The sequence below is a fragment of the Thermoplasmatales archaeon genome (genome assembly GCA_014361195.1).
Taxonomy (GTDB): Archaea; Thermoplasmatota; E2; order UBA202; family JdFR-43; genus JACIWB01.
Map to the genome: position 1 here is coordinate 115,344 of JACIWA010000001.1, position 57,671 is coordinate 173,014.

Consider the following 57,671-nt stretch of genomic DNA (forward strand, 5'->3'; position numbering starts at 1 on the left):
CTTGATGTTGTCCTTTAATGAACTGGGTTTTAGAAAGAAAAAGAGATCACTACTACAAAGAAGCAAAAAAGCACGGATATAGAGCAAGGAGCGCATTCAAGCTTATTCAGATAAACAACAGATATCACATTTTAAGGAAAGGAAGCATTATAGTGGACCTTGGCGCTTCCCCGGGCGGATGGAGCCAGGTTGCTTCTAAATATGGAAAGGTTATAGCGGTTGATATAAAAAGGATGGCGCCAATTGAGGGAGTGGAATTTATTGAAGGAGATATTACAGATGAGAAAACTGTTGAAAGGATAAAGGAAATTGTGAGTGAGGTTGATGCGGTAATAAGTGATGCATCTCCTAGCCTATCTGGAAAATATGAAATGGATCAGGCAAAGAGTGTGTGGCTATGTGAAAGTGCATTTAAAATTGCAAAAGAATTGCTAAAGGAAAATGGTAACTTTGTGTGCAAAATTTTTGAAGGAAGCGATTTCAGGGAATTTTTAGCGGAGGTAAAGAAATGCTTTAATGTTGTAAAACTTCATCGCCCACAAGCAACCAGAAAAGCGAGTAGCGAAATATATATTGTTGCAAAAGGGTATAAAAAATATGAAGGAAATTGAAAAAGAAGTTGAAAAATTGTCAAAATACGGGCTATGCGACTCCTGCCTTGGAAGGCAGTTTGCAAAATTAAAGGATGGTATGAAAAATTATGAGAGAGGGATAAAAATTCGCTCGCAATTCAAGATTGAAGAAGCACCGCCCAAAGATTGCTGGCTTTGCTCTGGAATATCAAATGAAATAGAAAAGTATGCGGAGCTTGTAATGAAAGAAATTAAAAAATATGAATTTGATAGCTTTTTAATTGGCTGCAAAATAGATGAGGAAATATTGAGGAAGGAAAAGGAAATAGCCACACCATATAGCGAGAGTATAAAAAGAGAAATAGATAGAGAATTAGGAAAAATAATTGAAAAAAATATTCAAAAGAGAGTTGATTTTGAATCGCCAGATATTGTTGCAATAATAGATACTTCTTTTGATAGAGTAAAAATAGATGTGAAGCCAATCTTTATATATGGAAGATATAAAAAACTTATAAGAGGTATTCCTCAGACAAAATGGTATTGCAGAAAATGCCATGGAATAGGATGCAAATATTGCAATTATAAGGGAAAAATGTATGATGAAAGTGTTGAAGAGTTAATTGCTCATGAAGCATTAAAGGAATTTGAAGCAAATGATGAGAGTTTTCATGGAGCGGGGAGGGAGGATATAGATGTTTTGATGCTTGGAAATGGGAGACCTTTTATACTTGAGTTAAATAAGCCAAAAAAAAGGAGGGTGGAGCTGAAAATGCTTGAGAAAAAAATAAATGAACATGCAAATGGAAAAGTAATTGTAAGCGATTTAAGGTATGCAAGCAGAGAAGAAATAGAAAAATTGAAAAGTGCTAAATATGAGAAAGTATATAGGGTAAAGATAAAATTCGCTGGAAATGGAAAAATTAATGAAGCGGTAAATGCATTAAGGGATAGAAAAATATTCCAACATACTCCTAGTAGAGTTGCTCACAGGCGGGCGGACAAAATAAGGGAAAGAAAAATAATAGATATAAAAATAAAGGAGATGAAAATGGATGAAGCAATAATTGAAGTAGTTGCAGAAGCGGGAACATATATAAAGGAGCTTATAACAGGAGATAATGGAAGGACAACTCCCTCGCTTGCGGAGCTATATGGTTCAAAAATAGAGGTTGAAGAGTTAGATGTAATATATGTAGGTGATGAAAATGAGAAGGTCGAGAGGATTTAGAAGCAAAACAAGAAATAAGTTAGGAAAAAAATTTAGAGAAGGAGAAATGAATGTTATAACTAGAGCGATGCAGAAATTTGAAGAAGGAGAAAAGGTTGCAATAGTAATAGACCCTTCTGTACATTATGGAATGCCCCATCCGCGTTTTCATGGAAAAACAGGAAGTATTGCAGGGAAACAAGGTAGGGCATATATACTCAAGATAAGAGACGGTAAAAAAATAAAGCATATAATTGCCTATCCAGAGCATTTGAAAAGGGTATCAGGATGAAAGTTCTCCTTGTTTCTGAAATAAAAGAGACATTGAATAAGATTGGAAAGCAAAGAGAGCTTAATAAAGAACAAAAAATAGCTCTCGAACACAGCGAGAAGGTGGCATTGATAAGCGCTAAGAAAGGAAGAGAGCTAGTGGAAGAGTTGATGAAGATTGGAAGAATTAATGAAAAACAGGCGTGCAAAATAGCGGATTTATTGCCAATAGGTAAGGATGAGGTAGTTGCAATATTTGCAAAGGAAACATACATGCCTTCTGATGAAGAAATAGATAAAATTATTGAAACGGTTAAAAAATATAAATAAGGAGGCATAATGGAAGATTTTGTTTATATTTTGGATTATTTACCATCAGGAAGAACCGGTTATAGAAGAGCGCCAGTTGCTTATGGAATAGGGGAGAGGGAATTTACATTGCTCGAGCTTACTCCAAAGCCTGATGTTACAATGAACATAGGAGAAAGAGTTTATGTTGGAAAAGAGCTAGACAAAAGAGAGAAAATAATGAAAGTAAAAGGAAGAGTAAATTTTGAGGATTTGACGCCCACCGCTCAAGGAGAGCTCTTTTATGTGCTAATTGAAATAGTTAAGAAAAATGAAGACAGGTTTGTCAAATTTTTCAATGAATCCCCTTCTATAACAACTAGGTTTCACGCTCTTGAGCTTATTCCTGGATTAGGCAAGAAAACAATGCTTGAAATTTTGCAGGAAAGAAAAAAATCTCCATTCAAAAGTTTTGAAGATATCTCAGCGAGAGTAAAAAATCTTCACCATCCAGATAAATTAATTGCTAAAAGAATTTTAGAAGAATTGCAGAACCCTGATGAAAAATATCGGTTATTTACACGCCCGCCAGTAAGAAAATGAGGTTTAGTCAGAATTTTTTGATAGATGAGGGAGTGGCGGATAGACAGGTAAGTTATGCTAATCTTAATGAAAATGATGTTGTTCTCGAGATAGGAGCGGGAAATGGAATCTTAACTAAGAGGATTGCAAAAATTGCAAAAGTTATTGCCATTGAAATAGATGAAAGATTTATACCGAAATTGAAAAATATAAAGAATGTTGAAATAATAAATGCGGATATAACAGAGCTTGATTTAAAGGATATTTACTTCAATAAAGTAATTTCCAATATTCCATATCATATTTCTTCAGAAATAACATTTAAGCTACTTGAGAAAAAATTTGATTTAGGTATATTGATGTATCAAAAGGAATTTGCTGAAAGACTTGTTGCCAGAGATGGAAAAAATTATTCTCGCCTTTCAGTAATGGTGTATTCAAAGGCGGATGTTGAAATTCTTGAGTTTGTTTCAAGGAAAGCATTCAGACCGACTCCGAAAGTAGATTCATGTATTGTAAAAATTGTGCCAATTGGAAAAAGATTTAGCATAGATGATAAAATTTTTGAAGAAGTTGTGAGAGTTTTGTTTTCTCATAGAAGGAAAAAAATAAAAAATTCCCTCTCACTCTGCGGACTGCTCAGCAAAGAAGAAGCTGAGAAAATTGATGTAGCGGATTTGAGAGTAGAGGAGCTAAGCCCGGAAAAAATAGCGGAAATTTGCAGAATTGTTGAGGAAAAAAATGAGATGGAAAAAAATATTTGAATTAGCGAATATTGATGCATTATTTATAAAAAATTTCAGGGACGAAAACTTTTTTTATTTTACTAAGGCGGAAGGTATACATGAAAACAGCATTGCAATTGTTACAAGAGATGATGTAAAAATTATTTCCGCTCCTCTCGAAAAAGAAGGAATTTTTTATCATAGCAAGGAAGAACTTAAAAAAATATTGAAGGAATTTTTGGATGGGAAAAAAGTAGGTTTTAATGGAGCATCTATTCCATACAATGATTTAATTAAGCTGAAGAAAATGGTAAAAGCTGAATTTATAGATGTAAGTGAGCAAATCAAGGAGGTTAGAGTTATAAAAGATGAAGAAGAAATAAGGAAAATAAAAAAATCTTGTTTGCTTACCCTTAAAGCTATTGAGGAAATTGATTTTCACAATAAAAAAGAAAAGGATGTTGCATTTGAAATAGATTACAAAATTAATAGAAATGCAAAAATTGCTTTCCCAACAATAGTTGCTTTTGGAAAAAATAGCTCTATCCCTCATCATATCCCATCTAAAAAATTATTTTCTAATCCAGCCATAATTGATTGTGGAGCAAAATATAAAGGATATTGTTCTGATATAACCAGGACATTCTATGGAGAAAGAGAGAGAAAAGTATATGAAATAGTTAATGAAGCACTAGATATTGCAATTGATGATTTGAGAGAAGGGGTAAATGCAAGAGATCTATACAAAAAAGTGGAAAAATTTTTTTCAAAATATAAATTTAAGATGATACATGGCCTGGGCCATTCAATCGGGCTGGAAGTGCATGATGGTTATTCTATAGGAAAAGATTCAAATTTTTTATTCAAAGAAAATATGGTATTTGCAATTGAACCTGCAATATATACAAAAAATTTTGGAATAAGGATAGAAGAAGATGTTTTGATAAAAAAGAATAGGGCAAATATTCTTAGCAAATAAATTTAATATGTTTCATATTTTTACTTTATGAAAAATCTTGAAGAAGTTACAAGCTTTATAGAGAAAAAACTGAGTGAAAAGGATGATTTGAGGGAGATGTGCTTGAAGTTTTGTAGAGATATAATAAGGAATAGCAGGAAAAGCATAAAGAAGATACACAGTGGAGAAATTGAAGAGGCAAAAAAATATCTTGAGGAGGCGAAGAAGATATTGAAAGAGATAAAAGATTCTGCTAAAGAACATCCTGATATAATATCCTCCGGTTATTTAGAAGGAGCAATGCAAGAGCTTGCGGAGGCGGAAATTTTTCTTTCAATAATTGAGAACAAGGATTTTCCTTTTCCTGAAGAAATAAATGTGAGCTGCTCCGCCTATCTGATGGGGCTCGCGGATGCGGTGGGGGAGCTGAAGAGAAAGGAATTTTATATGCTGAAAGAAAAAAATGTGAAGGAGGTGGAAAAATTGCTTCATATAATCGAGGAGATAAGCGATAAAATTTTTGAGTTTGATTATCCTTCTGGATTAATCCCTATAAAAAAGAAGCAGGATTCAATAAGAAGAATGCTTGATAGGATGAGAGAAGATCTGATATTGTTTAATAAAAGCAGGGAATTGGAAAATAAGATGGAGGAAATAAAGGAAATGATAAGAAAACTTGAGAATAAAGAGAAATTTAATCTTGGTTCAATGCTCTGATTCATATATTATTTCCCCTTCTTTAATTACTTTATCAACGAAATTTATTCCTATTTTATACAAAGCAAAAGAGTGAGAAGGAATGTTTGTGATTATTATATCCGCTTTCTTTCCAACTTCTATGTTTCCAACATGTTCGTCCATTTTTAATGTTTTTGCGGAATTTATTGTAGCATATTTTAGAGCATCAATGATTTTCATTTTCATTTTATAGCAAGCAATTTGAATTGCAAACTGCATATTCGGAACATAGCAATTTGGATTTAGGTCAGTTGCAATAGCAACATTAATTCCTGATTTTTTTATATTTTCATAAGATGGAAATTCCCCCCCCAGCAAGAAAGGAACAGCAGGAAGAATAACTGCGGTAACGCCTGCTTTTGCCATAAGCTTTAATTCATTTAGCCCAGCTTTTAATAAATGGTCTGCAGAAATTGCTTTAATTTGTGCTGCAAGTTTGCTACATCCAATGCATGAAAATTCGTCTGCATGAATTTTTGGTATCATTCCATATTTTTTACCCTCCTGCAGTATTTTTCTTGATGAATTTACACTAAAATAGCCTTTTTCACAAAAAACATCGCAAAATATTGCCAGTTTTTTTTCTCCTATATAAGGAATGATTTCATTTATAACATAATCCACATAATCATCTTCATCTTCTCCTTCTGGAATTGCATGCGCCAAAAATGTTGGAAGCAAATCAATCTTCTCATTCTTATCAATTTCCCTTATTATTTGAAGCAATTTAACTTCATTTTTCAAATCCAGACCATAGCCACTTTTAACTTCAGCGGTTGTAGTGCCATGCCTTATCATTTCTTCTATTCTTTCTTTCGTCTCCTTTTTTATTCTTTCCTTGCTCGCCTTCCTTGTTTCCCTTACTGTATAAAATATTCCTCCCCCTCTTTCTGCTATTTGATGATGACTCGCTCCCTCAATTTTCCAATCAACTTCAAAATCTCTATAACCCGCAAATACCGCATGAGTATGACAATCAACAAATCCTGGCATTACAAAATTACCGCGGGCATCTATAATTTCATCCGCCTTCCTTTTTTCCCCTATGCTCTTTATTTTTCCATCCTCTATATAGATGTATTTTTCCTTCCTTATTTTATAGCCATCAAAAATTTCCCCTATGTTTTTAATGAGCAAGCTCATAAAAGTAATTCCATCATCATAAATAAATATGTGTAATTTATTTCATATAAAATGCACGACGAAAAGCTCGTAAAGGAGATTAAAAAAAATGCATTAAAGATAAGGAAACTGATTGTGGAATCAATCTACAGGGCGGGCTCAGGGCATCCTGGAGGTAGCCTATCAATTGCGGATATAATTGCCTGTCTCTATTTTCATGAAATGAGGTATAATCCAGAAAATCCGAGATGGGAGGATAGAGACAGACTTGTTCTTTCAAAAGGTCATGCATGTCCCGCATTATATTCCGCTCTTGCCCTGTGTGGATATTTTCCTGTTGAGGAGTTGAAAAATCTTCGCAAAACAGGGCATTTCTTGCAAGGACATCCTTGCATGAGGAAAGTGCCGGGTGTGGATATTTCAACTGGCTCTCTCGGGCATGGGCTGAGTGTTGCGGTTGGTATGGCTCTTGCTGGAAAAATGGATAAAAAGGATTACAGGGTTTTTGCTATTCTTGGAGATGGGGAAGTGCAGGAAGGAGAGATATGGGAAGCAGCCAATTCCGCATCCCATTTCAAGCTCGATAATTTAATTGCAATTCTTGATAGAAATGGCCTGCAGATAGATGGGCCAACTGAAGAAATAATGCATATTGAGCCAATTGCTTGGAGATGGAGTGCATTTGGATGGAATGTAATTGAGATAGATGGTCATAACATTAAGGAAATTTTGGATACATTTCATAATATAAAGAAAAACGAGAAACCAACCATAATAATAGCTCATACAATAAAAGGGAAAGGTGTTTCATTCATGGAAGGAACATTATCATTTCATGGAAAGGCGCCTTCTAAAGAGCAGTATATAAAGGCAATGAGTGAGCTTGAGCAAGAGGAGCGTGAATTAGATGTTTAAGGAAATGAGGAATTTAAGGGATGCATATAGTTCCGCATTAATTGAATTAGGATATAAAAATAAGGATGTGGTTGTGCTGGATGCGGATTTAGCCCTTTCAACAAAAACAAAGAGATTTGGAACAGTTTTTCCAGATCGCTTTTTTGATGTTGGAATTGCGGAAGCAAACATGATGGGAATAGCTGCTGGCTTGGCTACCTGTGGAAAAATAGTTTTTGCTTCAACCTTTGCAGTATTTGCAACAGGAAGATGCTATGATGCAATCCGCCAGTCAATAGCATATCCCTGTCTGAATGTAAAAATTGTGGCAACTCATGCGGGCGTATCTGTGGGAGGGGACGGAGCAAGCCACCAAATGCTTGAGGATATTGCACTTATGAGGGCTTTGCCAAATATGACTGTTATTGCTCCCGCGGATGCCACTGAAATGGAAGATGTTGTACCAGCAATTGCAGATTATCACGGGCCTTGCTATGTAAGAATTGGAAGGGCTGATGCTCCTGTCATATTTGAGAAGCATGGCCAGTTCAAGATAGGGAAGGGATATATTTTGAAGGAAGGAGGGGATATTGCAATAATAGCAACTGGAACAATGACCGCAGAAGCAATAAAGGCGGGAGAAATTTTGAGGAAAGAAGGGATAGATGCAATGATTGTGCATATGCCAACGATAAAACCAATTGATAAAAAAATTGTTGAAAAGGCAAAGGAGACGGGGAGAATAATAACATGTGAGGAGCACACAATAATAGGTGGGCTGGGGGATGCGGTCGCAATGGCAATGGAAGATGATCCAGTTAAAATGAGGAGAATAGGGGTAAATGATGTATTCGGAGAAAGCGGGGAAGCAAATGAATTGCTTGAAAAATATGGATTAACCTCAGAAAATATTGCAAGAGTTGCAAAAGAAATGGTTAAATTTTAAACCTCTAACTTCTTTTGCTTTATCTTTTCAAGAGTTTTCCAGCTTTTCCTCGTATAAGGAGGAAATTTATTAAACCTGTTAAACCATTCTCTTATAAATTCTATTGTTTTTTCATCGCTTGGATAACCACTTCCAAGTGGTTTATTCAGCACTTTTTCCAGCTCCTCAGATATTTTTTTAATTTGTCTATCCCTTTCAACCTTTGCAACTATTGAAGCTGCAGAGCAAACAGCATATTTTTCATCCGCCTTATGCTCACATACAATTTCGCAATCATATTTTAAATTCTTTTTAAACATCTCACCAAATTCCTTGCTATCATTTCCCGCAGAATCTATGAAATAAACTTTCGCAAAATTTTTATTTGCAACCTTTGCAAAAACATATGCTTCAAGCTCGTTAATTGTCAATGTTTTCCTCAGGTCATCTATATCCCTTGCTTCAATCACAACAATCTCATGAACAAAATTATCCCTTATATAGGATGCAATTTTCTCCCTCTTGCTCGGAGTAAGCTTCTTTGAATCCTTAACTCCCGCCCCCAAAAGCTTCTCCTCATCTTCTTCCTCAATCCATACACCCGCAACAACCATTGGCCCAATAACCGGGCCCCGTCCCGCTTCATCTATCCCGCATATCATATTATCACCTCTCCATATTTTCCTCCTCCGCCGGGAATTATTTTTATTTTTCCTTCTCTAAATGCAATGATTGCATCAACGATTGCTTGAGGGCATCCCTTGAGCTCACTTAAATTCGCATCAAGGAGTAAATTTATTTCATTTCCATGTTTCAGGAGATCTTCCCATCTTTTAATGGCGAGAGATGAATAGGGGCTTATATTCAGCGAACATGCTATTATCTCCACCAGAGGGAGAATATGAACATATTTTGCTCTATCTTTTGGATGATTTGGTTCTTTATAATCAGCGAGCTCATCAACTCTATCTTTTACCCCTTTCTTTATCTTACCCCCGCATTTGCATTTCCAGCCCATTTTCTCCGCCTCATTTTTTTCATAAATTCTATAACAGGAATGGCAGGCGGTACGATTATATTTCCCTTTCTCTGGAGGATAGCCCGCATTGATAACTATTTTATTTTTTAATATTGCCTTTTTTATCTCATCCCATTCAATTTCATTTAACTCTATTCTGTTAAATTCCCTTCCTAAACGATGTGGTGAAGAGGAGTGAGCATCTGAATTTGTTAGGAACGGCAATGAATTTAATTCTTTTATTCGATCAGCATAGCTTGAATCCGCACTTAGGCCAAGTTCAACAAAAGAAGGCTTCTTTCCATAATATTCAATCAATGAGTCAAAATATGCATAAAGAGAAGTATAAGGAGTGAATGCATGAGCGGGGCCTATCAAAGCATTTGATTCATAAGAAAAATCGATTAATTGCTCACCGCTTACAAAAATTTTTGGTCTCCCACTTAGCTCATCTTTTATGTAATTTCTTGCAATTTCTTTAAAATGCTCAACAGAATCAAAATCTGGAAAAAGTAAGAGATGGTGAACTCTATTTTTATCCTCTATCTCGCAGGTCAGAATGAAATTTATTCCATCTACTTCTATTTTCCCATTTTTATAATAATTCCTTATTTCTTTTTGCCACTTTTCATGCAGACAATCGCCTGTGCCAAGAATATGCAATCCCTTTTTCTTTGCCCCAATTGCAAGATTTTTTAAATCAATTTTCTCTGATGTTCCACCAGAAAAAGATGAATGAATATGTAAATCCGCATTTGCGAGCATTTTATTCCATTTTTCCAACAATTTTTTCTACTTCTCTTACAATTTCTCCATTCTGAATAACTTTTTCAATTTTTTCTATATCTTCGTACATTGCTCTATCTTCTTTTAACTCCTTAACATATTTTCTTACAATTTCTTTTGCCCTTTTACTTGCTTTTGATGGACTTAATTCAAAAAAATCCAGGGCTTGAGATGCAACTATGTATTCAATTGCTATTATTTTCCTCGTATTTTTCATTATTTGCAAACATTTTCTTGCTCCTATGCTTCCCATTGATTGATAATCTTCCTGATTTGCAGAAGTAGGAATATTATCAACACTTGAGGGATAAGCCATGCTTTTATTTTCACTTGCAAGAGATGCTGCAACATATTGAAGTATCATCATTCCAGAATTTATTCCAGGCTCTTTTATAAGAAAGGCGGGCAATCCAGATAAGTTTTTATCAAGCAAGCGAAATATCCTTCTTTCAGAAAAATTCCCCATTTTTGTGAGCAATATATTAAGAATATCAATTAAAATAGCGAGGGGCTCACCATGAAAATTTCCTCCAGATAAGGCAAAGTTTTCAAAGATTAGAGGATTATCAGTAACTGAATTTATTTCTATTTCGAGCATTTTTCTCAAAAAACTCAAATATTCATGCATTGCACCAAATACCTGAGGCATGCATCTTAGAGTATATGCATCCTGAACTCTCTCACAATCTTTATGGGATGCAATTATCTCGCTTCCTCTCGTAAGCTTCCATAAATTCCTTGACACCGCAATTTGCCCATTATAAGGGCGAAGCTTGCTTATTTCTTCCCTGAATGCCTGATCCGTTCCCTTCAAAGCTTCTAAGCTCATAACCCCCGCAATCTGGGCATTTTTTAGCAAATTAATTGAATCATGCAGGGCCAAACAGGCAATAGCACTCATAAATTGTGTGCCATTTATCAGAGCAATTCCTTCCTTCGCAGAAAGCTCAACTTTCTTTATTGAAAGCTCTTTAAAGACATCCTCAGTTTTCCTAACCCTCCCATTTAAAAAAGCAAGTCCTTCCCCCATCATTGAAAGAGCGAGATGAGCCAGCGGCACCAAATCACCGCTCGCCCCAACAGAGCCCTGTGAGGGTAAAAATGGATGAAAATTTTTATTAAGCATTTCCGCAAGCTTTTCAACTATCTCCGCTCTTACTCCGGAATAACCTTTTGCAAGCGATTGAAGGCGGAGAAAAATTATTGCTCTTACAATCTCCTCTTCCAGGGGCTCGCCGACGCCGCATGAATGGCTCCTAACCAAATTTTTTTGCAATTTCTTAATCTTTTCCTTTCCTATTTTTACATTTTCAAGAACACCAAAGCCAGTATTTATTCCATAAACCGCCTTACCTTTTTCAATTATATCTAATAAATTTTTCCTCCCCTGCTCTATTTTCTCCATTGCTTCCTTGCTTATTTCTACCTTATACCTATTTCTTGCAACATTAACAACATCCTCTATTCCAATATTTTTTCCATCTATACAAACTTTCATGCTATTAATATCGTTTGATTAAAATAATTTTGCTCTATAAAGCAAAAACAGCAGGAAGAAAAATATAAAGATAAACATTGAAATTATTAAAAGAAATAAAGCGGTTTTCATGCTATCTGAAATAACTATTGGAAAGGGACCTATTAAAATAACCCCTCCTTTTGTTTCCTTGGTTTCCTTGCATTCATTATATTCAACCTCTCTTTCAATTCTTTTAAAGGAGCCAACAAAAAACATAATAAATGACAGGAAAAGAAAAATTATTCCGAGGAAAGAGAATAATCCACTGCCATAAATAAAGGGAAAAATTATGAAGATGCCTCCTTTTAACTCGCCTTCAATAAATGCGAATATAAAAGAGATAATTGCAAATATAAAGAATACTAAGGAAAATTTATTCTCCATATCTTCTCTGCCTCCTCTGATATGACTGAATTGCTTTTAAAAAATCTGTTTTTTTCAGAGCGGGCCAATATACATCCGTAAAATATAGCTCTGAATAAGCAAGTTGCCACAATAAAAAATTTGATATTCTTTCTTCACCAGATGTCCTCATAACTAAGTCTGGATCAGGGAAAGGAAGATGAGATGTGTAAAGATATGAAGCGACGGTTTCCTTATCTATTTTTTCTGGCTTTATTCTTCCATTTTCAATATCTTTTGCTATCCTCCTTATTGCTTCTAAAATTTCCTCCCTTCCACCATATCCAATTGCTATATTTAGGAAATAATCCTCATAATTTTCAGTTTTTTTCATTATATCAAGTGCAGCTTTCCTTACTTCATCTGGCAAAAGCTCAATGTTTCCAATGATTTTTATTCTCACTTTTTTTTCATGTATCCTGTTATCTTCAGATAATTTTTTTAAATCCTCTTCAAAAAGTTTCATCAAATGATTAACTTCTTCTCTTGGTCTTTTAAAATTATCTGTTGAAAATGCAAAAACAGTCAATATTTTTGTCCCTATTTCATAGCACCATTCTATCACTTCTTTAAGCTTATCTTCCCCAATTTCATGCCCTTTATAAGGAGGTAAGCCAGATTTCATTGCATATCTCCTGTTTCCATCCATTATTATTGCTATATGCTTTGGAACTCCTCCTCTTTTTATCTCTTCGAGCATCTTTTTTTCAATTATCCTTTCCGCTTCTCTATATATTAGCCTGAAAAGCTTGTTATTTTTTATTTTATCAATGACCTGCCTTGCAAAATTTGTTTCTATTAATCTTTCCCCAAATTCATCCGCTTTATTCCTTATATCAACCATATATATTAATTTAATATGAAGGAGTATAAATAAATTTTTAAATTCCAACAAAAGAAGGAAAAAGGATTAGTAAGGAGGTGGCAAGAAGCTTCTTCCGCCATCCCATGCTATCACACCACCTTCCTTTCTGAATATAAACACTGCATCACCAATGGAAATGTTAAAGTTGAAAGGTGGGTAGCCAACTATGTGTTCAGGTGCCCATGTTTGATTCCATGCCCTCCATCTTCCTACTTTTGTGCAATTGCTTATATTGCTTCCAAGTGTGCTTGCATTTGTATTTTCAATGTTTGCCCATCCTATCAAATTGTAGCCGACATATAATGATACATTTATCTCTTCTATCAAGCGACCTTCAATTGAAAAATTCTTTTGCTCTGTTAATTTTGTAAATATCCAGTAGCCCATGCCAGAAACTATTTCAAAGTTGTTTTTATCTGGAATTTCCGCAACCCATGATTCGTATCTCTGGATAGACGCATTAAATCTAACAATAACTGTAACATTGCATCCTTGGCTATTTAGGAAATTACCTAATTCCTTTGCATTTGTTATACTTTCATTTTTAACTGGAATTGTAAGCATATTCCACTTTGGATACAAAGTATAGGTATGCACATATTTTACGCATAATATTGCTTCTGGTAATGTGCTTGCATTTGGCAATGGCTCTTGATTTCCAAGTAAATCATATGCCACTGCATAGAATTGATAATATCCAGAGCCATTTGAAGCGGTAAATTCCCATTGCCATGGTTCATTATTTTCTAATGTTTCCAACTCTATCCATGGACTGAATGAAGAATTGTATCTTGAAAATCTGTAATAGAGTGTAACATTTGCTACTCCAACCGCACAACCTGGTAAATCTTCTGCAGTTACAGTGATAGTGATTGGATTTGTTTCATTTACAATCTGGCAATATGGAACAATTTCATCAACAGTAGCATTTGGTGAGCTATTATCAACATATACTGTTTGATTATGCCATGCGGTATTTCCTAAATCATCTATTGCAGTTATATTAATCCAGTGCTCACATTCTTCTGAGATTGTAAAGTTAATGCTTGCTGTTCCACTTGTTACATTATCCCATAGATCATAGATAAGCTGTGGAATTTCTCCAGTTGCATTATATACTTTAACATTTAGATGAACTGAGCCAATTGGGCATAAGCCATCATCTGTTGAATTTACCCATATTGTTGTTTGAGAAGTGATGTGGTCACTATATTTTGGTCCTTCAAATTCTTTTGTTATTTCTGGTGGAGTATTATCTAAAATTACTGTTTCTGATTTTATAGGATACTCAGTATTGCCTGCGGTATCCACACTGTAGTATTCTATAATATACTCTCCATCATTTCCACTTATTAAAAATGAGATTCCTGTTGACCAGTCTGAACTTGATGAAGCGGGATAATATCTATAATAGGTATTTGCAATTCCGATATCATCTGTTGGTGTTAAAGTAAAGATTGTGCTACTTTTCACATATGTATTGCCATCGCTAATATATTTTGGGGAGCCAATTGAGAGAGAAGTTACTGGAGGTTTGTCGTCTAAGCCTCCTATTACAAGAGATGGGTCACCAAACACATTGATATATAAATACCTGCGTGTGCGATCCCAGTCACTACCAATGTCATAACTTCCATTAATTATCTTATCATTCAGTGATTTCCATAAATCTCCTAATATCCTGTGCCCTTCTGCAAAAGATTGGAAAAATTTCTGCATAACTGGAGAGCCCATAACACCACTTGATTCAGCTGTTGAACCCACAAATGCTATGGCTCCATTTTCATAATAGAGGTCCCAATACTCTGGCATGCAAGAGATATCAGTTGCTGAACCTTGAATAACGTTTGGTTCAGCAGGCTCAACCCATGAGCCAATAGGTATAGGATAAGTATATTCTCCACCATAATCCCTCACTGTTCCATTAACATCAATATATCTATTGATAGGGCATATAGGGCCTAATTTAGCGGTGCTACATCCAAAACTATAAATTACTGTGAGTTTATCCACATTTGTCAATCCATCCATATCTGTTTGAACATTATATACCCCCCAACTGACGTTATTACCATGACTTATTACGTTCATAAATCCCGCTCCATCGTTTAGATGGGTATTTATATTTGTTGAATTTGGGTAATGGGGATCGTCATCCGCTAAAGAATGGTACATTTTATGAGAAGTAAAACCTATAGATGACATATTCGTATTTATATCATCATTTTGTTCTTCATCATAAGTTGTTGGAAGAGAAGGATATACCCAGTCACCTGTACCAGTAACCAGTAAAATGTTCTTAAACCAGGTATCATTAAATGATACACCTGTCTCATACCTGATTACTTTATCAACATATGTTCTCACCTCTTCAGCATTACTTGCAGGAATTCTTCCAACAGAAACATCAAATTCATAGTTCATCCCATCTATGTTATCAAAATCACCATCATCATCGTCATCTATTATTTCACCAAAAATACCATTCCCATTAGCATCCCAGCTACAGAAGCTTCCATTGCTATCATATAGATCAGCATAATAGTGATCAGTTAAATAATATTGAAGCCAATTTATATGAGTTGAATTATATCTTTTAAGATAGAAATATCTCATAGGTAGTTTATCAACATCACCAACAAGTAAAACATATTTTATACTATGATTCTCTTTATAGTCCGCTATACATTTTTTAACCTTCTCCGCTTCGTCAGCACCGCTATAATTTGAATATATATCCTCTAATGTTACTATTAGTGCTGGCCTAAGAGTTGCATCTTTAAATTGTTTTAATGGCAGCAATTCATCCTGAAATTCTTGGGGTGTTATTATCAGTAAATCGTAATTGCCAGAGTTCGCTTCTGAAATTCTCACAGCAAATAATTGTATCAGCATCATCACTATAACCGCCATAATTAACGATTTTTTCATCATTTTCATTATCTCTTTACCTACTTATCCAAAAACCCACAAATTAGGCTTTTAGATTTACATAAATCAAAAATTGATATTTAAAAGTGTTGGCTACTTTTCCCAAGCTTGCATTTAAACCCCAATTATATTTCCTCCCTCATCTACATCTATATTTTCCGCTGATGGCTTCATTGGCAGTCCAGGCATTGTTGTTATTTTTCCAGTAATTGGAACAAGGAAGCCCGCTCCCGCAGATATCCTTATTTCCTTTACTGTTATCTTGAAATTTTTTGGCCTCCCTCTTAAAGAAGGATCGTCTGATAAGCTATATGGTGTTTTTGCAATACAAACTGGCAAGCAATTCAGCCCTATTTTATTTATTCTTCTTATTTCATCTTCCGCTGGCAATGTATAAACAACCTTCTCCGCCCCATATATTTTTCCAGAAATTATCTCTATCTTTTCTTTCACCGAAAAATCATTTTCATATAAAAACCTGAATTTTGGCTTATTATTATATATGGTATCTATAACTTTTCCCGCAAGCTCAATTCCTCCTTCTCCTCCCTCTTCATACACTTCCGCCACCGCGAAGGGCACGCCTTTTTCCTCGCAAAATTTCTCCACAACCCTTATTTCTTTTTCGCTATCATTCTCAAACTTATTGAGAGCAACAACCATTGGCAAACCAAAAGTTTGAATATTTTCAATATGTTTTTCAAGATTTTCAAGCCCTTTCTTAACCGCATTTATATTTTCCTTTCTTTTTGCATCTTCAATATCCATTCCTCCATGCCATTTGAGAGATTTTAATGAAACTACAATTACCGCTATATCTGGCTTTAAATTGTTTCTGCAAACTATGTCAAAAAATTTCTCCGCTCCTAGATCAGTCCCAAATCCCGCTTCTGTTACAAAATAGTCAGCGAGCTTAAGCCCCATTCTTGTTGCAATTAAACTGCTTGCCCCATGAGCAATATTTGCAAAAGGACCGCCATGAACAAAAGCGGGAATATTTTCTGTTGTCTGGACTAAGTTAGGCATTATTGCATCTTTAAGCAGAGCGCACATTGCTCCAACCGCATTAAATTTTTCCGCTCTTATTGGCTCATTTTCACGAGAATATGCAACTATTATTTTGCCTATCCTTTCCTTTATTTCCTTTATGCTCTCGCTTAAACAGAGAATTGCCATTATTTCCGATGCTGCGGTAATTGAAAATTTCTCTTCTCTTGGCACTCCATCTTTTGCACCACCGAGTCCAATAACAACATTCCTCAAACTTCTATCCCCTATATCAATTACTCTCGGCCACAAAATATATCTCGGATCTATCCCAAAAGAATTTCCATAAAAGATATGATTGTCAATGAGCGAGGAAAGCAGGTTATGGGCTATACTCACCGCATATTTATCTCCAGTAAAATGCATATTTATATCCTGAGATGGCTCAACTTTGCTTTTCCCCCCGCCTGTGCCACCGCCTTTTGCGCCCATAAGGGGGGCGATGCTTGGCTCCCTTATTGCGAGGCACGCCTTTTTTCCGAGCTTTGAGAGGGCTTGAGCTAGGCCGATTGTGATTGTTGTTTTTCCTTCTCCTTCAAAAGTGGGGTTTATGGTTGTTATAAGAATGAGCTTTCCGTTTTTTCTTCCTTTTAGCCTTTTTAAGATGTCAAGCTTTACTTTTGCTTTATATCTTCCATATGGAATTAATTCATCCTCTTTTATTCCAATCTTTTTTGCAATTTCTTCTATGGGCTGGAGCATCTTAGATAATAGTGGAGCATGTTTTAAGTTTTGTGAAATTTAAATATTTATTTTGCATTTACATGCATGAAATTCTGGGATGAAAAAATTGAAACGATGCCACTGGAAGAGCTAAAAAAGCTTCAGCTGAGAAGGCTTAAAAAAGTGGTTAAGATTGCTTATGAAAGAAATGAGATATATCATCGCAAATTTGATGAAAAAGGAATAAAGCCATCTGATATAAAAAGCTTGGATGATTTATCAAAATTACCATTTCTTACAAAAGAAGAGATGAGAAATTATTATCCATTTGGATTGCTCTGCGTTCAGCTTGATGATTGTGTTGAATTGCATGCATCATCAGGAACAACTGGAAAGCCGGTTGTAAATGTATATACACGCAAGGATATCGAGATATGGGCTGATGTAATGGCAAGAGCTCTCTGGGCAAACGGACTGAGGAAAAATGATATAATGCAGAATTCCTATGGATATGGATTATTTACAGGAGCTCATGGATTTGAAAAAGGAGCTCAAAAAATTGGCTCACTTGTTATTCCTGTGAGCTCTGGAAATACAAAAAGGCAGATAAATATAATGAAAGATTTTGGGGCAACAAGCATTGCTTGCACTCCAAGCTATGCTTTATATATGGCGGAAGTTGCGGAGGAAATGGGATTTTGCCCCAGAGAAGATTTTTCTCTTCGCCTTGGATTTTTTGGGGCGGAGGCATGGAGCGATGAAATGAGGAGGAAAATTGAGGAGAAGTGGGGAATAAGGGCATGTGAGCATTATGGGCTTACTGAAATAATAGGGCCTGGAGTGGTCAGCGAATGTGAGGAAAAGAAATTGCATATAAATGCGGATCATTTCCTGCCTGAAATAATTGATCCGAAAACAGGGGAAAGAATTGAAGAAGGAGAGGGGGAGCTTGTTTTCACAACTCTAACAAAAGAGGCATTTCCCGCAATAAGATTCAGGACAAGAGATATAGCAAGTTATAGCGAGGAAAAATGCATTTGCGGACGAACACTACCAATTCAATCACGCATTAAGGGAAGGAGCGATGATATGATGAAGGTTAAAGGAGTAATAGTATTTCCAAGCCAGATAGAGGAGGCGATAATAAAGGCGGGAGGAAGCGAAAATTATCAGATAGTGAAGAAAAAAGAAGGAGAAATCTCAACTCTTTTAGTTAGAGTTGAAGGAGAAGATGAGGGAATTGCAAAAAGAATAGAGGATGAAATATATACAATGCTTAGCCTGCATATTCCTGTTGAAATTGCAAAGCCTGGCTCGCTTCCAAGAAGCGAAGGAAAAGCAAAAAGAATTGTGGAGGAGTAAAGAGAAATTAAAAGAGCAAAATAATAAAAGATCAAGGAAAAAGCTTGGAGAAAAGTGGATCTCTGATTATGAAAAGAGATAGGGCATTAACTAAATCATCACAATAATATTGAATAAAATGACGAAGATGGGGATGGAAAAGATTGTTGACCATGTTACCGCTAGTGCGGTTACTTTTCCATCTATTCCATAGGGAATCAAAAACATGTTTGTGCTTGTAATTGGAAGAATTGAATTTATCAGCAAAACCGCAAACCATTCAATTGGAAAAAATTTAATTGCTACAAGAGGGAAAAGAATAATAAATGAAATTAAAGGAGTGAGGAAGAGAGTGAGGAATAGTATTTTTCCAACCGCTTCAAAATGCTCATTGCCTTTTAAAAAAATTTTTTTAATCTCGCTTATCTTTAAATCCTTCAAGCTTATGGTTGCTCCAACATAATACAGGCCTGATATTATGGTTAAGGATGCAAGAAAATCAATAATTTCTCCATATGCCATTGTTTTTGTTGTTAAACCTGTATATGAATGGAGAATTACCGCTGAGATGGGATAAACAAGCAAATACCATGGATATATTTTTAAATAAAATGGCAATGGATTTTTTTCCTTTCCTTTCCCCTTTCCTCTTGATAAAATATAGGGAACTATTGCAAATAAATAAATTCCTAGCAAACTCATATATATTGCCGCATAAACTGCTATTTTTTCTATTGAAAGCAAGGCTCCACCAATAAATGCGGAACTTCGCCCCTGATTTACAACAATTGTCTTTAATTCATTTTTTCCTTTTTTCAAAGCAAAAAGATAGGCAATTAAATATAAAAAGAGCGTGAAAAGTACAGAAACAATTATGAAATCAATTTCATCTTTTCCAAAATTAACATTCAGGAAATTTTTAAAAACAAGAATAGGAACAAAAATAAAAAGAAGGATTAGCCCAAATTTTTTCATTTTTTTCTCAATTGCATCGCCATATCTACGAGAAAGTAAGATATTCATGAATAAGCCAACTGGTATCCATATCAATGTATATAGACCACTCATATAGGGGAGAATTTTTTCTATAATTTTTTCACCTTGATGGAAAAACCTATTGTTTTAAAAATTTTTTCAATTCTTCCGCCACTCTTAAAAAAGTTAAATATGTTTTATCATCATAAAGAACAATTCTCACTTCCATTTCATATCCTTGCTTTAAAAAAGATAAAATTGTTTCAAGAGAAATTTTTGCCGCTTCCTCAACAGGATAGCCATATATGCCCGTGCTTATCGCTGGAAATGCAATGCTCTTTACCCCATGCTCAACCGCAATCTTCAAGCTATTCCTGTAGCATTCCGCAAGAATCATCTCATCCTCCTGCCTCCCTGTATAAATTGGCCCAACAGTATGAATCACATATTTCGCCAATCTATAACCCTTAGTAATTTTTGCCTCCCCCGGCCTGCATCCGCCTAGCTTCTTGCATTCCTCCCAGAGCTCTTTTCCCGCCGCTCTGTGAATTGCCCCGCTCACCCCTCCGCCAGGCGTGAGTTGGGGATTTGCTGCATTTACAACCGCCTCTACTTGTTGGGTGGTTATATCTCCTTTTAATATTTCAAGAGTTGATTTGCCTATTTGGATTATCATTTTATCCCAAATATTATTTCATTTGAATACTTTTCTACTTTGCTTCTATATTCTTCAGGACAGGAAACCATTATTGCCCAATCTGTAATTCCTCTCATCTGAAGGGCATTTGCTATAGGAGTTATCTCCCCTATGTTTCTTATCTTTCCATCCTCAAAAATTTTTATATCTACTTTCCTTATTCTTGGCTCTGAAAGCAATATATCCTTTCCAGGAATATCAACAATTACATATCCATCATCTATTCCAACTTTTCTTGCAATCTCTTCCTCAATATAGCTTGGATTTTCTATTTCTGCAATAATTTCTTTTTCTTTCTCATTCATCTCATCAAAACTTTTTGCAAATGCTTTTTTGAAGAGCTTTCTATATTTCAGCCTATTCACAATATCTCTCTGAAATTCTCCCTCGCTTTTAAGCTTTTCAATCAGCTCACAATCTGTAAGCAGTGAAAAATTAAAATCACTTGCTTTTTTTATTGCTTTAACGAGCATCAATTCCGCTATTCTTACAGTTTTATGAAGATATACAGAGGAATACATCAATGCCCTTGCAACAAGAAGGCTTTCAAGAGCACTTATTCCCTTCTTTTCAAAAACAATTTTTCCATCATATAATTTCATTGTTTGAATTAATCTATCACTATCTATAACTCCATATGCTACACCTGTATAATATGCATCTCTCATCAAATAATCTATTTGATCCGCATCAAGGGGGCCATGTATTATCTCTGAATGATATCCTTTCTTTCCATCAAGAATCTTAACAATCTCTTCTTTATCTATTCCATGTTTATCTAGAACTTCCGCAACCCCATTGCTTATCTTGCCAAGGATAATTTCCTTTCCTATATCCACATGATTTTTACCAGTTCTTTCATGCAATATAGCTTCAAGGGTATGTGAAAATGGGCCATGACCAACATCATGAAGAAGAGATGCAACAACAATTCCCTCATTTTTTATATCAAGTGCTTCACATATTTTACTTGCTATAAATGATGTTCCAAGAGAATGCTCAAGCCTTGTATGATTTGCTCCAGGATAAACAAGATAGGTGAAGCCGAGTTGTTTTATTCCGTGCAATCTCTGCAATTCTGGAGTTTCAAGCAATTCAAGAATAGCCCCGCTTACTTTTATATTTCCATACAATGAATCTCTTATAAATTTTACATTCTCCATATTCCTAATCTATATTTCCTCATAAATATAAGAATTGCTGAAGCAGCTATTATTATCGCAAGCTCAAATCCAGGTATTTTTTCCTTCTCCCTTATATTTATAACTCCATAAAAAGTGCTATTTGCCCCATCATCATCAAAAACAGTCAATTTTACAGTATATGTCCCTCTCTTCTCATACTTATGCTTCACCACTTTCCCATATCCAGCGCTTTCATCTCCAAAATCCCATGTATAATTAACAATGGACCCATCCCTATCATAGCTTGGAGATGCATCAAATGTAACCTCTTCTTTCTCCCTCGCCTCCTGGGGGGCGGAGAAAATCGCAAAAGGAGCAATATTTGCTACTTCTATAACTTTTTCCTTTGTAGCGGTAGCCCCATCATTATCTGTAATAATAAGAGTTACGGTATAGCTTCCATTATCCGCATATTTATGGGTTACATTTATTCCATATCCAACGCTTCCATCTCCAAAATTCCAGGTATAGTTGGCAATGGAGCCATCTGAATCATAGCTATTATTTGCATTGAAGAATATTTGGTCTAAATCTGTTGGATTTAATGGATTCCATGTAAAGTTTGCAAAAGGAGGAAGATTAATTACTGTGATTGATTTTGAAATGCTTGATTTAGCCCCATCATTATCAGTTACAGTTAGAGTTACTCTATAAACACCTTTGTTTTTATATTTATGAGTTGGATTTTTATCATAGCTTTTGTTTCCATCTCCAAATTCCCATGTATAATTAACTATTTGCCCGTCTGGATCAAAAGATGCATAATTTGGCATATCTGAATAGAAATAAACTGTAGCAAGAATTGTAACATTATCTAAAAAGAAGAAGTTTGCAATAGGTGGAACATTTGATACATTTATTATCTTTGTTATACTGTTTTCATCTCCATCATCATCTCTTATAATGAGAGTTACATTATATGTTCCATTATCCGCATATCTATGGGTTACATTTATTCCATAGCTAATGTTTCCATCTCCAAATTGCCATGTATAATTAACTATGAAGCCATCTAAATCATTGCTTGAAGAAGCATCAAAAGTAATGTTTTCAAGAGAGAACGGGCTTAATGGACTCCAAGTAAAGTTTGCAAAAGGTGGACGATTTGAGACATTTATTATATTTGTTGTACTGTTTTCCTCTCCATCATCATCTATTATAGTGAGAGTTACATTATAGCTTCCATCATCGATATATCTATGCTCAATCACTTTTCCATATCCAGTGCTTCCATCTCCAAATTGCCATGTATAATTAACTATGGAGCCATCTAAATCATAGCTTGAAGAAGCATCAAAAGTAATATTTTCAAGAGAGAACGGGCTTAATGGACTCCAATTAAAGTTTGCAAAAGGTGGACGATTTGAGACATTTATTATATTTGTTGTACTGTTTTCCTCTCCATCATCATCTATTATAGTGAGAGTTACATTATAGCTTCCATCATCGATATATCTATGCTCAATCACTTTTCCATATCCAGTGCTTCCATCTCCAAAATCCCATTTATAATTAACTATGGAGCCATCTAAATCATAGCTTGAAGAAGCATCAAAAGTAATGTTTTCTAAATCTGTTGGATTTAATGGATTCCAAGTGAAGTTTGCGAAAGGTGGACGATTTGAGACATTTATATCTTTTTCCATGCTATCGCTTTTTCCTTCATCATCAGTAACCGTCAAATTTACTTTATAAATCCCTCTTTTACCGTATTCATGATAAGGATTTTTTTCATTGCTATAATTTCCATCTCCAAAATTCCAAATCCATGAAACAATATCTCCATCGAAATCAAAAGAAGCATCGATGAAAGACACTTTTTCAAAAGAATAGGGAGTTTCTGGGGAGAAATTAAATTTGCATATCGGTTGGCCCGCTTCCTTTATCAACGGGAAATAATCAGTGATATTTTGATCTATTATATATGGTTCATCTCCTATTCCATCAATATCTTCATCTTTGCCAGTATAGTTACTCCAGTAATTTCCAACGCTTCTGTTTCCAATGCTTTTATTCCATATATTTGCTCCATCATCAACTGCATCTATTACATTATTTATGAAATTGTTGAAGTAGAAAATATTCTCAGAGGACTTTGAAAGATTAGCTCCATAAATGCTCTCCCTGAAAGTATTTTTATACATCTCATTCAAAGAAGAATTAACTATTTTGACACATACAACGCATTCCTTAAAATTATTATTTTCTATTTTGCTTGAATTAGCTTCTACAAAAATTCCATTATTGTTGGAATATATTGAGCAATTTCTTATAGTGGAAGCATTAGCAAGATAAATCCCATTGAATGAATTATCATGAATTGAGCAATTCTCTATTGTTGCATTCTTCCCATATATTTTTATCCCATCGTAATTATTATATATCTCGCATCCCCAAATTGTCACATTTTCCCCAAAAATTTTTATTCCCGCATCACTCCAGCATTCCCTTACAACAAGATTATAAATTCTAACATTTCTTGCAGAGATATTGAAAGCATTTCCCCCTCTCCCATCAAATATTGCATTCCATCCACTTATCATAGCTTCCTTATCTACCCTGACATTCTCCTCATAAACCCCAGGAAAAACGAAGCAGGCGCCCCCATTTTGCAGTGAAGAAATTGCATCAGTAAGCGAGGAGAAATGGTCAATGAGCCATCCTGGAATTGAAGCATTAAAAGACGGGCTAATCCATGCAAAGGATGGGTGGTAAGAAATTTTGTTAATTAAAGGATATAAATCTTTTGCTCCACCTTGCAATTCATAGGGCTGATCTCCTATTCCATCCCTGTTTTCGTCTTTGCCCGTGTAATTGCTCCAGTAGTTTCCAATAGCTTTCTCATAGCTTGATTGCCAGTCATTTGCTCCTATATCAAAAGCGGTGTTGTTTATGAAATTGTTATGCCATATACTGTTATTTGATGAAACTATATAAACTCCATAATATCTATTGTTTTCTATTGAGCAATCATATATCTTATTCATAGATGAGTTCTGGCTTATCTCCACTCCAAAATAGGAATTGTCCGCTATAAAATTCTTATACACATTTGAGAAAGAAGAGTTAAAGAAGTAAATCCCTTTTGTATTACTTGATATTGAGGAATTTGAAACTGAGCAATTCAAAGAATTTATTAAGTATATTCCAATTACCCCGTTTTTAATACTACAATTGGAAATGCTAACATTTCTTGAATTTTGGATTCTAATGCAATTTTCTCCTCCAACTATCTCAAATCCACTAATCTTTAAATTTTCAGCTGATATAACAATTGCATCACTTGCGGAAGTTATCTTTGCATTTTCATCGCTAAAAATTTCCAGACTTTTATTTATGAAAACTTTTCCATATGTGCCATTATATACTCTGCATTTTCCTCCTTCCGCAATAGCATCTATTGCTTCCTGAATATTCTTGAAATGGTCTATTTTCCAACCAACAGTTTGCTCGCTGTAATCATCATCCACCCATATGAAGTAAGGAGGATATTCAATTTTTTTGATTAACGGAAGGAAATCCTTGCAATTGAAATTAATGTATGGTTCATCTCCTATTCCATCATTATTTTCATCTCCGCCAGTATAATCGCTCCAGTAATTTCCAATGCTTTTATTCCATATGTTTGCTCCATCATCAAATGCATTTATTCCATTATTTATGAAATTGTTATGATATATTGAATTGTTGTAGGAATTTTCAAGGTATATTCCATAACCTATATTTCCTAAAAAGTTGCAGTCATTTACTGTATTGTTGAATGATTTCTCCATTTTTATTCCTATCATGTTTTCTGAAAGATTTATGAAGGAAAGCTTTGAGCTATTTGTTTCAATTAATAAAATCCCGCAGAATGAATTATTTATCGAAATTTTTGATAAACTAATGTTCGTTGATTTTTCTATTTTTATGCTCTTGTTTTCTATTCCATCTATAGCTATTTCTTCAAGAATACAATCTTTTGAATTATTCAACATTATACCCCAACCCTTTGCGGAGTTATTTGCGAAAGTTTTTAGATTTTTTAATAATATATTTCTCCCGCTCGCATTAATGGGTATAAATGCTCCTTCTATTGTGCAGTTTATTATGCTTACATTATTTGCAAATATTTCAATACCTGTAATATTGCCTGCATTCAAAGAGCAATTCTTTAAAGTAAAATTGTTAAATGCTTTTATTAATGCCTTGCTTGCATTCTCTATTTTAAAATTCTCAATTATTACATTTTCAGATAGAATATTTATTGCATATTCTTTCCCGATCCCATTTACTATAACATTTTTTCCCATTCCAACAATTCTCACCTCCTTATTTACAAAAATATTCTTCGGGTAATTTCCATCAAAAACATATATTGTATCCCCATCATTTGCATCATTTATTGCATTTTCAATACTATTCCATTTATGATTGCTTGGATCCTCTGTAAAATCATCGTCAACAAATATTATCTTTGGATATCCTCCTCCAACTTTTGCAAAAGCCAGGGTTAAGAATGCTATTCCAATAAACACAAGCACTATCTTATTTATTCCCATCCCCTTAAGCATAAAGCATATAGGAGAAGTTAAACTTAAACTTTTTTATTTTTTTAGGAATAACTATTTTTTCTTTCTCACCTATTTCTTCCGCTTTTCCTATAAGATAAAGATATGCAGTATATGCAGCAAGATATGCATCAATCTCATGCTTTGTCTTTGCTTTTATACCCAGTTTTTTCGCCATGTTGCGCCAGTCTCTGTCGTAAACTCCAATTATTTTTGCGGTTGCGGTGGGAAAAACTTCTATAAATTTGCAGTTAAATTTTTTAACTAGATTGCTTGCTCTTCTTGTCAGAATTTTCATTCCCTTCATTGTTGGAGGCATTGCTCCATATTTTTTAAGCATCAAGTCTGCTTTCCTAACTTTAATTTCTTCCATAATTGGTGCATCTATCCCAACTATATCTGGCTTAACTTGTTGCAGAAAGGAAAGAATTTCCTCATCGCTGTAGAGAATAAAAAATTCAGGCTCTTCTTTCAATATGCACAACCCGCTTTTATTTTTTGGAAGAGCAGCCAGGTCAAGCCCCACTATCTTTTTCTCCATAATATAAGCGCAAGAGCAAATAATAAGAAAATCAGCTCAAAGCCTGGCAAACCCTTTTTTTCTTTTGTTTTTTGCTCTTCTTCCTGCTCTTTTTCAAAAGCGGGGGCAAATTTATCTGGAGCCCAATCACCATGCCATTTATTATCTACACCAATTTTTTCATACTCCGATGAATAGGCAAAAAATTCTTTAATATCTCCTAATTCCGCGGTTTCAAATTTTGCAAAAATGGTATCATCTTCATATTCGATTTCACCCTGCATACAAGTTGAAATATCTTCTCCTTTGATGCTATAGCATATTTCCGTCTGATTTGAAAAAACAATATAATAGCTTCTTCCTGTCGTGTTTAAATACATCCAGTAAAAAACTTTATCTGAATTTTCTATCTTACCATACACCTTCAATTTTAAAATAATGCCCCCGTTACTTATTTCATATGATATCTCCTTTATATCAATATTTGGTTTATTAGAAGAAATAGCTTTATAGGAATTTAAATTTTCATTCCATTCCACATACATTACATCATTTTGCTTGTCAGCAATTTTTTCCGCGTGTACACTTCCTAAAAAAATCAAAGCAAAAATTAAAATTATTGCTTTCTTCATATTTTAAATGATTTTTTAGTATAAATATTTTTCTTTCAGGATTTTCCTTGCTTCCCCTACTAAATATAAGCTCCCAACTATACAAATAATTTCATTTTCCTTTGCTATTTCATTTGCAAATTCTATCGCTTCCCTTATCTCACTTTTAACAAAAAAATCAACTCCTATTTTTTTTCCAATTTCCGCTATTTTTTCCGCATCCATGGCTCTTCTGCTACCTGATTTTGTTGCAATATAAAATCTTGCAGGAGGAAGGCGGGATATCATTTCTGGAATATTTTTATCTTTCATTGCTCCAAAAATTACAATCAAGCGGTTGTAATCAGCAAGCGAAGAAGAGAATGCTTCAATTGCCTTTGGATTGTGAGCACCATCCAAAATAAAATTTCCAATCCTTTCCATTCTTCCCGGCAAAAAAGTTTTCCTTATTCCTTCAATTATTTTTTCTTTACCTATTCCAAGCAATTCACTCGCTTTAATTGCTATTGCTATATTCTCCCCCTGGAAAACTCCATTCATTTTTGTTTCAACAAGATATTTTTCATTTGCTTCAATCAAAAACTTATTATTTTCAACTTTCCTCCATTTCACATCCTCACCAACTACATATAAATCTTTAGCAAAATTTTTTATTAATTCAAGGGCCTCTCCTTTGCATGCAGTAACTACAGGAGCATTTTTTATAATTCCAGCCTTTTCTCTTGCTATGGAAGAAATATCTTTTCCAAGATAATTTTCATGCTCCAGTGAAACATTAGTGATTATGCTTATCTCAGGCTCTATAACATTTGTTGCATCCAGCCTTCCACCCAAACCAACTTCAAAAATAGCATAATCAACATTTTTCTTTTCAAAATAATCTATTGCAATTGCGGTAAGAGCTTCAAAATATGTAAAATTGTATTTATTCAAATATTCATATCTTTCCACTTCCTCATCACTTATCTCAACCCCATCAACAACTATTCTTTCATTTAATCTTTCAAGATGAGGAGAAGTATACAAGCCAACACTATAATTTTCTCTCAGGATATTATAAATGAAATGGCAAACACTCCCCTTACCATTTGTTCCACCTACATGAATACATTTATATTTTATCTTCTCCCTTTCCTTCATGAATTTTTCCATTCTTTCCAAGCCAAGGGAAATTCTATTTTCATCTAATTTTTCAAGCCACACAGACCAAAAAACCAAATAATATTTATAAGCAATTTCATATATCGGTGCATGTATTATGAAACAACAATAGAAAATACAATAAGGATTCCTCCAACACATCTTACCCATGATTTAGAAGAAGTTGTTACAAAAATTGTCCAAGAAACATTTGAAGGAACAATGGATAAGGAACACGGGCTTATATTGGTTGCAAAAAATGTGAAAAGGAAGGGAGAAGGATATATTCTACATGGAGATGGAGGGATATATCAAAAAGTAACTTTCGATGCGGTAACTTTCAAACCAGAACTGCATGAAGTAGTTGATGCTATAGTTGCAGATATAGTTGAATTTGGAGCCTTCTGCCACATCGGGCCGTTGGATGCGCTCTTGCATAAGAGCCAGATAATGAATGACAGGGTAATTATAGACGTGGATAACAAGAGAATAGAAGGAAAAGACACTAAGCAGGTTTTAAAGGTGGGTGATAAAATAAGAGTAAGAATAGTTACTGTTTCACTAAATGAAATGAACCCCAGGGAAAGCAAGATTGGCCTCACCGCACGCCAGCCTGGGTTAGGAAAGGAAGAATGGCAAAAGAAGGGTGAGAAAAAATGAGGGCTTGCAGGAAATGCCATGCTCTTACAAACAAAACAACATGCCAATATTGCTCTGAAACAACAAGCGATGAATGGCAGGGATATATGATAATAATAGATGCGGAGAAATCTAAAATTGCTCAAAAGGTAGGAATTAAAAATAAAGGAAAATATGCATTGAAGGTTAGATGATGTATATCTTGCCAGAAGATAAAAAAGAAGAGCTAAGAAAACCTTTAGGAAAAATCAAGAGCAAAATAGGGAAGGAAAATCTGAAGGGAAAAATAGTAAGCGTTGGGGATATGGTAACATTGTCTCTTGAAAAGGAAGGAATAGAGCCAAATATAGCAATAGTTGATTATAAAATTGAAAGGAAAGGATATGAAAGGAAAGATTTTTATGCGGAAAAAATTATAAAAGTTAAAAATCCAGCTGGCCAGATAACCCGCGAATTATGGAATGCAATAGCAACCGCATATATTGAGGATAAAAAAGTGTTGATAGAAGTAGAGGGTGAGGAAGATTTAGCTGCATTGCCCGCCATATATCTTGCCCCTGATAACACAACAGTTATATATGGAATGCCATGTAAGGGTATGGTTGTTGTAAATGTTGGAAGAAAAGAAAGAGAAATAGTTGAAAAATTTCTGAAAAGCCTGGAGGGATAAAATGGAGATAGAAATAAAGGATAGGAAGGAAAACAAATTGTTTAATAGAGAAGAGATTGAATGCGTTTTGAAATATGAAGGAAAAACTCCTGATAGGCAAAAAATAAGGGAAGAGATTAAAAATGCTATTGGCAGAGATTGCTTTGTTGTTTTGCAGTATGTAAAGCAGAGATATGGAGAAAATAAAGCGGATGTATATGCAAAGATTTATCCATCTCAAGAAGATGCAAGGAGGATAGAACCATCTTATATAGTTGCAAGGAATCTCGGAATAAAAGAGGAAAAGAAGGAAAAAGAGGAGAAAAAGGAAGGTGGTAAAAAATGAAGAAAATAGAGCTGTATGAATTAAAGGATGGGAAAATAGTAAGGAAAAGGAAGGAGTGCCCGAAATGCGGGCCCGGCGTTTTTATGGGGGAGCATGGCAACAGGATAAGCTGTGGGAGTTGCGGGTATACTGAGTTCAAAAAACAATGAGAGAAATGCTCGATTTTCTCAGGATAAAAAACATTGAGGAGCTTTTTGAGGATATACCCAAAGAAATAAGGATTGGAATTAATCTGCCAGAGCCAAAAGAAGAGATGGAAGTTGAGGAAGAAATAAGAAATATTTTGAAGAAGAATAAATCATTTTTTGATTTTCCTTCTTTTCTTCCAATAATAAAGCCCCACTATATTCCACCCGCTGTTGAAGAAATAGTTGGCAGAGAGGAATTTTATACTTCCTATACTCCCTATCAAGCAGAAGCATCTCAAGGATTGCTTCAAGCTTTGTTTGAATATCAATCAGTTATTTGTGAGCTAACTGGAATGGATGCTGCAAATATATCCATGTATGATATGGCTTCAGCACTTGGAGAAGCATGCCTAATGGCGGAAAGGATAAAAGGAAAAAAGAAAGTGATAATTCCTTCAAATATATTCTGGCATAAAAAGAGTGTGCTGAAAAATTATGTTAAAGGAGCGGGCATAAAAATTTTTGAAAGAAAATTCGATAGCAATGGATTATTTGAAATTGAAGGCAAAGATGAAATTAAAGATGCCTCCGCAATATATATTGAAAATCCGAATTTTTTTGGAATAATAGATGATAGATACAAGGAAATTATTGAAATGAAGGAAAGGAGCGATGCTTTATTAATTGTTGGTGTAGATCCTCTTTATTTAGCAATCTTTAATCCCCCTTCATTTTATGGAGCGGATATTGTCATAGGAAATGGATATCTAGGAAATCATATGAATTTTGGAGGACCAATGCTTGGAATATTTGCCTGCAGAAAGGAATATCTCCGCCAGATGCCTGGAAAAATAGTTGGAGCGAATGATGAAGGAAAAATATCATTTAGTATGACATTGCAGACAAGAGAGCAACATATAAGGAGGGGAAAGGCAACTAGCAATATATGCTCAAATGAAGCTCTATTATGCATATCATTCCTAGCATATGTTGCAATTCTTGGAAGAAATGGACTAAGAAAAGTTGCGATTAAAAATATGGAAAATGCGGAATATATGGCAAAAAATCTTGAAAAAATAGGATTTAATCTGCCATTTAAAAGAAAATTCTTCAATGAATTTGTTGCAATATGTCCAGTTAATGCAAGCCATTTTAATGAAAAATTGTTTGAAAAAGGGATTGAGAGCGGGCTTATAATAGATGAATATGTTAAAAATGGCCTGCTTTTTGGGGTTACTGAAATGCACAGCAAAAAATTGATTGATGAATGCATTGAAAAAATGAAGGAGGTTATAGAAAATGATGGCAAGTTATAATGAAAAACTTCTGATAGAAATTGAAGAGAAGCCAGAAGAAGAAATTGAGGGTATTGAAAGAAAGGAGCTAAATATACCAAATTTGGAGGAAAGAGAAGTTGTCAGACATTTCATCCATTTAAGCCAGATGAATTATGGTGTAGATACTGGCTTTTATCCGCTGGGCTCATGCACAATGAAATACAATCCAAAAATTCTTGAGAAAATTTCAAGAAATGAGAAAATAAATTATGTTCATCCCCTGCAAAATGAAAGAAATGTTCAGGGTTGCCTTGAAATTCTTTATAAGCTTGAAAAATTGTTATGCGAGATAACTGGAATGGATGCATTTTCCCTGCAACCCTGTGCAGGAGCACATGGCGAGCTTACTGGATTGCTGATTGCGAGGGCATATTTTGAAAAGAAAGGGGAAAGTAGGAAGGAAGTAATTGTGCCAGACTCCGCTCACGGGACAAATCCCGCTTCAGCAAAAATGGCGGGTTTTGATGTAATTGAAATACCTTCGAAGAATGGAATGGTTGATATGGATGCATTGAAAAGTGCTTTGAGCGAAAATACTGCAGTTTTCATTCTTACAAATCCGAATACGCTTGGAATATTTGAAAAGAATATAATTGAAATATCAAAAGAAGTTAAAAAGAAGGGCGCTTTGCTTTATTATGATGGAGCAAATCTGAATGCAATCATGGGAATAACAAAGCCAGCAGTAATGGGATTTGACATAGTTCATCTAAACCTTCACAAAACCTTTGCAACACCCCATGGAGGAGGAGGCCCAGGAAGTGGCCCAATTGGAGTAAAAAACTTCCTTGAAAGATTTTTGCCTGTTCCAAGAGTAAGAGAAAAGGATGGTGAATACTTTTTTGATTATAATATGCCAGATTCTATAGGAAAAGTTAGCTATTTCTATGGAAATTTTTCAGTTTTGCTGAAAGCATATGCATATATAATTATGAAAGGTAAAAAGCTTGAAGAAGTGAGTAAAAGAGCGGTTCTGAATTCAAATTATTTAATGGAGAAGTTGAGAAAAGTTGGTTTAGAAGTTCCTTTCTATGGCAGAAGAATGCATGAATTTGTTGTTTCAACAAAAAATTTAAATATAAGGGCAATTGATGTTGCAAAAAGATTGCTTGATTATGGATTTCATCCTCCAACAATATATTTTCCACTTATAGTTGAAGAGGCAATGATGATTGAGCCAACTGAAGATGCAACAAAAAAGATGCTTGATGGATTCAGCGATGCAATTGAAAAAATTATAAATGAGCCAGTTGAAATTCTTAAAAATGCCCCTCACAATATGCCCGTTAAAAGAGTGGATGAAGCAAAAATTGCAAAGAAAATGTTGCTGAGTTGGAAGGATTTGAAATTAAGATAAATTTAAAATCAAACTTAAAATAAAAAATATATAAAAAGGGAAGAGGGTTAGAAGTTTATTATGAATACGCTTATTCTGTCTTCTGCTGTCTGGCCACTGCTATCATATGCAATCGCTTTTATCTCATGCATTCCTATTGCTCTTTCATCCCATGTCCATGAATATGGTGCACTTGTATCTGTGAATTTAAGCACTCCATCAATATAGAATTCTACTTTTGCTATGCCTGTTGTTGAGCTTGCAGTTGCTTCAATTGTTATTCCTCCTATTATTACTGGCATTGGCAATGGAATTATTTCTCTATCCATCACATACAATGCATTTCTTGGTTTAACTATGGTTACTGTTGGTGGGGTTGGTGCTGTTATTGTGAATGTTCCATCACTTGTATCACTTGCCTTATTTCCAGCAATATCTTTTGCAATTATTTTAATCATGTAGTTGCTTCCATATGGTAAGCCTGCGGTATTCCAATTGTATGAACCAGTATTTGGAATATTGCTTGCTATTAAATTCCAGGTTAAGCCCGCATCATTGCTATATAGCAAATCAATTCCTGCAATTCCTATATTATCGCTTGCTGTCCATCTTATTGTTATTATTCCTCCTAATACCTCGCCACCATTTGGATATATTACTTTAACTGTTGGCGATGTTTTATCTATCTTAAAGGTGGTTATCTTTGCTGGTGTTTCAACAATGCATGAGTTGCTTATTGAATAATATTCTATTGTATGTGTTCCCTCTGATGTAAATGTAAATGGTCCAACATAATTCTGCCATGCTCCTCCATCAATGCGATAATATGTTTCTTTAACTCCGCATATGTAAGCAACGCCTACCAGTTTAATCTGCACATTGCTTACATACCAACCATTTTCACCCATTGTTCCATCTATTATGCAAGTTGTTATTGGCATTGAATATGCAATTCCGAAGCTGCAGGATTTAATTGATTCTGTTGATCCTAAGACATCAACTGAGTAGTATTCAACTGTGTAAAGCCCTTCTGTTGAAACAGTCACTGGCCCAGTATAAGTTTGCCATTCTCCTCCATTTATTCTATATCTTGTATATGCAACTCCTTGTGGGTCTGTTGCATACAGATAAATTGTAACTGGTCCAATATACCAGTTATTGCATCCAAGTGGTCCAAGGCATGAGCAAGTTGTTACTGGTGGCTCATTAATTGTCCTCATTGTTGCTTCTTTATAATCATTTGCTGGATTTGTATCTCCATCCAGCAATGTTGTTACATTTATTGTGTAAATCATGTTTTCTTCAGCGGTAAATGGTGGGAATGTTACCTGTGTTTCTTTTCCTCCTGGTAAGTTATAAACTGTTAGTGTTTCATCGTATATAATTCCTTTATTTATAATCTTCACTATTTCAACATCATCTACATACCATCCTTCATAAGTAACAATATCATCACTTACAAATATGAATGCAACATTTATCTTTCCAGTTGTTGTGTTTATGTAAGGTGTTATATCAACTTCATCTTCTTTCCATCCACCAGATGAGCCAGTGTATGTCTTAAGTATAGAGAATGTGTAGTTATCTCTGCTTGCACATACATATCCAAAGTCATAATTATTCTCAATATTGTACCAATGTTTCCACTTCAACATTAACTTAGTTGCTCCTGTTGCATCTATTTCTGGTGATACTAGCCAATCTTCCATATAATTTATGTATTGTCCAGTTATTTCATTTCCACAATACCATGAATGGCCTGGGCTTGCATACCTTCTTGTGCTTATATGCCACAAATCATAGGTTGGGTCTCCATAGATATCGAAATGAGTCCATCCATCTTCTCCACTCTCAACATCATCAAAGAATATTGTAGATATTCCGTGCGCGTATATTCTGCATCTTACATCAAATGTTTCTGTTGTTGTTCCATAGTTCTTTACTGTTGCCTTAATTGGATAGCTACCTGGTTCAAACATAGTTTCTGCTATAATTGTTACATTATCTATTTCAAACCACCAGTCATAATTTCCAAAGTAATGCCATCTTATTATTACAGTCTGGCCGATGTATGGTGTTAAATCAATTGTTACGAGTTCTCCTGGTCCATAGGGCGAGTGGTCTTCATCCCAGTGCAACAAGTTAGTCCATGTTAATCCACCGTTTGTGCTTATATCTACATCTGCATAGTCATTTGGTGGGGACGTAGTCAAATCATTATATGAAGCAACATATATTAATGTTGCTGAAGTATAGCCCGCTAAGTTAATTGGTGGAGACCATAGCTCTGTGTCCATTGTCTTTCCTGAGCCAAATTTATCACTATCCGCATCAGCGCAATAACCATCTCCTCCCGCATAGTTTGGTCTGCCCCATTCATCATTTCTCTTCCATCTTCCACCAGGATCTGCATTTTCCTTAACTGTCCAGCCAGCGGGCGGGAATGTTCCCTCGAACTTTTCATTCAGCAGAGTTACAATATTTACTGGATAATCTATTGATTTGACTCCAACATCTCTTACATCGAGTATTTGAACCATTGCCTGTGTTGCATTGTTTGCATTGTTTTCATCTCCTGGCAAGCGTGTCTCTACAATCATTGTATAGAATCCTTCTGTTGCAAAGTCATATGGGCTAAATGTTACATATGCAGTTCCTCCAGCAGGTATACTTGGAACTGTTTTATCGTCTTCAAATAGTAAGGTGCGAGCAGTGAGCAATATATCATCAACATATAGGTAATACATATTTGCTGCACTGTAGCAGTGGAAACCAATATAATATGTTCCATCAGTTGGAACATTAAATACAACAGTTGCCTGTGCATATACAGTATTTATTATGTTAGGATTATCCCATAATTTAGTTGTCATTCCTCCTGATGATTGGCTTGTTCCAATCCACACATCCATCTTTTCAGGATAAGAGCTTGAATACGCTCTATACCAGAATGAAAGCTCGTATTCAACTCCCGCTTGCAAGCTTAATCCAGGAGTGAATAGCCAATCGTTTGCTGGATTAGTAGTGTGATAACTATATCTTGCCATTATATATCCACTGTGGGCATAAGTTGATGAATTGTATGTCTCCCAATATTTAGTATCTCCATTTGTATTTTCAACAAGCCATCCTGTTCTAAAGTTTGGTGGTGTTAATCCTTCAAAGTCCTCGCTCAATAATATATTTGTTTGTACTATTGATAGATGAACTGGTACATTGCTAAGAGGAACATTTCCAAAGTTCTTTATTGTTGCATTTACCGCATAGCTTCCAGTGCATTTAATTCCAGTTGGATAATTGATTGATATTGCTCCCGCATCATATACGTTGTTTATCTCTACAATCATTGATTTTGCATCATTTCCAGTATTTTCATCTCCAGGCATCGCTGTTTTAACAACTATTAAGTAGTTTCCTTCTGTTGCAAAGTTATATGGGCTAAATGTTACATATGTTGAGCTATATGCATTTACATTAACTGTTTTATCTTCACCATATAGCAAATCCGTTGAATATACATATATATCATCAAGGTATATTGATGCTCCTCCTCCCGCCTTATGATTAAATCTTATTGAAATGCTTTGTTCCGCATATGCAGATAAATCAACAGTAAACTTATACCATGTTCCTGAAGTCATTGCGTTTAACATGTTATAATCAATGCTTAACAGTGTTGTCCATGGTCCATCTTGAGTTGGTCCAACGCTTACATTGAAGAATTCACCAGAATATGCAGTATAAGATCTCAATAACCAGAACTCAAGAGCATTATTCCCACTTCCAAGAGAAATCATTGAAGTTGCCATATATCTCTCTCCAGAAGTATAGATTGAATAAGCTGAATATGTTCCACTATGCTTATATGTTGTGCTTCTTGACCAAGTTGCAGTTCCACTTACTACTACTACTTGCCATCCTGTTGGTGGCCATGATACTTCAAATCCTTCAGTGAATATTGAAGAGCTGATTTGGTATATCGAGCAATTCACTGGAACATCTGTCTTATTAACATTTCCAAAGTTTGTTACAGTTGCATTTACTGCATGCAAGCCAGTTGGTGCAATTGGAGGTGGATAATTAATTGATGTTACTCCAACATCATCTATATCATTTATTATCAAGGTTATTTCTTTATAATCATTTGTGTTATCTTCATCCCCTACAAGCAATGTTGTTACATTTATCTTATATGTATCTTCAATGCTCACTGCCCATGGGTCAAATACTACATATGTTTGCTGTCCAACAGCTAAGCCACTAACTGTTTTTTCATTTGTAAATACAATCTCATCCAATGAATTTCTTATTGTGCAATTTACATTAAATGCTCCCACTGGCACGTTTCCAAAGTTTGCAACAGTTGCATTTACCGCATATGTTCCAGTGAACTGTGTTCCAGTTGGATAGTTAATTGAAACAGTACCCACATCATAAATATCATTTACTATGATTGTTACTTCTCTATAGTCATCATCTGGATTTGCATCTCCAAATACAATTGTTGTTACATTTATCCTGTATGTGTCTTCAGTTGTTGCTATCCACTCATCAAACTCAACATATTTTTCCTCATCAGTTAATAAACTTGGAATTATTAGCTCGTCTGTAAATACAATTTCATCCGATGAATTTCTTATTGTGCAATTTACTTTAACATCCGTCAGATTTGCTGCTCCAACATTCTTTACTGTTGCATTTACTTTAAATGGTGTGCCTGTTGTATATGTTCCTGGCAATGGGCTATTAATTGATTTAACCTGTGCATCATATACGCCTTGTAAGAATACAATTGTTGTTGTCCAGTCATTGCTCGGGAATTCATCTCCAGTTAGCAATGTTGTTACATTTATTAAATAATTACCAGCGCCACTTGTAATATTCCATGTATCAAATTCAACAAATTCCTCTTCACCTGGTGGTAATGGTGTAGTAGATGCCACAAGTTCATCATCTCCAAATACATATTTATATGTTGGAGCTCCCGTAATCTTTACATTATCTACCATCCAGTACCATGCCCATGCTCCGCTATCATTGTAATACCACCTTATTCTTACATATGACTGACCAGCTGCATATGAGGATATATCGTATACCATGTGTCCTTCAACTGTTGTGGTATAATTTGCTATGGTTACCCATGGAGCAGCTGATGAGCCAACTTGTATATCAACTCTACCCCAAGAGCCAGTATAATGGTAATAATAGGTATCAAATTCAAGTATAACTCCTGTTTGGTCAACGCAGCTGAATGCTGGAGTTATCAATTGCTCATCCATGTATTTTGTTCCTGAACCAAATTTATCACTATCAACAATCATGAATGGCGCAATACATCCACCTCTTGGAGCTCTATTTCCTGGATTTAAGTGTGTCCACGTTGCGGGAATATCTGTTCCTGGATATGTTCCAGGTGTTCCACCATCAACAATTGTCCAGCCAGGTGGCGAGTCAGTTGAAAAATCTGTGAATAGCAACAATGTTCCTGGAATCATCTTATATATTGTGCAATTTACTGGAATATCATCTGATTGCGGAACATTTCCAAAGTTCTTTATTGTTGCATTTACCTCAAGCGAAGGTGGCAATGGAATTGTTCCGGTTGGATAATTAATTGCTGTTGCTCCAACATCATCAATGTTCCATATATTCAACAATGTTGATTTTGCATCATTTCCAGTATTTTCATCTCCCGGAAGATTTGTTTTTACAACTATTAAGTAGTTTCCTTCTGTTGCAAAGTTATATGAGCTGAATTCAACATATTTCTCCTCTCCCGCATTTAAGTCAACTGCTGTATTTTCTCCAAATACCAAATTCAATGAATATACATATATATCATCAAGGTATATTGATGCTCCTCCTGTTGCTAAATAATTAAATCTTATTGAAATGCTTTGTCCCGCATACGCTGATAAATCAACCGTGAATTTATACCATACATAAGTTGTCAATGTATTAAGCATGTTATAATCCATGCTTAACAATGTTGTCCATGGCCCATCTTGAGTTGGTCCAACGCTTACATTGAAGAATTCACCCGCATAATTGGAGTAAACTTTTAGCAACCAGAAATCAACTGCATAATCTCCTCCACCCAACGATATTACTGGAGATGCCATATATCTTTCTCCACTAGTGGAGGCTGTATATGCAGAATATGATCCACTGTGCTTATATGATGAGCTTTGTGTCCAATTTGTGGTTCCACTTACAATCCTTATTTGCCATCCTGTTGGTGGCCATGTTTCAAATCCTTCAGTGAGTATTGAAGAGCCAATTTGATATATTGAGCAATTCACTGGAACATCTGTTAAATCAACATTTCCAAAGTTCTTTACACTTGCATTAACCGCATATGAGCCAGTTGGTTTAATTCCTGTTGGATAATTAATTGCTGTTGCTCCTGTATCATATATATCATTTACTTCAACTGTTATTTCTTTATAATCATTTGTTGGATCTTCATCGGGTGGTGTTGTCCATTTTGTTGTTACATTTATTAAATATAAACCTTCAGTGGGTGTCCATGGGCTGAATTCAACATATTTCTCCTCTCCTGCATTTAAGTCAACTGTTTCATCTTCTCCAAATAGCAATGTTTTGGAATTTATAACAACATCATCAAGACATATGTAGCTTCCTGATGATGTGCTTGTATAATGATTAAATCTTATTACAACGTTTGAACCAGCATATCCGGATAAATCCGCTGAAAATCTATACCACGAATAGTTGGTCATTGAATTGAGCATATTATAATCAATTCCTATTAATAATGTCCATGGTCCTAATGTGCTTGGTCCAACATAAACATTGAAATACTGACCCGTCGATGGAGCATAATATTTCATAAGCCAGAATTCAAGGTAATAGTTTTCGCTTCCAAGAGATATTGATGGTGATGTTAAATTCTTATGACCAGATGTATAAGATGTATACGCTGCAGCTCCTCCGCTATGCTTGTAAGATGTGGTTCTATACCAATAGGAAGTAGCGGTCCATCCTGTTGGTGGGAATGTTGTGGATTCAAATCCTTCATTTAAAAGAGGTGTGCCAACCAGATATATTGAGCAATTCACTGGAACATTGCTAAGAGGAACTGTTCCATAGTTCTTTGCGGTTGCATTTACTTTATGTGATTTTGTTGTTGTTATTATTCCTGTTGGATAGTTTATTAATTTAATTCCCGCATCATATATATCATTCACTTCGAGAGTAATTTGCTTATAATCATTTGTTGTATCTTCATCTCCCGCCAAGCTTGTTGAAACATTTATTATATAGAAGTCCTCTGTTTCAAAGTTATATGGGGTAAATTCAACATATTTGAATTCTCCCGCATTTAAATCAACTTGCTTATCTTCACCAAATACTAAGTTATAAGTGCGAGCGGTGAGCAATATATCATCAACATATAGGTAATACATATTTGCTGCACTGTAGCAGTGGAAACCAATATAATATGTTCCATCAGTTGGAACATTAAATACAACAGTTGCCTGTGCATATACAGTATTTATTATGTTAGGATTATCCCATAATTTAGTTGTCATTCCTCCTGATGATTGGCTTGTTCCAATCCACACATCCATCTTTTCAGGATAAGAGCTTGAATACGCTCTATACCAGAATGAAAGCTCGTATTCAACTCCCGCTTGCAAGCTTAATCCAGGAGTGAATAGCCAATCGTTTGCTGGATTAGTAGTGTGATAACTATATCTTGCCATTATATACCCACTGTGGGCATAAGTTGATGAATTGTATGTCTCCCAATATTTAGTATCTCCATTTGTATTTTCAACAAGCCATCCTGTTCTAAAGTTTGGTGGTGTTAATCCTTCAAAAGTTTCATTTAATAATGTTCCCAATGGAATTATTTGATATATTGAGCAATTTACATTAACATTTGTTTGATCTGTATTTCCAAAGTTCTTTACAGTTGCATTTACCGCATGCAAGCCAGTATTTACTCTTCCTGTTGGATAATTTATTGCTTCAATTCCAACATCAACAATATCATTTACTTCTACTGTTATATTCTGCCAGTCATTCTTTGAATATTCATCTCCAGAAAGTTTTGTTGTAACATTTATTGCATATAATCCTTCAGTGCTTACACTCCATGGAGCAAAATCAACGCCTGTTTGCTCTCCTGATGCTAAGCTTATTGTTTTCTCATCATAATGAACCAATTCCGCATTCCATGAATAAACAATTACATCATCAACATACATTCCTTCTTTTTGTGTTGAGGCATCTGATACAAATGTGAATTTAATCCTTACTTGATTTGTTAAATTAACATATTTTTCTATTGGAACATGCCATACCTGTCCAAACTCAGTATACAGCATGTATGTTTTAACTTCCTTCCATGTTGTTCCATTGTCATCGCTCAAATATAATGTTCCATAGTCTTTATATCCATAATAGAATTGCCCATCTACCCAGAACCAGAATTCAAGAATTGCATGATCTACTCCACTTAAATCAATTGGTTTCGAAATCAAGCTATCATTTGCATTTGCTCTATAAGTTGCTTCATCTGTGCACTTAAAGGAGTATGTTGGGCTCTTATAGCGTGCAGTTGAAATTGTCCATGTATGGCCATCGCCATTTCCATCAACTGCTGTCCAATTACCGGAACCGCTTTCCATATCATCGAAGAAATGAATATTCTTTGTTAGCTTGTATATTGAAAGATTTACATCAAAGTTGCTTTGATCATTTAATCCAGTGTTTTCAATTGTTGCATTTACAGTATAAGTTCCTGTTCCAAGAATTTGCCCTGCTTTTGGTTCATTTATGCTCTTTGTTCTTACATCATCGTTGTGTGTTGTTCCTGGCTTGAATGCAATTTCTGGGTCGCCAAGCAAGTTCAATTCATAATAGCACCATCTCATACAATCTTCTTGCAAGCGATATAAATTATCTTCTTTTGAATCCTGATTTGCTCTTCCCAACTCCCTTAAATTTTCTCCAAATACCGCATCCCAGAATTCTCTGTCATATGCCTGGCTTGGTCCATCTGTGGAATAGCGAACTCCCCATCCATAGTTTGCATTCATTATCACTGCAAATGCTCCGTGCTGGGATTTAACAAGGTGCTCCGCTACACAATCCTCAACTTTGAAATGTCCCGCTATACATCCTTGTGAATATGCAAAGAAATATTTCGTATTTGTTAATGCATAAATATCACTTTCATACATCTTCATTACTACATTGTAGTTGGCATGCCCCAAATGATTTATCATATGAACACCCGAGTTAATAATGGTAGATAACTCAGCTACACTCCAATCATAGCCAGGCGCATCATGCAATGCACTTATATTATATTCATTTCCTGGAATACCAACTGTATAATAGCCATTTGCATTTGAGCCATTTCTCATCTCTTCTTTATAGCTTGAGCCATAATCCGCAATTCCTCCAAATCCAAGATATTCTGAGCAAAGCAACGCCTTGTTTAGATATGGATCTTGCGAAGCATCATATTCAAGTGTCTTCTTTACAAAGTTTGAGAGCTCTTCCGCATTTTCAACTGGTGCCCTTCCAACATATACCTCCGCTCTTAAATCAACATCTTTTCCTCCTGGCCCATCATTTGGCTCTCCCCAGTAGCTATCTCCATCGCTGTTATAGTCTCCATCAAGGCAGGCATAGTATAAATCTGATTCCATATCGGGGTCAATATCTCCTCCCGAATATGCTTGAACCCATAGCCCTCTATATGGAACAACACTTATATCCCCTCCAAGCAACACATATTGAGTATGCCATTCCTGATATGCCCATTTTATGAAATTTCTTATCTTTTCTGGATTATCCCTGCCACCAAAGTTTGAATAAATATATTCAACTGTTACAATTGTTGCATTCATTCCCTTTGCAATCTTTGAATTCATCAAGGTAGTAAAGTTATATGTGCCAGGAGCATTTTTTAATGCTTCATTTGTTATAATAACATACTCGCATGAATGGCCTGGATTAAGTGGATATGTTAAAACCTCTCTTGGATTATCAACTACTCTTGTAACTAATTCTCTATCTTCTTCTGTTCCTCTGAATAGTTCATTTAATTCTCCTTCTTTCAATTCAACAACAAGTTCCATGTTTGGATATAAATACAGTTCATATGTTGATGGATTCCATTGTACAGGATATAAATTTATTGTTACTATTGGAAAGCCTCTTAAATATTGAGTTGATACTTCCTTGTATAGATAGCCAGGATATATCTCGCTTGATTTGTATATCTCTTCTTTTTCTTCTATTTCTGGCTCCTCATCGCTTCCAATTGGAACAGGCCTTTGCTTTGGAACAATCTTTGCCTTTCCTATTAAAATGGGTTCTCCCGCAATAACTTTTATTTCCTTTACTTCTGCTCCATAGGGTAGCAATACATTCACTGGCTTAACAGGAATTGCGGGTTCGCCGGCATTTCCTACAGTTGGTAAGTCCATAGCAAGATTGGTATATTCTTCTCCCGCAAGAAACACATTTTCAAGCCTTGGCTGTATAAAATCAAATTTCATTCTTATTGGTGTCCTTATTGGCTCACCTTTTGTTATTGTTGAGCCTTCTGTTAATGGCTCAATTGCGTTAGCTGGCAATGCCATAGAGCTCATTACTAACGCCAACACAACACATACGCTTATTCCTGCTTTTTTTCCTTTCATTTTATCTGCCTCCAAACTTATATCAAAAAAATATATATAAATTTTTTCCTGTCAAATGTTAGCTTGTGTCAGATGCTACTCTTACAACTGTTTTTATTCCTCCTCTTAAATTGAAATCTCCAATAACTTCAATAAATTTTGGCTTCAATGCATCGCTCAAATCCTTATAAATTTTATTTGTTGCTTCTTCATGCGTCACATATTTATAGCGATATGAGTTCAAATAAAGTTTAAGAGATTTCAGCTCAACTATATACTTGTCAGGTATATATCTTATTTTTATTGTTGCAAAATCAGGATAGCCAGATCGAGGGCATAAAGAAGTAAATTCAGAAAAGGTTATTTCAACAAAGTAATTTTTCTCTGGATAAGGATTTTCCCATAATTCAATTTTTGCCTTTTTTATTTCTTTTTCCCCATATTTCATTATGGTATTTCCTCCATTTCAAGTTTTTCTCCTTCTCTTAAATATATTATAGATAAGCGCATTTCTTTTGCCTTTTTCTTCAATTCCTTATCATTTGTTAAAATCGCTGCCTCCATTTTAATTGCGGTCTCAATAACTCCATCATCTCCCTTGCATGAAGTTTCTACAACCCTGAAACACCTTTTCTTTATTATGCTGAGGGCAAGCTGAGCCGCCCTGCCTGTTTCTCCTCCTTTCTCAGCAAGTTTTTCAACTTCTTCAACCACACTTCTAGGAACAATTATTCTACAAACTCCTAAAAGGCGATTCAATTCTTTCTCAATATTTATATCAAATTGATATGGCATCAGGAGGGCATTTGTATCAAGCACTACTGCCCTCATTTTATTTCACCGTACCCATATAAATGCCATCTCCCCCCTATATTGCGGGAAATTGCAACCCTTTGCCCCACTTCCGCACATACAGGAATTTTCAAATTAACTTCAATATAATCTTTCTTCAATGTTTTTGGAATACCAACAGTTGTAGCGGTACCAACTGTAAGCATCAGCGATTCATTGCTCCTTATTTTTCCCAAATCCTTTCCCTCAACTCTTTCAATAACATGCAAATCCATGCACAAATCATAAAGAACAGGTGGAAGATTTTTTCCAACAACCTTTCCAGCAAGTCCATCCGCCTTAGTAAAAACTGGATCAAGATATGTTCCTATAGCAAGCAATCCTCCAGGATAAGCTTCGCTTACAATTTCTCCTCCAGTCATTATAGAAGCAATTTCAGTAAAAATTGACTCATATGATACTTTTCCATGACTCTCTACTCTTATTCCAGGCCTTATTTCAATTTCATCCCCAACTCTCAGCACACCTTCCTTTAGTGAGCCACCTATAACCCCACCTTTCAGATCAGATGGCTTTGTTCCAGGCCTATTTACATCAAAACTGCGGGCGGAATACATCAGAGGAGGCTTGCTTTTATCTCTTTGAGGAGTAGGAATAAATTCTTCAATTGCCATTATAAGCACATCAAGATTTACCTCATGGTGGGCGGAAACTGGAATTATTGGAGAATTGCTCGCTATTGTATCTTTTAAAAAATCAACTATCTCCTCATAACTTTTCATTGCCCCTTCTTTCCCAACCAAATCAATTTTATTCTGCACAACTATAACATTCTTCGCCCCAACAATATCAAGCGCCATCAGATGCTCCTCTGTCTGCGGCTGGGGGCATTTCTCATTTGCAGCGATCAAAAGCATTGCCCCATCCATGATGGCGGCGCCAGATATAACAACCGCCATAAGAGTTTCATGCCCTGGAGCATCAACAAAAGAAACCTTCCTTAAAAATTTTGTTTCTTCTCCGCAGTGCTTGCAAACTGGTTTTGTTGAATAGCATTCTGGCTCATCGCAATTTGGACATTTATAAAAAGATGCATCCGCATAACCAAGTTTTATTGAGATACCTCTTTTTATCTCTTCTGAATGCTCATCAGTCCATTTTCCAGTTAATGCCTGGGTTAAAGTAGTTTTTCCATGGTCAACATGTCCTACCATCCCAATATTTATTTCTGGTTGGCTCATTTTTCCTTTAATTTACCAGCAGACTTGAGCAATTCTTCAATTGGCTTTGCTCCCTTTTTTGTTATTTTCATGTTTATTTGAGATGTATTTAAGCTTATTGTATTTCCACAAACTGTTAATCTTTTCCTAACTCCTTTATCTTTTGGCTTAAATCCCTTACCTTTTGCGGTTAATATTTTCCTTCTCTGCATACCTGGTAAATCACTTCTCATTGGAAACCCATCTTTGTCAGAACCACCTGTTATCTGCAACTTATAGCCTGGTAAGGAAACGAATATTCCATCTACTTCCTCACCAATCTTTTTGCCTATTAATGAGTTTGCATGATGCCCATCAACTACTATCTGCCAGCTTTTTGCCCCATCACTTATTACAACCTTGAATTCCGCCATAGCAATCATCCAGCAAATAAAAAGGTATTTTAATATTTTTGGTTATTCAGATACTTTCGATGCTTATCTATAAAGAGATTTTGCCAAAAAAATCTTCTGAAAATATAAGCAAGAAATATGCTTGCTTTAACCTCAGCACAATTTTATCTCCATAGATAGCAGTTATTTGATTGCTCATAGCTCCTCTTTAAATCCTTTATCGCTTGCAATATTTCTCTTGCAATATAGTATTCCTTTATACTGATTTCACCATAAATATAGGCGCTACCTCTTTTTTCACAGTTATAAAGTTTTTTATTCAATTTATCTCAAATTTATATTAAGCTTTCAGAATGAATAAATCTTCTATTTTCATTTCCATAAATTTTTAACCGTTATCCCACCCAGCCATTAAATATAATTTTAAATTTAGAAAAATAATATCAATGGTCATGAAAAACAAAATGAAAGGAATTTTATCAATATTAGGCGCAAGCTTTCTTTGGGCTACTGAGCCAATTTTCGCAAAACTTGCTTATAAAAGCTCAGATTTTGTTCAAACATCAACAGTGAGAGCAATAATTTCCTGTATAATAGCCATTTTTTATATTAAAGCGAGAAAATCAAATTTGAAAATAAATAGAGAAAATTTCATTAAAATTTTATATATAGGAATTTTTGGCACACTAGTTGGTGATTTTTTATATCTTTTTTCATTGACAAAAATTCCAGTAATAAATGCAGTTTTATTAGCCCATATCCAACCTGTCTTTATAGTAATAATCGGCTTCTTTTTGTTAAAGGAGGATAAATTAAACAAATATGATTTTACAGGAATTTTTCTTATGATTTTATCCGCTTTCTTAGTAACTACAAAAACAATTCAAAATTTTTTGTCTATGAAATTTGGAACAAGCTATGATTTTCTTGTTTTGCTCGCAACATTTACTTGGGCAACAACCGCAATAGTTGGAAGAAAATATCTTACTCACCTAAATGCAGGGGTTTTAACTTTTTACAGATTTTTAATACCATCTTTCATCCTTCTCTCTTATTTAGCAATAAATTCAAAAATATCTTCTCCAAATATCTATCAAATATTTCTCGGTTTTATAGGAGGAGCGGGAACTATTTTATATTATGAAGGCCTAAAAAGAATTAAAGCAGCTCAGGTTTCCGCGATAGAATTATCAACTCCTTTCTTTGCTTCCATATTGAGTTTTTTCATCTTAGGTGAAAATATAGCTATATTGCAAATTTTTGGCATCCTTCTCCTCATGGCTGGAATATATTTTTTATCCAAGAAAGAAGCAAGTTAGTATGCGGGCGCCGGGATTCGAACCCGGGTTATAGCCGTGGCAGGGCTATGTGATACCAGACTACACTACGCCCGCTTAAAAGTAAATTATCGATTTGATATATAACATTTTATATTTTGAATGAAAAAAAATTTATTTGATTGCTCGATTTTATTCAATGAAATTTATAATATTTGGCGCTGGCGCAATTGGCTCACTTTTTGGAGGATTACTTTCAAGAAAAAATGATGTTTTGCTTGTGGGAAGAAAGGAGCATATTGAAGAAATAGAAAAAAATGGGCTAATTGTGGAAGGCTTTACCAATGAAATTTTTTATCCTAAGACTGAATGGGATGGAAGCAAATATGATTTTGTTATTCTTACAACAAAAGCATATGATACAGAAAAAGCGGTGGATGAAATTTTAAGAAAATTTGGAGAAATTCCTATTATTTCAATTCAAAATGGTTTGAGAAATGAAGAAATTATAGCAGAGAAAATGGGGATTGAAAATGTTATTGGAGCACTCACCACTCATGGAGTAACATTTATTGGGAATGGAAGGATATATCATGCGGGAAAGGGAGAAACAATAATAGGGGAGTTAAGCGGTGAAATAACTGATAGAATAAAAAATATTTGTAAAACATTTAACGAATGTGGAATTGAAACGAAAATAAGCGGTGAAATAAAGAAAGAGAAATGGAAAAAAGCAATAGTTAATTCCGCAATAAATGGTCTGACTTCTATTTTAAGATGTAAAAACGGGGAGATAATTAAAAATGAATATGCAATAGAATTAATAAAAAAAATATGCACTGAGGCAATTGAAGTTGCAAAAGCAGAAGGAATTGAGATAGAGGATATAATTGAAAAAGTGAAAGAAGTTGCAGAAAATACTTCAGAAAATATTTCTTCAATGCTACAGGATATAATTTCTGGAAAAAAAACAGAAGTAGATGAAATAAATGGAGAAATAATAATAAGGGCAAAAAAACATGGAATAAAAACTCCAGTAAATGAAGTGATATATAGCTTAATAAAAGCAAATGAAAGTGTGCGGCATCTGGGTTGACCTAACGCTCATTGATCACGCAGGGGCCCGTGATGCCGCTGTCGCTCCATATTTTACCTCCATTCATTTTTCATAGAGGTCTTAAGATGGAGCTAAAAATATATCTGCAAAATATATAAATTTAATCCTCAAAAATCCATCTTTCATCATCCATGCTATATTCCACTATTTCATCTTTGCTAAACCACAATTTTATTTCTTTTTCAGCGGTTTCCTTGCTATCGCTAGCATGTATTATATTCCTCCCTATATCTTGAGAAAAATCTCCTCTTATTGTTCCTGGCATTGCATCGCTTGGATTTGTTGGGCCAACAATCTTTCTAACTCTTGAAACCGCATCTTTTCCTTCAACAACCATTGCAAGAACTGGACCACTTGTTATATAATTTATCAGCCCATCGAAAAAATTCTTACCTTTATGAGCCATGTAATGCTTCTCCGCCATCTCTCTAGATATTTTTAAAAATTTAATTGCTACTATTTTAAATCCACAATCCTCTATTCTCTGCAAAATTTTGCCGATTAATCTCCTCTGCACACCATCTGGCTTTATCATTAAAAAAGTTCTTTCCATAATCTCACTTTGCTTTTGTTATCCATCTAACTTTCTTAGGTTCTCTCCCGAGTTTTAGCATATTTTTATGGCACTTTCCTGAGCAAAAATAGTAAGCGGTTCCATCCTTCTTTACAAACATTGTTCCTGTTCCAGGTTCAATCTCATTTCCGCAAAAAGTGCATTTTTTTGCCATTATTTCACGCTCAATCTCTTTGCTTCTCTTTCCGCTTCTCTGAGCATTAATATATCCCCTTTCCTTACAGGACCCATTAAATTTCTTGTTATAACCCTATTTTTATCCCTTCCTTCAAGAATTTTCACTCTAACCTGCAATACTTCCCCGCACATTCCTGTTCTGCCAATTATTTCCACAACTTCCGCTGGAATGCTCTCCTCAGGCATGTCATCCCTTTATCTCCTTCACTTTCTTAACAACTTCTTCAAAAATTTCTTTCGCATCTCCCTCGCTTATTATCGCAACAACAGATGCCTGCACCTGCAGGCCAGCTGCTCGCCCCAGCTCCTCCTTTGAAGGAACATAGGAATAGGGCACGTTTTTTTCCTCGCATAGATATGGCATGTGAGCGAGTATTTCTTCAGGAGAAACATCTTTCGCCATTATAACAAGCTTCGCTTCCCCTCTTTCTACCGCTTTTGTTACCTCATTAGCTCCCTTCTTTATCTTTCCACTGCTCCTCGCTTTCTCAACCAGCTCATACGATTTTTTAACTATCTCTTCAGGTATTTCAAACTTTACATAGATTGGCATTTACATCGCCTCCTATCATAGGCATGAGAAATATTTTGGTTATATATAAATATATTGGTTGCGTAAATTGTTAAAAATTTTTGAAAAATTGGAATAAAAAATCTTATCCAAACAATTATTATATAGAAAAAGTTTATTTATCATGATTTTGAAAGATGAAAAGAAGCTTGATCTTTCTTACATACCGGATAAAATAATGTGCAGGGATGAAGAGATAAGGAGGTTGAGATATTTAATAAAAAGCGGTAGAGCCCTTATAAGCGGGGGAGTAGGCACTGGAAAAACATTGCTTGCCCGCTATGTGGGAGGGGATGCTTATGTAAATTGCTATGTAAACAGAACTGAACATAGGGTTTTGGAAGAAATTTTAAAACAGATAAAACCTAAATTCAATCCCGCTGGACTGCCAACCCAGAAGCTATGGAATGAAATTGATGGAAAAAGAATAATAATTGATGAAATTGATGGAATGGAAATTGATGAATTAAGACATTTTGCATATACTCTTTCAAGACAGAAGGAATTTGGTAAAAAAATAGATTATATAGCAATCACAAGAAGTCATTTGATTTTAAAGCAAATTCTTGATGAAGCAACATGGAGCACATTTGCCCAGAATTCTGTTGTTGAGCTGAAGCCATATTCATGGGAACAAATGAAAGAAATATTATCTTATAGGGCGAGTGAGAGCTTGAATAGAGAGTGCTATGATGAAGAAATAATTTCATTAATAGCAGATATAGCAATCTCTTCAGTTGGACATACAAGAACTGGAATTTCAATTCTTCTAAATTCCTCTTTAATAGCGGAGACAAAAATGCATAAAAAAATTGAGGTGGAAGATGTAAGGGAAGCAAATATTGATGAAATTTTTTTTGATTTGAATACCATGGAAAAAGAAGAGCTTTTGTTGCTTCTTTCTGTTGCGGATGCGTGCAAAAATAAAGCTTATGTTAGTTATGATGAGATAATGGAAAAATTTTTTTTAAGGAATGAAGAGTATGAAATGAATATCGATGAAAGAAAATTTGAGAAGATATTTAAAAAACTTTTAAGTCAGGATTTAATAAAGGAAAGCAAGTTTGGCTATACCATTCTAAATTTTCCAGCAAATTTATTAGTTAAGGAAATTGAGAAAATTATTTCATGAATTCCCTTATTTCTTTCGCAACTTCTTCTGGCATTTTTTCAAGAATTGTCTCAAAATGAATTCTTTCAAAAAACATCGCGTCATTTCTATAATATTTAACCATATTTTGCCTAGTTAATATTCTGAAATGCGTTGGAAATTCTTTATCCATATCAATGAAAACAGCGAGATTAAAGCTATTCCTCCTTATGCTTGAATAATAGGATAATATTTTGCTGATAACTAATGCAAGCTTTTCAACTTCATTCTCTTCTTTACAGAACCCAAAAACCTCATTGAAACCAAAAGGAGCAAAAGGAACAAATAAATAAAATCCATTTATTTTTCCTATAAATCTATCCCCTTTAATCTCCTCTTCAATATATGAAAAAAATTTATCCTTATTTTTGATTATCTTTTCCATATATGTTGTAGGGTACTCACTCAAAACCACTTGCGTATGGGGATGCAGGATGCTGGCGCCAGCGGGCATGAGGTAGTTCCAGTTGATTGAGGCATATCTTGCTTTTCCGTCATAGAAATTTTCAATGTATTCTGAGCAGAGTAAAAAATTGCTTTCAAGCAACTCCGCAGAAAACTCTTCTGGCTTGATATAATGATTTTTAAATGCGCATACACCACTATATTTTGCATAAGGATTTATGTTCGGAAACAGGAAAGAGTGAGAATTTTCCATAAATCCAAAATCAAATTTTGCAAGCTTATCTTTAGTGCAAAAAATGCAATCTTTTTCTATAATTTCTTTAAAATCCTCCTGTCTGTCTATTTCAAGCCCCGCTCTTTTCATTATTCTGCAATTCCTCTCCCATACCTCATCTTTTCTTATCTCTACGTTTCCTTCCTTAAATTTTTCAAACATGAGCTAAATCCCGAGCAATATTTTTAATTTTTCCGGTAGCTCATCGGTTTTTCCTTCCTTTAAAGACATTGCGGATTTAAAGCATATCTCAACCATTTTTTTAAAAAATTTCTCCCCGTATTCTTTTTTTGCAAGAGAAGGTGAGCCAATATAGGCATCTTTTGCTCCAATTTCCTCAAATGTTTTAAAAAAATCCAATGCATGCATTTTTATTTTTACATCCTCTACCTTACATTTTTTTATCCGCTCTGGAAAAAGGTATAAGGCAAGAGATGTTTCTTTTATATCCCCGTGAATTTCATATTCGTCTTTTTCAAATAATTCTCCTTTAAAATATGCAATTGAAATTGGCTCGCATGCCACTATACCCTTTTTTCTTGCTTTTTTAATTGCTTTATGTATCGCTTTTATATGAAAAATATCCATGTGAAAATTTAGAATTAAAAAATATTTGAAATTATGTTTTGAAAAAGACAGGAAAATGTCCATCAATATATTATATAAATTTTTCCATGAAACATTTATTGTGCCAGGAAAATTTCTTGCATATCTGCAAACACCGAGTGGCAGAGAAGGGAGTGATAAAATTTCTATACCATTTTCCTCCATTTTTTCCATCAATGCCTCTTCAACTTTTTTTGAAATAAGAAGGTCTGTAGCCAATGGCAAATGAGGACCATGAGCTTCTAAAGGACTGATTGAAATAAAAATTATGGCATCTCTGCTTATCTTATCTACTTCTTTCCAGCTCATATCTTCTATTTTCATAACCCTATATTATAAATTTATAAATGTTTTTTTCTTTACCAATGATGAATATATTGCTTGGTATAGGAAATGAGATGAATGGCGATGATGGCATTGGTGTATATGTTGCAAAAAAGTTAAAAAGCAATGAATGGAAAACAATAAATTGTGCAACTGTACCGGAAAATTTTTTTTATGAGATAATAAAGCATAAGCCAAAAAAGATTGTTATGGTTGATGCTGCAGATATGGGACTGAAATGCGGGGAAATAAGAAGAATCAGGAAAGAAAAAATAGGAAAAGCAACATTCTCTACCCATTCAGTTCCTCTTTCAATTTTTGTATCCCATTTGCAAAAGGAAATAGGAACAGAAGTAATAATAATAGGAATTCAGCCAAAGACAATGTATGGTAAGATAAGTAAAGAAGCTAAGAGTTCCGCAAACAAGCTTATAAAGATGATTAAAGAGGAAAAGATAGAAGAAATTGAGGAGTTATAAAAAAATTTTATATTTCCTAAGTTTATACATTATAATGAGAGTTTTAGTTATTGGTGGAGGGGCAAGAGAGCACGCTATCTGCTATGCTTTGAAAAAAAGTGATGCGGAAATCTATTCTTTTATGAAAAACTCTAACCCTGGAATAAAAAGAATTGCAAAGGATTACATCCTTCATAATGAATGCGATGCGGAGAAAGTTGTTTCATATGCTCTTTCAAAAAACATTGAACTTGCAATAGTTGGGCCCGAGGCCCCCTTGCAGGAAGGAGTAACAAACTCACTCCTCAACAATGGAATTCCAACCGCATCCCCCTCTAGGGAGGCGGCGGAAATAGAAACAGATAAAGAGTTCATGAGAAAATTGATGAAGAAATATAGAATAAAGGGGAGTGTTAAATTTGATGCATTTTCTGATGCAAAATCCGCAGAAGAATTTATAGAGAAATTGAATGGAAATGTTGCAATAAAACCAGTTGGACTTACTGGGGGGAAAGGTGTAAAGGTTTATGGCTCACATTTTAGCAATGCAATTGAGGCAATAGAATATGCAAAAGAAGTTATATCTAAAAAGATAGGTGGTAAAAGCAGAGTTTTAATAGAGGAAAGAGTAGTTGGTGAAGAATTCACACTTCAAGCTTTCTGTGATGGCAAAAATATTTTTCCAATGCCAGTTGTACAAGATTATAAAAGGCTTTTGCCCAACGATGAAGGACCAAATACTGGAGGAATGGGCTCAATTTCATCAAAAGATTTCATACTCCCATTTATGGAAAGAGATGAATATGAAGAAGCTTGCTCGATTTTGCAGAAAATAATTGAGGCATTAAAAAAAGAGGGAAGGGAATACAGAGGAGTTATTTATGGGCAGTTTATGCTAACATTTGATGGAGTTAAAGTTATTGAAATAAATGCAAGATTTGGTGATCCAGAAGCAATGAATGTTCTATCAATTTTGAGGACAGATTTTCTTGATATATGCGATGCAATGGCAAATGGAAATTTGAGAAATAGCATGGTTGGATTTCATGAAAAGAGCACTGTATGCAAATATATTGTGCCTTGTGGCTATGGCTACGAACCTCTTGAAAATAAAGAAATAGAAGTCGATGAAAAGAAAATAGGCGAGGAAGGAGGAAAAATTTTTTATGCTTCTGTAAATGAAAAAAATGGAAAAATATATACTACAAAATCCCGTGCCCTAGCAATCCTTGGAATAGCGGATGAAATATATGAGGCGGAGGAGATATGTGATAGATGTCTTAAATATGTAAAAGGTGATATTTTTGTAAGGCATGATATAGGAAAAAAAGAAACGCTTGAAAAAAAGATGATGAAGATGAGGTTGCTCCGTGGTTAAATGATTCATCTCTATTTAGTTGGTACCGCTGGCTCCGGCAAAAGCACTCTAGCAAATGCATTCAATGAGTGGTGCCACCGCCAGGGATATGATTCGATAGTGGTTAATCTTGATCCTGGGGTGATAAAAATTCCTTACTCTCCAGAGATTGATATAAGAGAATGGATTTCTCTGGAAGAGGTTATGAAAAAATATGACCTTGGACCAAATGGAGCACAAATATTATGTGCGGATATGCTTGCTTTAAATGTTAAAGAAATTGAAGAAAGGCTTTCCGAATATAGAGCGGATTATGTAATTTTTGATACTCCTGGCCAAATGGAACTTTTTGTTTTCAGAAGCTCTGGAAAAATAATTATTGATCAACTTGGAAAAGATAAATCAATGCTTGCTTTTTTAATAGACCCAGCCCTTGCCACAACTCCCGCAAATCTAATATCCCAGCTGATGCTTTCCGCAGCAGCTCAATTTAGGCTCGGTCTTCCAACGGTAAATATTCTTACCAAAATAGATATTGTTGAAAAAGAAACACTAGAAATTATAGAGGAGTGGGGCAGAAATCCAGAAAGGCTTGAAAATGACCTAATGTTTTATTCTCCTTCACTGCATACTCAGATGAGCGAGGGAATAATGAAGGTTATAAGAGATATGCAGGCACATACCACCCTTATACCAATTTCATCTGAAACATGGGAAGGAATGGAAGATCTATATGCGAGTATTCAGGACATTTTTTCTGGAGGAGAAGATCTTGAAAGGAAATAATTATTCTGGAAGCTTAAACTTGCTGAAAGCATTTGAAGCCATTTCTATGTAATTTTTGTTCTCTTCATACCATTCTTCCCATTTATCCAATTTTGAGCGAACCTTTTCATATTCATTGCTCAGCTCTTCATATTTCTTATAAAGCTTTGCAAGTCTTTCCTGTTCTTTCTTATAAAGCATTTCAATTTCCCTGCTTTTTTCCTTATACTTTGTCAATTCTTTCAATGGCTCAAGCTCCTTTATTTTTTCCCTCAGCTCCTCCACTTCCTTTTTATATGGTACATAACTTCTTAGCTCCGCTATTTCTTTCTCCATTGAAGATTTTCTTTCCTTTTCAGCCATTAATTCCTTCTTCAATCTTTCAATTTCCCTGTTTTTTTCTTCAATTTCTTTCAAAGCTCTCTCAAGCCTATCTCTATCCTCCTTAAGCTCTTTCATTTCTTCTATTTTTTCCTCAAGCTCGGATATCTTTCTATCTCTTTCTTTTATCCCCCCTTCTTTTTCCATCATTCTTTCTTCAATAGAATTAATTTCGTCCTCTTGCCTTTTATATGCATCCCATAGCTTTTCAAGCCTCATCCTTTCTTTTTCCAGCTCATTTTTATATCTCTCCGCCTCCTGTAGGGCGGCGAGAGCTCTTTCTTCCGCATTTTCGACTTTCTTTTTCATTGAGGTAATGCTTTCTTTTACTCTGTTAAGTCTGTCGGAGGAAATTATTTTTTTAAGTTTTTCTAGCACTTCTCTTTCCTTATAGGGGCTCTTTAAAACCGCATCTATCTCTTCAACTATTTTATCAAAATCTTCCTTAAATTTATCAATTCTGTATATTTCTTCCATTAATAAGAATGAATTTTTGGCTATTTAACATTTTTGAATTGCCTAAAGACCAATTTATTTATATATCAATAGTATTACCGCTTAATGGCAGAAAAAAAGAAAAAAGATAAGACATGGTATTGGCTAATTAGTCCGCAAATGTTTGGTAAAGCAAGGATTGTAGAAACACCTTCCGACAGCCCTGAAAATCTTTATGGAAGGACTGTAGAAGTTTCTATGCAAGAGCTGACTGGAGATTTTTCGAGAGCTCATCTGAAGTTAATTTTTAAGGTAAAGGAAGTGAGTGGGCTTGAAGCATATACTGACTTTATAGGCCATACAACGACTACAGATTATGTAAAAAGAATATCAAGGAGGCACAGAGCAAAAATAGATGGAGTTTTTGATGTTACAACAAAAGATGGGAAGAGAATAAGAGTAAAGCCTTCTGCATATGCCCTAAAAAGACTTCAGACTTCGCAGAAAAGTGCTATAAGAAAGATAATGAAAGAAATTATTGAAACAATGGCAAAGACAAATACTTTCGATGATTTCATAAAATTGATGCTTGAGGGAGAAATGTCAAAGCAGATATATAAATTATCAAAGATAATATATCCAATCAAAAGAGTTGAGATCCATAAATCTGAACTGCTTGAAGGAATAGAAGTTGAGGCAAAGGGAGAGGAAGAAGAAACGGAGGAAAAAAAGGAAGAAGAATTAGAGAAGACAGAAGTAGAAAAAGAAGAAGAGGCTGAAGCGAGTTAACTCAAATTATTGGCTCAAATTAATTCCATTATTTCTTCCTTTAATTTATCTATACCCTCACCACTTTTGCAAGAAATTTTAATATAATCTGTTTTCCCACCGCTCAAATCAACTTTATTTTCAACAACTATAATGCGCACATTGAACATATTTTTTATTTCTTCAAGAAGATTAATTTGATTCTCAAGAGGATAGCCACAATGCAGTGAGGCATCTAAAACAAAAATCACCGCTTTCGGCAAATATTTAAGTGCAACTATTGCCTGCTTCTCTATTTCATTTCTCTTTTCAATGGGGCGATCGAGCAGGCCTGGGGCTTCAACTATCTGAATTTTCCTATCTTCATAACCATTGCTAATATATAAATGACCAACAATTAGCCCTTTTGTTGTAAAGGGGTAAGGAGCGATTTCCGGCTTTGCGGTGGAAAGAAGAGATAAAATTGAGGATTTTCCAACATTTGGATAGCCCGCTATTACTATGGTTGGTGTATCTGTGGAGATTGATGGTATCTTAGAAATTTTTACTCTCGCATTCTCAAGAAATTTCAAATTCTCATCAATTTGATCTAGCAAAGAGGAAATTCTTCCATATAAACTGATAACAATTTTTCTTGCATCCTCTCCTTTCTTTATTTTCTTTATTGCATCCTTTGATATAATCAATATTTTCTTTCTCGTCCACTCAACAGATGAAAGAGATTTTTTCAATTTATCTATTCCTATAACTAAATCCAGTAATTCATAATAAAAAGGATGCAAATTATCAAAACTTGGAAAATCTCTTACATATCTTTTAAGATTATCATTTAAAATTTCCCTCAATTCTTCAATTTTCTCTAACCCTTTTTTCTTTTTTGCTTTTCTAAAAGCCTTCTCAATGAGCTGTTTCGCATTTAATATCTTTCCTATTTTCCACACACGATATATAGCAGAAGAAATATAAAAGATGTTGCAAAGTAAAATATTT

The 57,671-nt window shown here is 34.8% G+C and carries 55 protein-coding genes and 1 tRNA gene (1 of these 56 only partly in view); 26 read left to right on the top strand and 30 right to left on the bottom strand.

Going from position 1 to position 57,671, the window contains the following annotated elements; genetic code table 11:
• The 9 genes in view from H5T44_00505 to H5T44_00545 are tightly spaced (at most 27 nt apart) and all read left to right on the top strand, a layout consistent with a single transcriptional unit that may run on beyond the window.
• Positions 1-18, top strand: the end of a protein-coding gene (locus tag H5T44_00505) for a transcription initiation factor IIB (GenBank protein ID MBC7080725.1). The gene continues 915 nt to the left of window position 1, outside the view; only the last 18 of its 933 coding nucleotides appear in the window; its start codon lies beyond the left edge, outside the window; the stop codon is at positions 16-18.
• The gene (locus tag H5T44_00510) at positions 18-611 is read left to right on the top strand and encodes an RlmE family RNA methyltransferase (GenBank protein ID MBC7080726.1); all 594 of its coding nucleotides are present in this window, start codon (positions 18-20) and stop codon (positions 609-611) included. The genes H5T44_00505 and H5T44_00510 overlap by 1 nt, the downstream gene beginning before the upstream one ends.
• Complete coding sequence (locus H5T44_00515) at positions 598-1,803, top strand: tRNA pseudouridine(54/55) synthase Pus10 (protein MBC7080727.1); 1,206 nt, start codon at positions 598-600, stop codon at positions 1,801-1,803. Before H5T44_00510 ends, H5T44_00515 begins: the two co-directional genes overlap by 14 nt.
• Positions 1,781-2,074, top strand: coding sequence for a 50S ribosomal protein L21e (locus H5T44_00520; protein ID MBC7080728.1), 294 nt, complete (start codon positions 1,781-1,783; stop codon positions 2,072-2,074). The genes H5T44_00515 and H5T44_00520 overlap by 23 nt, the downstream gene beginning before the upstream one ends.
• Complete coding sequence (locus H5T44_00525; protein ID MBC7080729.1) at positions 2,071-2,382, top strand: RNA polymerase; 312 nt, start codon at positions 2,071-2,073, stop codon at positions 2,380-2,382. Before H5T44_00520 ends, H5T44_00525 begins: the two co-directional genes overlap by 4 nt.
• A gap of 9 nt (positions 2,383-2,391) precedes the next feature.
• Positions 2,392-2,943: a DUF655 domain-containing protein gene (locus H5T44_00530; GenBank protein ID MBC7080730.1), complete on the top strand. Its 552-nt coding sequence runs from the start codon at positions 2,392-2,394 to the stop codon at positions 2,941-2,943.
• A complete protein-coding gene (gene rsmA / locus H5T44_00535) occupies positions 2,940-3,686 on the top strand; it encodes a ribosomal RNA small subunit methyltransferase A (protein MBC7080731.1) in 747 nt (248 codons plus the stop codon). The genes H5T44_00530 and rsmA overlap by 4 nt, the downstream gene beginning before the upstream one ends.
• Positions 3,664-4,626, top strand: a complete 963-nt coding sequence (locus H5T44_00540; GenBank protein MBC7080732.1) for an aminopeptidase P family protein — start codon at positions 3,664-3,666, stop codon at positions 4,624-4,626. The genes rsmA and H5T44_00540 overlap by 23 nt, the downstream gene beginning before the upstream one ends.
• Positions 4,627-4,653: 27 nt before the next feature.
• Positions 4,654-5,322: a haloacid dehalogenase gene (locus H5T44_00545; protein MBC7080733.1), complete on the top strand. Its 669-nt coding sequence runs from the start codon at positions 4,654-4,656 to the stop codon at positions 5,320-5,322.
• Here the strand turns inward: H5T44_00545 and H5T44_00550 are convergent.
• On the bottom strand, positions 5,311-6,486 hold the full coding sequence (locus H5T44_00550; GenBank protein ID MBC7080734.1) for an imidazolonepropionase: 1,176 nt from the start codon (positions 6,484-6,486) through the stop codon (positions 5,311-5,313). The genes H5T44_00545 and H5T44_00550 overlap by 12 nt on opposite strands.
• Positions 6,487-6,537: 51 nt before the next feature.
• Between H5T44_00550 and H5T44_00555 the strand changes: the two genes are divergently transcribed.
• Both H5T44_00555 and H5T44_00560 read left to right on the top strand, forming a co-directional pair.
• Positions 6,538-7,380, top strand: coding sequence for a transketolase (locus H5T44_00555; GenBank protein ID MBC7080735.1), 843 nt, complete (start codon positions 6,538-6,540; stop codon positions 7,378-7,380).
• A gap of 4 nt (positions 7,381-7,384) precedes the next feature.
• Positions 7,385-8,305: a transketolase family protein gene (locus H5T44_00560; GenBank protein MBC7080736.1), complete on the top strand. Its 921-nt coding sequence runs from the start codon at positions 7,385-7,387 to the stop codon at positions 8,303-8,305.
• Here H5T44_00560 and H5T44_00565 read toward each other — a convergent pair.
• The 7 genes from H5T44_00565 to H5T44_00595 form a co-directional block, all read right to left on the bottom strand.
• Positions 8,302-8,946: a ribonuclease HII gene (locus H5T44_00565; GenBank protein ID MBC7080737.1), complete on the bottom strand. Its 645-nt coding sequence runs from the start codon at positions 8,944-8,946 to the stop codon at positions 8,302-8,304. The two genes, H5T44_00560 and H5T44_00565, sit on opposite strands and share 4 nt — an antisense overlap.
• A complete protein-coding gene (locus H5T44_00570) occupies positions 8,943-10,067 on the bottom strand; it encodes a TIGR00375 family protein (GenBank protein MBC7080738.1) in 1,125 nt (374 codons plus the stop codon). The genes H5T44_00565 and H5T44_00570 overlap by 4 nt, the downstream gene beginning before the upstream one ends.
• Before the next feature lies 1 nt (position 10,068).
• Positions 10,069-11,586 (bottom strand): histidine ammonia-lyase, encoded by a 1,518-nt coding sequence (gene hutH / locus H5T44_00575; GenBank protein MBC7080739.1) that lies wholly within the window; start codon positions 11,584-11,586, stop codon positions 10,069-10,071.
• Positions 11,587-11,604: 18 nt separating this feature from the next.
• Positions 11,605-11,991 carry a DUF131 domain-containing protein gene (locus H5T44_00580; GenBank protein MBC7080740.1) on the bottom strand — a complete coding sequence of 129 codons (387 nt, stop codon included), beginning with the start codon at positions 11,989-11,991 and terminating at the stop codon, positions 11,605-11,607.
• Complete coding sequence (uppS, locus tag H5T44_00585) at positions 11,981-12,853, bottom strand: di-trans,poly-cis-decaprenylcistransferase (protein ID MBC7080741.1); 873 nt, start codon at positions 12,851-12,853, stop codon at positions 11,981-11,983. The genes H5T44_00580 and uppS overlap by 11 nt, the downstream gene beginning before the upstream one ends.
• A 66-nt stretch (positions 12,854-12,919) precedes the next feature.
• Positions 12,920-15,808 carry a hypothetical protein gene (locus H5T44_00590; protein MBC7080742.1) on the bottom strand — a complete coding sequence of 963 codons (2,889 nt, stop codon included), beginning with the start codon at positions 15,806-15,808 and terminating at the stop codon, positions 12,920-12,922.
• A gap of 111 nt (positions 15,809-15,919) precedes the next feature.
• Positions 15,920-17,554: a formate--tetrahydrofolate ligase gene (locus H5T44_00595; GenBank protein MBC7080743.1), complete on the bottom strand. Its 1,635-nt coding sequence runs from the start codon at positions 17,552-17,554 to the stop codon at positions 15,920-15,922.
• 66 nt (positions 17,555-17,620) lie between these two features.
• On the opposite strand from H5T44_00595, the gene H5T44_00600 reads away from it, so the two are divergent.
• Positions 17,621-18,877 (top strand): phenylacetate--CoA ligase, encoded by a 1,257-nt coding sequence (locus H5T44_00600; GenBank protein ID MBC7080744.1) that lies wholly within the window; start codon positions 17,621-17,623, stop codon positions 18,875-18,877.
• 90 nt (positions 18,878-18,967) lie between these two features.
• On the opposite strand, the gene H5T44_00605 is transcribed toward H5T44_00600, so the two are convergent.
• From H5T44_00605 to H5T44_00635, 7 genes are read right to left on the bottom strand one after another with little or no spacing between them, the layout of a single operon-like run.
• Complete coding sequence (locus H5T44_00605; protein MBC7080745.1) at positions 18,968-19,924, bottom strand: hypothetical protein; 957 nt, start codon at positions 19,922-19,924, stop codon at positions 18,968-18,970.
• A gap of 46 nt (positions 19,925-19,970) precedes the next feature.
• On the bottom strand, positions 19,971-20,507 hold the full coding sequence (locus H5T44_00610; protein ID MBC7080746.1) for an O-acetyl-ADP-ribose deacetylase: 537 nt from the start codon (positions 20,505-20,507) through the stop codon (positions 19,971-19,973).
• On the bottom strand, positions 20,504-21,691 hold the full coding sequence (locus H5T44_00615) for an HD domain-containing protein (protein ID MBC7080747.1): 1,188 nt from the start codon (positions 21,689-21,691) through the stop codon (positions 20,504-20,506). Before H5T44_00615 ends, H5T44_00610 begins: the two co-directional genes overlap by 4 nt.
• A complete protein-coding gene (locus H5T44_00620) occupies positions 21,679-26,265 on the bottom strand; it encodes a PKD domain-containing protein (GenBank protein MBC7080748.1) in 4,587 nt (1,528 codons plus the stop codon). Before H5T44_00620 ends, H5T44_00615 begins: the two co-directional genes overlap by 13 nt.
• Positions 26,258-26,803 carry a DUF429 domain-containing protein gene (locus tag H5T44_00625; protein ID MBC7080749.1) on the bottom strand — a complete coding sequence of 182 codons (546 nt, stop codon included), beginning with the start codon at positions 26,801-26,803 and terminating at the stop codon, positions 26,258-26,260. Before H5T44_00625 ends, H5T44_00620 begins: the two co-directional genes overlap by 8 nt.
• A complete protein-coding gene (locus H5T44_00630; GenBank protein ID MBC7080750.1) occupies positions 26,788-27,414 on the bottom strand; it encodes a hypothetical protein in 627 nt (208 codons plus the stop codon). The genes H5T44_00625 and H5T44_00630 overlap by 16 nt, the downstream gene beginning before the upstream one ends.
• Before the next feature lie 15 nt (positions 27,415-27,429).
• Positions 27,430-28,596: a bifunctional folylpolyglutamate synthase/dihydrofolate synthase gene (locus H5T44_00635; protein ID MBC7080751.1), complete on the bottom strand. Its 1,167-nt coding sequence runs from the start codon at positions 28,594-28,596 to the stop codon at positions 27,430-27,432.
• A 48-nt stretch (positions 28,597-28,644) separates the two neighbouring features.
• Here H5T44_00635 and H5T44_00640 point away from each other — a divergent pair, with 48 nt between their 5' ends.
• From H5T44_00640 to gcvPB, 7 genes are read left to right on the top strand one after another with little or no spacing between them, the layout of a single operon-like run.
• Entirely contained in the window at positions 28,645-29,193 is a 549-nt protein-coding gene (locus H5T44_00640) for a DNA-directed RNA polymerase (protein MBC7080752.1), read from the top strand.
• Positions 29,190-29,366 (top strand): DNA-directed RNA polymerase subunit E'', encoded by a 177-nt coding sequence (locus H5T44_00645; GenBank protein MBC7080753.1) that lies wholly within the window; start codon positions 29,190-29,192, stop codon positions 29,364-29,366. Before H5T44_00640 ends, H5T44_00645 begins: the two co-directional genes overlap by 4 nt.
• Positions 29,366-29,842 (top strand): DUF359 domain-containing protein, encoded by a 477-nt coding sequence (locus tag H5T44_00650; protein ID MBC7080754.1) that lies wholly within the window; start codon positions 29,366-29,368, stop codon positions 29,840-29,842. The genes H5T44_00645 and H5T44_00650 overlap by 1 nt, the downstream gene beginning before the upstream one ends.
• A 1-nt stretch (position 29,843) precedes the next feature.
• Entirely contained in the window at positions 29,844-30,167 is a 324-nt protein-coding gene (locus tag H5T44_00655; protein MBC7080755.1) for a 30S ribosomal protein S24e, read from the top strand.
• Entirely contained in the window at positions 30,164-30,316 is a 153-nt protein-coding gene (locus tag H5T44_00660) for a 30S ribosomal protein S27ae (GenBank protein MBC7080756.1), read from the top strand. Before H5T44_00655 ends, H5T44_00660 begins: the two co-directional genes overlap by 4 nt.
• Entirely contained in the window at positions 30,313-31,611 is a 1,299-nt protein-coding gene (gcvPA, locus tag H5T44_00665) for an aminomethyl-transferring glycine dehydrogenase subunit GcvPA (GenBank protein ID MBC7080757.1), read from the top strand. Before H5T44_00660 ends, gcvPA begins: the two co-directional genes overlap by 4 nt.
• Positions 31,595-32,989 carry an aminomethyl-transferring glycine dehydrogenase subunit GcvPB gene (gene gcvPB, locus H5T44_00670; protein MBC7080758.1) on the top strand — a complete coding sequence of 465 codons (1,395 nt, stop codon included), beginning with the start codon at positions 31,595-31,597 and terminating at the stop codon, positions 32,987-32,989. Before gcvPA ends, gcvPB begins: the two co-directional genes overlap by 17 nt.
• Positions 32,990-33,036: 47 nt before the next feature.
• Here gcvPB and H5T44_00675 read toward each other — a convergent pair whose 3' ends face one another.
• The 6 genes from H5T44_00675 to H5T44_00700 form a co-directional block, all read right to left on the bottom strand.
• Positions 33,037-43,659 carry a choice-of-anchor J domain-containing protein gene (locus tag H5T44_00675; protein MBC7080759.1) on the bottom strand — a complete coding sequence of 3,541 codons (10,623 nt, stop codon included), beginning with the start codon at positions 43,657-43,659 and terminating at the stop codon, positions 33,037-33,039.
• Between the two features lie 58 nt (positions 43,660-43,717).
• Positions 43,718-44,086 carry an NADPH-dependent 7-cyano-7-deazaguanine reductase QueF gene (gene queF, locus H5T44_00680; protein ID MBC7080760.1) on the bottom strand — a complete coding sequence of 123 codons (369 nt, stop codon included), beginning with the start codon at positions 44,084-44,086 and terminating at the stop codon, positions 43,718-43,720.
• A complete protein-coding gene (locus H5T44_00685; protein MBC7080761.1) occupies positions 44,086-44,469 on the bottom strand; it encodes a DNA-binding protein in 384 nt (127 codons plus the stop codon). The genes queF and H5T44_00685 overlap by 1 nt, the downstream gene beginning before the upstream one ends.
• Entirely contained in the window at positions 44,466-45,671 is a 1,206-nt protein-coding gene (locus tag H5T44_00690) for a translation initiation factor IF-2 subunit gamma (protein ID MBC7080762.1), read from the bottom strand. The genes H5T44_00685 and H5T44_00690 overlap by 4 nt, the downstream gene beginning before the upstream one ends.
• Positions 45,668-46,063 carry a 30S ribosomal protein S6e gene (locus H5T44_00695; GenBank protein ID MBC7080763.1) on the bottom strand — a complete coding sequence of 132 codons (396 nt, stop codon included), beginning with the start codon at positions 46,061-46,063 and terminating at the stop codon, positions 45,668-45,670. The genes H5T44_00690 and H5T44_00695 overlap by 4 nt, the downstream gene beginning before the upstream one ends.
• Positions 46,064-46,206: 143 nt before the next feature.
• A complete protein-coding gene (locus H5T44_00700; GenBank protein ID MBC7080764.1) occupies positions 46,207-46,365 on the bottom strand; it encodes a hypothetical protein in 159 nt (52 codons plus the stop codon).
• A 141-nt stretch (positions 46,366-46,506) separates the two neighbouring features.
• On the opposite strand from H5T44_00700, the gene H5T44_00705 reads away from it, so the two are divergent.
• Positions 46,507-47,361 (top strand): DMT family transporter, encoded by an 855-nt coding sequence (locus tag H5T44_00705; GenBank protein ID MBC7080765.1) that lies wholly within the window; start codon positions 46,507-46,509, stop codon positions 47,359-47,361.
• A 2-nt stretch (positions 47,362-47,363) separates the two neighbouring features.
• Here the strand turns inward: H5T44_00705 and H5T44_00710 are convergent.
• Positions 47,364-47,436: transfer RNA gene (locus H5T44_00710), tRNA-Gly, on the bottom strand.
• 82 nt (positions 47,437-47,518) lie between these two features.
• Between H5T44_00710 and H5T44_00715 the strand changes: the two genes are divergently transcribed.
• The gene (locus H5T44_00715) at positions 47,519-48,415 is read left to right on the top strand and encodes a ketopantoate reductase family protein (protein ID MBC7080766.1); all 897 of its coding nucleotides are present in this window, start codon (positions 47,519-47,521) and stop codon (positions 48,413-48,415) included.
• Between the two features lie 121 nt (positions 48,416-48,536).
• Here H5T44_00715 and ndk read toward each other — a convergent pair whose 3' ends face one another.
• The 4 genes from ndk to H5T44_00735 are packed head-to-tail and all read right to left on the bottom strand — an operon-like array spanning position 48,537 to position 49,740.
• Positions 48,537-48,989 carry a nucleoside-diphosphate kinase gene (gene ndk, locus H5T44_00720; GenBank protein ID MBC7080767.1) on the bottom strand — a complete coding sequence of 151 codons (453 nt, stop codon included), beginning with the start codon at positions 48,987-48,989 and terminating at the stop codon, positions 48,537-48,539.
• 4 nt (positions 48,990-48,993) lie between these two features.
• Positions 48,994-49,164, bottom strand: a complete 171-nt coding sequence (locus H5T44_00725) for a 50S ribosomal protein L24e (protein MBC7080768.1) — start codon at positions 49,162-49,164, stop codon at positions 48,994-48,996.
• Complete coding sequence (locus tag H5T44_00730; protein MBC7080769.1) at positions 49,164-49,373, bottom strand: 30S ribosomal protein S28e; 210 nt, start codon at positions 49,371-49,373, stop codon at positions 49,164-49,166. Before H5T44_00730 ends, H5T44_00725 begins: the two co-directional genes overlap by 1 nt.
• A 1-nt stretch (position 49,374) precedes the next feature.
• Positions 49,375-49,740, bottom strand: a complete 366-nt coding sequence (locus tag H5T44_00735; protein ID MBC7080770.1) for a 50S ribosomal protein L7ae — start codon at positions 49,738-49,740, stop codon at positions 49,375-49,377.
• A gap of 142 nt (positions 49,741-49,882) precedes the next feature.
• Between H5T44_00735 and H5T44_00740 the strand changes: the two genes are divergently transcribed.
• Positions 49,883-50,890: a hypothetical protein gene (locus H5T44_00740; protein MBC7080771.1), complete on the top strand. Its 1,008-nt coding sequence runs from the start codon at positions 49,883-49,885 to the stop codon at positions 50,888-50,890.
• On the opposite strand, the gene H5T44_00745 is transcribed toward H5T44_00740, so the two are convergent.
• Together H5T44_00745 and H5T44_00750 are read right to left on the bottom strand one after the other, a co-directional pair.
• Positions 50,880-51,749 carry a hypothetical protein gene (locus H5T44_00745; protein MBC7080772.1) on the bottom strand — a complete coding sequence of 290 codons (870 nt, stop codon included), beginning with the start codon at positions 51,747-51,749 and terminating at the stop codon, positions 50,880-50,882. The two genes, H5T44_00740 and H5T44_00745, sit on opposite strands and share 11 nt — an antisense overlap.
• A gap of 3 nt (positions 51,750-51,752) precedes the next feature.
• Entirely contained in the window at positions 51,753-52,517 is a 765-nt protein-coding gene (locus tag H5T44_00750) for a creatininase family protein (GenBank protein MBC7080773.1), read from the bottom strand.
• 44 nt (positions 52,518-52,561) lie between these two features.
• Here H5T44_00750 and hycI point away from each other — a divergent pair, with 44 nt between their 5' ends.
• The 3 genes from hycI to H5T44_00765 are packed head-to-tail and all read left to right on the top strand — an operon-like array spanning position 52,562 to position 55,118.
• The gene (gene hycI / locus H5T44_00755; GenBank protein ID MBC7080774.1) at positions 52,562-52,996 is read left to right on the top strand and encodes a hydrogenase maturation peptidase HycI; all 435 of its coding nucleotides are present in this window, start codon (positions 52,562-52,564) and stop codon (positions 52,994-52,996) included.
• A gap of 34 nt (positions 52,997-53,030) precedes the next feature.
• Positions 53,031-54,353, top strand: a complete 1,323-nt coding sequence (purD, locus tag H5T44_00760) for a phosphoribosylamine--glycine ligase (GenBank protein MBC7080775.1) — start codon at positions 53,031-53,033, stop codon at positions 54,351-54,353.
• Complete coding sequence (locus H5T44_00765) at positions 54,354-55,118, top strand: ATP/GTP-binding protein (protein MBC7080776.1); 765 nt, start codon at positions 54,354-54,356, stop codon at positions 55,116-55,118.
• Here the strand turns inward: H5T44_00765 and H5T44_00770 are convergent, their stop codons facing one another.
• Positions 55,119-55,955: a hypothetical protein gene (locus H5T44_00770; GenBank protein MBC7080777.1), complete on the bottom strand. Its 837-nt coding sequence runs from the start codon at positions 55,953-55,955 to the stop codon at positions 55,119-55,121. It abuts the gene before it with no gap.
• Between the two features lie 84 nt (positions 55,956-56,039).
• Between H5T44_00770 and H5T44_00775 the strand changes: the two genes are divergently transcribed.
• Positions 56,040-56,702 (top strand): 30S ribosomal protein S3ae, encoded by a 663-nt coding sequence (locus H5T44_00775; GenBank protein ID MBC7080778.1) that lies wholly within the window; start codon positions 56,040-56,042, stop codon positions 56,700-56,702.
• A 14-nt stretch (positions 56,703-56,716) separates the two neighbouring features.
• Here H5T44_00775 and H5T44_00780 read toward each other — a convergent pair whose 3' ends face one another.
• Positions 56,717-57,622, bottom strand: a complete 906-nt coding sequence (locus tag H5T44_00780; protein MBC7080779.1) for a 50S ribosome-binding GTPase — start codon at positions 57,620-57,622, stop codon at positions 56,717-56,719.
• Positions 57,623-57,671: the final 49 nt, after the last annotated feature.

Coding starts and splice junctions, on each gene's coding strand:
- gcvPA (MBC7080757.1), top strand. CDS start 30,313: ATGAGAGAAATGCTCGATTTTCTCAGGATAAAAAACATTGAGGAGCTT.
- H5T44_00695 (MBC7080763.1), bottom strand. CDS start 46,063: ATGGCGGAATTCAAGGTTGTAATAAGTGATGGGGCAAAAAGCTGGCAG.
- H5T44_00660 (MBC7080756.1), top strand. CDS start 30,164: ATGAAGAAAATAGAGCTGTATGAATTAAAGGATGGGAAAATAGTAAGG.
- H5T44_00775 (MBC7080778.1), top strand. CDS start 56,040: ATGGCAGAAAAAAAGAAAAAAGATAAGACATGGTATTGGCTAATTAGT.
- H5T44_00545 (MBC7080733.1), top strand. CDS start 4,654: ATGAAAAATCTTGAAGAAGTTACAAGCTTTATAGAGAAAAAACTGAGT.
- H5T44_00555 (MBC7080735.1), top strand. CDS start 6,538: ATGCACGACGAAAAGCTCGTAAAGGAGATTAAAAAAAATGCATTAAAG.
- H5T44_00640 (MBC7080752.1), top strand. CDS start 28,645: ATGTATTATGAAACAACAATAGAAAATACAATAAGGATTCCTCCAACA.
- H5T44_00725 (MBC7080768.1), bottom strand. CDS start 49,164: ATGGCAAAAAAATGCACTTTTTGCGGAAATGAGATTGAACCTGGAACA.
- uppS (MBC7080741.1), bottom strand. CDS start 12,853: ATGGTTGATATAAGGAATAAAGCGGATGAATTTGGGGAAAGATTAATA.
- H5T44_00750 (MBC7080773.1), bottom strand. CDS start 52,517: ATGAAAATAGAAGATATGAGCTGGAAAGAAGTAGATAAGATAAGCAGA.
- H5T44_00595 (MBC7080743.1), bottom strand. CDS start 17,554: ATGCTCCAGCCCATAGAAGAAATTGCAAAAAAGATTGGAATAAAAGAG.
- H5T44_00510 (MBC7080726.1), top strand. CDS start 18: ATGAACTGGGTTTTAGAAAGAAAAAGAGATCACTACTACAAAGAAGCA.
- gcvPB (MBC7080758.1), top strand. CDS start 31,595: ATGATGGCAAGTTATAATGAAAAACTTCTGATAGAAATTGAAGAGAAG.
- H5T44_00565 (MBC7080737.1), bottom strand. CDS start 8,946: ATGATATGCGGGATAGATGAAGCGGGACGGGGCCCGGTTATTGGGCCA.
- ndk (MBC7080767.1), bottom strand. CDS start 48,989: ATGGAAAGAACTTTTTTAATGATAAAGCCAGATGGTGTGCAGAGGAGA.
- H5T44_00515 (MBC7080727.1), top strand. CDS start 598: ATGAAGGAAATTGAAAAAGAAGTTGAAAAATTGTCAAAATACGGGCTA.
- rsmA (MBC7080731.1), top strand. CDS start 2,940: ATGAGGTTTAGTCAGAATTTTTTGATAGATGAGGGAGTGGCGGATAGA.
- H5T44_00645 (MBC7080753.1), top strand. CDS start 29,190: ATGAGGGCTTGCAGGAAATGCCATGCTCTTACAAACAAAACAACATGC.
- H5T44_00615 (MBC7080747.1), bottom strand. CDS start 21,691: ATGGAGAATGTAAAATTTATAAGAGATTCATTGTATGGAAATATAAAA.
- H5T44_00675 (MBC7080759.1), bottom strand. CDS start 43,659: ATGAAAGGAAAAAAAGCAGGAATAAGCGTATGTGTTGTGTTGGCGTTA.
- H5T44_00590 (MBC7080742.1), bottom strand. CDS start 15,808: ATGATGAAAAAATCGTTAATTATGGCGGTTATAGTGATGATGCTGATA.
- H5T44_00525 (MBC7080729.1), top strand. CDS start 2,071: ATGAAAGTTCTCCTTGTTTCTGAAATAAAAGAGACATTGAATAAGATT.
- H5T44_00625 (MBC7080749.1), bottom strand. CDS start 26,803: ATGGAGAAAAAGATAGTGGGGCTTGACCTGGCTGCTCTTCCAAAAAAT.
- H5T44_00570 (MBC7080738.1), bottom strand. CDS start 10,067: ATGCTCGCAAATGCGGATTTACATATTCATTCATCTTTTTCTGGTGGA.
- queF (MBC7080760.1), bottom strand. CDS start 44,086: ATGAAATATGGGGAAAAAGAAATAAAAAAGGCAAAAATTGAATTATGG.
- H5T44_00630 (MBC7080750.1), bottom strand. CDS start 27,414: ATGAAGAAAGCAATAATTTTAATTTTTGCTTTGATTTTTTTAGGAAGT.
- H5T44_00705 (MBC7080765.1), top strand. CDS start 46,507: ATGAAAGGAATTTTATCAATATTAGGCGCAAGCTTTCTTTGGGCTACT.
- H5T44_00600 (MBC7080744.1), top strand. CDS start 17,621: ATGAAATTCTGGGATGAAAAAATTGAAACGATGCCACTGGAAGAGCTA.
- H5T44_00770 (MBC7080777.1), bottom strand. CDS start 55,955: ATGGAAGAAATATACAGAATTGATAAATTTAAGGAAGATTTTGATAAA.
- H5T44_00610 (MBC7080746.1), bottom strand. CDS start 20,507: ATGATAATCCAAATAGGCAAATCAACTCTTGAAATATTAAAAGGAGAT.
- purD (MBC7080775.1), top strand. CDS start 53,031: ATGAGAGTTTTAGTTATTGGTGGAGGGGCAAGAGAGCACGCTATCTGC.
- H5T44_00655 (MBC7080755.1), top strand. CDS start 29,844: ATGGAGATAGAAATAAAGGATAGGAAGGAAAACAAATTGTTTAATAGA.
- H5T44_00730 (MBC7080769.1), bottom strand. CDS start 49,373: ATGCCTGAGGAGAGCATTCCAGCGGAAGTTGTGGAAATAATTGGCAGA.
- H5T44_00605 (MBC7080745.1), bottom strand. CDS start 19,924: ATGAGTGGTCTATATACATTGATATGGATACCAGTTGGCTTATTCATG.
- H5T44_00715 (MBC7080766.1), top strand. CDS start 47,519: ATGAAATTTATAATATTTGGCGCTGGCGCAATTGGCTCACTTTTTGGA.
- H5T44_00530 (MBC7080730.1), top strand. CDS start 2,392: ATGGAAGATTTTGTTTATATTTTGGATTATTTACCATCAGGAAGAACC.
- H5T44_00540 (MBC7080732.1), top strand. CDS start 3,664: ATGAGATGGAAAAAAATATTTGAATTAGCGAATATTGATGCATTATTT.
- H5T44_00580 (MBC7080740.1), bottom strand. CDS start 11,991: ATGGAGAATAAATTTTCCTTAGTATTCTTTATATTTGCAATTATCTCT.
- H5T44_00765 (MBC7080776.1), top strand. CDS start 54,354: ATGATTCATCTCTATTTAGTTGGTACCGCTGGCTCCGGCAAAAGCACT.
- hutH (MBC7080739.1), bottom strand. CDS start 11,586: ATGAAAGTTTGTATAGATGGAAAAAATATTGGAATAGAGGATGTTGTT.
- H5T44_00735 (MBC7080770.1), bottom strand. CDS start 49,740: ATGCCAATCTATGTAAAGTTTGAAATACCTGAAGAGATAGTTAAAAAA.
- H5T44_00685 (MBC7080761.1), bottom strand. CDS start 44,469: ATGAGGGCAGTAGTGCTTGATACAAATGCCCTCCTGATGCCATATCAA.
- H5T44_00620 (MBC7080748.1), bottom strand. CDS start 26,265: ATGCTTAAGGGGATGGGAATAAATAAGATAGTGCTTGTGTTTATTGGA.
- H5T44_00560 (MBC7080736.1), top strand. CDS start 7,385: ATGAGGAATTTAAGGGATGCATATAGTTCCGCATTAATTGAATTAGGA.
- H5T44_00650 (MBC7080754.1), top strand. CDS start 29,366: ATGTATATCTTGCCAGAAGATAAAAAAGAAGAGCTAAGAAAACCTTTA.
- H5T44_00690 (MBC7080762.1), bottom strand. CDS start 45,671: ATGAGCCAACCAGAAATAAATATTGGGATGGTAGGACATGTTGACCAT.
- H5T44_00520 (MBC7080728.1), top strand. CDS start 1,781: ATGAGAAGGTCGAGAGGATTTAGAAGCAAAACAAGAAATAAGTTAGGA.
- hycI (MBC7080774.1), top strand. CDS start 52,562: ATGAATATATTGCTTGGTATAGGAAATGAGATGAATGGCGATGATGGC.
- H5T44_00550 (MBC7080734.1), bottom strand. CDS start 6,486: ATGAGCTTGCTCATTAAAAACATAGGGGAAATTTTTGATGGCTATAAA.
- H5T44_00740 (MBC7080771.1), top strand. CDS start 49,883: ATGATTTTGAAAGATGAAAAGAAGCTTGATCTTTCTTACATACCGGAT.
- H5T44_00745 (MBC7080772.1), bottom strand. CDS start 51,749: ATGTTTGAAAAATTTAAGGAAGGAAACGTAGAGATAAGAAAAGATGAG.